At 63.9% G+C, this 57671-nt stretch carries 52 protein-coding genes (2 of these 52 cut by a window edge); 9 read left to right on the forward strand and 43 right to left on the reverse strand.

What is annotated here, in order from left to right; translation table 11 throughout:
* From N805_RS09000 to peaA, 5 genes are all read right to left on the reverse strand, one after another.
* Positions 1–285, reverse strand: partial view of a fatty acid CoA ligase family protein gene (locus N805_RS09000; protein ID WP_028613874.1) — the 5' portion only. It extends 1389 nt beyond the left edge of the window; 285 of the gene's 1674 nt are visible here — the first part of the coding sequence; its start codon is at positions 283–285; its stop codon lies beyond the left edge, outside the window.
* Between the two features lie 140 nt (positions 286–425).
* Positions 426–1547: a quinohemoprotein amine dehydrogenase subunit beta gene (peaD, locus tag N805_RS09005; protein WP_028613873.1), complete on the reverse strand. Its 1122-nt coding sequence runs from the start codon at positions 1545–1547 to the stop codon at positions 426–428.
* A gap of 32 nt (positions 1548–1579) precedes the next feature.
* Positions 1580–1903 (reverse strand): quinohemoprotein amine dehydrogenase subunit gamma, encoded by a 324-nt coding sequence (qhpC, locus tag N805_RS09010; RefSeq protein ID WP_016499473.1) that lies wholly within the window; start codon positions 1901–1903, stop codon positions 1580–1582.
* A 1-nt stretch (position 1904) separates the two neighbouring features.
* A complete protein-coding gene (gene peaB, locus N805_RS09015; RefSeq protein WP_028613872.1) occupies positions 1905–3335 on the reverse strand; it encodes a quinohemoprotein amine dehydrogenase maturation protein in 1431 nt (476 codons plus the stop codon).
* Between the two features lie 48 nt (positions 3336–3383).
* Complete coding sequence (gene peaA / locus N805_RS09020; RefSeq protein ID WP_028613871.1) at positions 3384–4949, reverse strand: quinohemoprotein amine dehydrogenase subunit alpha; 1566 nt, start codon at positions 4947–4949, stop codon at positions 3384–3386.
* 495 nt (positions 4950–5444) lie between these two features.
* On the opposite strand from peaA, the gene N805_RS09025 reads away from it, so the two are divergent.
* The gene (locus N805_RS09025; protein WP_028613870.1) at positions 5445–6938 is read left to right on the forward strand and encodes an aldehyde dehydrogenase family protein; all 1494 of its coding nucleotides are present in this window, start codon (positions 5445–5447) and stop codon (positions 6936–6938) included.
* 153 nt (positions 6939–7091) lie between these two features.
* Positions 7092–8405 carry a hypothetical protein gene (locus tag N805_RS09030; protein ID WP_028613869.1) on the forward strand — a complete coding sequence of 438 codons (1314 nt, stop codon included), beginning with the start codon at positions 7092–7094 and terminating at the stop codon, positions 8403–8405.
* Between the two features lie 109 nt (positions 8406–8514).
* Here N805_RS09030 and N805_RS09035 read toward each other — a convergent pair whose 3' ends face one another.
* Genes N805_RS09035 through N805_RS09050 form a run of 4 tightly spaced genes read right to left on the reverse strand, consistent with a single transcriptional unit; the run spans position 8515 to position 14113 of the window.
* Positions 8515–9807, reverse strand: a complete 1293-nt coding sequence (locus N805_RS09035) for an NAD(P)/FAD-dependent oxidoreductase (protein WP_028613868.1) — start codon at positions 9805–9807, stop codon at positions 8515–8517.
* The gene (locus N805_RS09040; RefSeq protein WP_028613867.1) at positions 9800–10477 is read right to left on the reverse strand and encodes a peptidase S8; all 678 of its coding nucleotides are present in this window, start codon (positions 10475–10477) and stop codon (positions 9800–9802) included. Before N805_RS09040 ends, N805_RS09035 begins: the two co-directional genes overlap by 8 nt.
* A complete protein-coding gene (locus tag N805_RS09045; RefSeq protein WP_028613866.1) occupies positions 10467–12200 on the reverse strand; it encodes an ABC transporter ATP-binding protein in 1734 nt (577 codons plus the stop codon). The genes N805_RS09040 and N805_RS09045 overlap by 11 nt, the downstream gene beginning before the upstream one ends.
* A 2-nt stretch (positions 12201–12202) precedes the next feature.
* Complete coding sequence (locus N805_RS09050) at positions 12203–14113, reverse strand: sigma-54-dependent Fis family transcriptional regulator (RefSeq protein WP_046811311.1); 1911 nt, start codon at positions 14111–14113, stop codon at positions 12203–12205.
* Positions 14114–14523: 410 nt separating this feature from the next.
* On the opposite strand from N805_RS09050, the gene N805_RS09055 reads away from it, so the two are divergent.
* Positions 14524–15303, forward strand: a complete 780-nt coding sequence (locus tag N805_RS09055; protein ID WP_230685711.1) for an IS110 family transposase — start codon at positions 14524–14526, stop codon at positions 15301–15303.
* Between the two features lie 701 nt (positions 15304–16004).
* Here the strand turns inward: N805_RS09055 and N805_RS09060 are convergent.
* The 31 genes from N805_RS09060 to mdcA form a co-directional block, all read right to left on the reverse strand.
* The gene (locus tag N805_RS09060; protein ID WP_028613865.1) at positions 16005–16241 is read right to left on the reverse strand and encodes a hypothetical protein; all 237 of its coding nucleotides are present in this window, start codon (positions 16239–16241) and stop codon (positions 16005–16007) included.
* A 343-nt stretch (positions 16242–16584) separates the two neighbouring features.
* The gene (locus N805_RS09065; RefSeq protein WP_196305299.1) at positions 16585–17670 is read right to left on the reverse strand and encodes a hypothetical protein; all 1086 of its coding nucleotides are present in this window, start codon (positions 17668–17670) and stop codon (positions 16585–16587) included.
* 638 nt (positions 17671–18308) lie between these two features.
* Complete coding sequence (locus tag N805_RS31250; protein ID WP_080956791.1) at positions 18309–19094, reverse strand: RHS repeat-associated core domain-containing protein; 786 nt, start codon at positions 19092–19094, stop codon at positions 18309–18311.
* 334 nt (positions 19095–19428) lie between these two features.
* On the reverse strand, positions 19429–20280 hold the full coding sequence (locus tag N805_RS09075; protein WP_016499464.1) for a CsgG/HfaB family protein: 852 nt from the start codon (positions 20278–20280) through the stop codon (positions 19429–19431).
* A gap of 33 nt (positions 20281–20313) precedes the next feature.
* Entirely contained in the window at positions 20314–20727 is a 414-nt protein-coding gene (locus N805_RS09080; protein ID WP_016487339.1) for a curli assembly protein CsgF, read from the reverse strand.
* A complete protein-coding gene (csgE, locus tag N805_RS09085) occupies positions 20724–21125 on the reverse strand; it encodes a curli production assembly/transport protein CsgE (protein ID WP_028613863.1) in 402 nt (133 codons plus the stop codon). The genes N805_RS09080 and csgE overlap by 4 nt, the downstream gene beginning before the upstream one ends.
* A complete protein-coding gene (locus N805_RS09090; protein WP_028613862.1) occupies positions 21122–21649 on the reverse strand; it encodes a type II secretion system protein in 528 nt (175 codons plus the stop codon). The genes csgE and N805_RS09090 overlap by 4 nt, the downstream gene beginning before the upstream one ends.
* Positions 21624–21998 carry a type II secretion system protein gene (locus N805_RS09095; protein ID WP_012272103.1) on the reverse strand — a complete coding sequence of 125 codons (375 nt, stop codon included), beginning with the start codon at positions 21996–21998 and terminating at the stop codon, positions 21624–21626. The genes N805_RS09090 and N805_RS09095 overlap by 26 nt, the downstream gene beginning before the upstream one ends.
* Positions 21999–22003: 5 nt before the next feature.
* Positions 22004–22483 (reverse strand): type II secretion system protein, encoded by a 480-nt coding sequence (locus N805_RS09100; protein WP_028613861.1) that lies wholly within the window; start codon positions 22481–22483, stop codon positions 22004–22006.
* Complete coding sequence (locus tag N805_RS09105) at positions 22480–24345, reverse strand: secretin N-terminal domain-containing protein (RefSeq protein ID WP_028613860.1); 1866 nt, start codon at positions 24343–24345, stop codon at positions 22480–22482. The genes N805_RS09100 and N805_RS09105 overlap by 4 nt, the downstream gene beginning before the upstream one ends.
* Positions 24342–24866, reverse strand: coding sequence for a hypothetical protein (locus tag N805_RS09110; protein ID WP_028613859.1), 525 nt, complete (start codon positions 24864–24866; stop codon positions 24342–24344). The genes N805_RS09105 and N805_RS09110 overlap by 4 nt, the downstream gene beginning before the upstream one ends.
* The gene (gene pilO, locus N805_RS09115; RefSeq protein WP_028613858.1) at positions 24866–25429 is read right to left on the reverse strand and encodes a type 4a pilus biogenesis protein PilO; all 564 of its coding nucleotides are present in this window, start codon (positions 25427–25429) and stop codon (positions 24866–24868) included. Before pilO ends, N805_RS09110 begins: the two co-directional genes overlap by 1 nt.
* Positions 25416–25958, reverse strand: a complete 543-nt coding sequence (locus N805_RS09120) for a pilus assembly protein (RefSeq protein ID WP_028613857.1) — start codon at positions 25956–25958, stop codon at positions 25416–25418. The genes pilO and N805_RS09120 overlap by 14 nt, the downstream gene beginning before the upstream one ends.
* A 1-nt stretch (position 25959) precedes the next feature.
* Positions 25960–26739, reverse strand: a complete 780-nt coding sequence (locus N805_RS09125) for a hypothetical protein (RefSeq protein WP_028613856.1) — start codon at positions 26737–26739, stop codon at positions 25960–25962.
* Positions 26723–28396: a GspE/PulE family protein gene (locus N805_RS09130; RefSeq protein ID WP_028613855.1), complete on the reverse strand. Its 1674-nt coding sequence runs from the start codon at positions 28394–28396 to the stop codon at positions 26723–26725. The genes N805_RS09125 and N805_RS09130 overlap by 17 nt, the downstream gene beginning before the upstream one ends.
* Positions 28397–28562: 166 nt before the next feature.
* On the reverse strand, positions 28563–29096 hold the full coding sequence (locus N805_RS09135) for a response regulator (RefSeq protein WP_028613854.1): 534 nt from the start codon (positions 29094–29096) through the stop codon (positions 28563–28565).
* A gap of 248 nt (positions 29097–29344) precedes the next feature.
* Positions 29345–29986 (reverse strand): SurA N-terminal domain-containing protein, encoded by a 642-nt coding sequence (locus N805_RS09140; protein ID WP_028613853.1) that lies wholly within the window; start codon positions 29984–29986, stop codon positions 29345–29347.
* 12 nt (positions 29987–29998) lie between these two features.
* Positions 29999–31525 carry an ABC transporter substrate-binding protein gene (locus N805_RS09145; RefSeq protein WP_230685713.1) on the reverse strand — a complete coding sequence of 509 codons (1527 nt, stop codon included), beginning with the start codon at positions 31523–31525 and terminating at the stop codon, positions 29999–30001.
* 127 nt (positions 31526–31652) lie between these two features.
* Positions 31653–32318, reverse strand: coding sequence for an SCO family protein (locus tag N805_RS09150; RefSeq protein ID WP_028613851.1), 666 nt, complete (start codon positions 32316–32318; stop codon positions 31653–31655).
* Positions 32315–32971, reverse strand: coding sequence for an SCO family protein (locus N805_RS09155; RefSeq protein ID WP_028613850.1), 657 nt, complete (start codon positions 32969–32971; stop codon positions 32315–32317). Before N805_RS09155 ends, N805_RS09150 begins: the two co-directional genes overlap by 4 nt.
* Entirely contained in the window at positions 32968–34944 is a 1977-nt protein-coding gene (locus tag N805_RS09160; RefSeq protein ID WP_028613849.1) for a cytochrome D1 domain-containing protein, read from the reverse strand. The genes N805_RS09155 and N805_RS09160 overlap by 4 nt, the downstream gene beginning before the upstream one ends.
* An 18-nt stretch (positions 34945–34962) precedes the next feature.
* Positions 34963–40836, reverse strand: coding sequence for a manganese-oxidizing multicopper oxidase MnxG (gene mnxG, locus N805_RS09165; protein WP_046811313.1), 5874 nt, complete (start codon positions 40834–40836; stop codon positions 34963–34965).
* 309 nt (positions 40837–41145) lie between these two features.
* Positions 41146–41910, reverse strand: coding sequence for a malonate transporter subunit MadM (madM, locus tag N805_RS09170; protein ID WP_028613848.1), 765 nt, complete (start codon positions 41908–41910; stop codon positions 41146–41148).
* A 2-nt stretch (positions 41911–41912) separates the two neighbouring features.
* Positions 41913–42335 carry a malonate transporter subunit MadL gene (gene madL, locus N805_RS09175; protein WP_028613847.1) on the reverse strand — a complete coding sequence of 141 codons (423 nt, stop codon included), beginning with the start codon at positions 42333–42335 and terminating at the stop codon, positions 41913–41915.
* Positions 42336–42566: 231 nt separating this feature from the next.
* Positions 42567–43487 carry a malonate decarboxylase subunit epsilon gene (gene mdcH / locus N805_RS09180; protein WP_028613846.1) on the reverse strand — a complete coding sequence of 307 codons (921 nt, stop codon included), beginning with the start codon at positions 43485–43487 and terminating at the stop codon, positions 42567–42569.
* Positions 43484–44098, reverse strand: coding sequence for a malonate decarboxylase holo-ACP synthase (locus tag N805_RS09185; protein WP_028613845.1), 615 nt, complete (start codon positions 44096–44098; stop codon positions 43484–43486). The genes mdcH and N805_RS09185 overlap by 4 nt, the downstream gene beginning before the upstream one ends.
* Position 44099: 1 nt before the next feature.
* Positions 44100–44891, reverse strand: coding sequence for a biotin-independent malonate decarboxylase subunit gamma (mdcE, locus tag N805_RS09190; protein ID WP_028613844.1), 792 nt, complete (start codon positions 44889–44891; stop codon positions 44100–44102).
* Entirely contained in the window at positions 44888–45736 is an 849-nt protein-coding gene (locus tag N805_RS09195; RefSeq protein WP_028613843.1) for a biotin-independent malonate decarboxylase subunit beta, read from the reverse strand. The genes mdcE and N805_RS09195 overlap by 4 nt, the downstream gene beginning before the upstream one ends.
* A complete protein-coding gene (locus N805_RS09200; protein ID WP_028613842.1) occupies positions 45729–46028 on the reverse strand; it encodes a malonate decarboxylase subunit delta in 300 nt (99 codons plus the stop codon). The genes N805_RS09195 and N805_RS09200 overlap by 8 nt, the downstream gene beginning before the upstream one ends.
* A gap of 1 nt (position 46029) precedes the next feature.
* Positions 46030–46929, reverse strand: a complete 900-nt coding sequence (locus N805_RS09205; protein WP_028613841.1) for a triphosphoribosyl-dephospho-CoA synthase — start codon at positions 46927–46929, stop codon at positions 46030–46032.
* Complete coding sequence (gene mdcA, locus N805_RS09210; protein WP_028613840.1) at positions 46929–48590, reverse strand: malonate decarboxylase subunit alpha; 1662 nt, start codon at positions 48588–48590, stop codon at positions 46929–46931. The genes N805_RS09205 and mdcA overlap by 1 nt, the downstream gene beginning before the upstream one ends.
* 255 nt (positions 48591–48845) lie before the next feature.
* On the opposite strand from mdcA, the gene N805_RS09215 reads away from it, so the two are divergent.
* Both N805_RS09215 and N805_RS09220 read left to right on the forward strand, forming a co-directional pair.
* Positions 48846–49916 (forward strand): enoyl-CoA hydratase/isomerase family protein, encoded by a 1071-nt coding sequence (locus N805_RS09215; RefSeq protein ID WP_028613839.1) that lies wholly within the window; start codon positions 48846–48848, stop codon positions 49914–49916.
* A gap of 16 nt (positions 49917–49932) precedes the next feature.
* Positions 49933–51084 (forward strand): acyl-CoA dehydrogenase family protein, encoded by a 1152-nt coding sequence (locus tag N805_RS09220; RefSeq protein WP_028613838.1) that lies wholly within the window; start codon positions 49933–49935, stop codon positions 51082–51084.
* 152 nt (positions 51085–51236) lie between these two features.
* Here the strand turns inward: N805_RS09220 and N805_RS09225 are convergent, their stop codons facing one another.
* The gene (locus N805_RS09225) at positions 51237–52169 is read right to left on the reverse strand and encodes a LysR family transcriptional regulator (RefSeq protein WP_028613837.1); all 933 of its coding nucleotides are present in this window, start codon (positions 52167–52169) and stop codon (positions 51237–51239) included.
* A gap of 126 nt (positions 52170–52295) precedes the next feature.
* Here N805_RS09225 and N805_RS09230 point away from each other — a divergent pair, with 126 nt between their 5' ends.
* Positions 52296–52556, forward strand: a complete 261-nt coding sequence (locus N805_RS09230; RefSeq protein ID WP_028613836.1) for a DUF2790 domain-containing protein — start codon at positions 52296–52298, stop codon at positions 52554–52556.
* Position 52557: 1 nt separating this feature from the next.
* Here the strand turns inward: N805_RS09230 and N805_RS09235 are convergent, their stop codons facing one another.
* Entirely contained in the window at positions 52558–53250 is a 693-nt protein-coding gene (locus N805_RS09235; RefSeq protein ID WP_028613835.1) for a tRNA (adenine(22)-N(1))-methyltransferase, read from the reverse strand.
* A gap of 137 nt (positions 53251–53387) precedes the next feature.
* Here N805_RS09235 and N805_RS09240 point away from each other — a divergent pair, with 137 nt between their 5' ends.
* Together N805_RS09240 and N805_RS09245 are read left to right on the forward strand one after the other, a co-directional pair.
* Positions 53388–53768 (forward strand): RidA family protein, encoded by a 381-nt coding sequence (locus N805_RS09240; protein ID WP_016499416.1) that lies wholly within the window; start codon positions 53388–53390, stop codon positions 53766–53768.
* A gap of 205 nt (positions 53769–53973) precedes the next feature.
* Complete coding sequence (locus N805_RS09245) at positions 53974–55974, forward strand: peptidase U32 family protein (RefSeq protein WP_028613834.1); 2001 nt, start codon at positions 53974–53976, stop codon at positions 55972–55974.
* Positions 55975–55990: 16 nt separating this feature from the next.
* Here N805_RS09245 and N805_RS09250 read toward each other — a convergent pair whose 3' ends face one another.
* A complete protein-coding gene (locus tag N805_RS09250; protein WP_046811314.1) occupies positions 55991–57316 on the reverse strand; it encodes a sigma-54 dependent transcriptional regulator in 1326 nt (441 codons plus the stop codon).
* Between the two features lie 341 nt (positions 57317–57657).
* Between N805_RS09250 and N805_RS09255 the strand changes: the two genes are divergently transcribed.
* Positions 57658–57671: the 5' end (the start) of a hypothetical protein gene (locus tag N805_RS09255; RefSeq protein ID WP_013972506.1), read on the forward strand. It continues 253 nt past the right edge of the window; 14 of the gene's 267 nt are visible here — the first part of the coding sequence; the start codon lies at positions 57658–57660; its stop codon lies off the right edge, out of view.

The following is a 57671-nucleotide window of genomic DNA, read 5'->3' on the forward strand; positions in this document are numbered from 1 at the left end:
CGCGCCAACCTTGGCGCTGGCAAACTGGGTAATGCACCACTCGGCGCAGTTGGGCGCCCAGATGCCCAGGCGGTCCCCGGGCTGCACGCCCAGTGCCATCAGCGCGCGGGCGTGCTGGTCGACAGCCTCGGCCAGTTGCTGCCAGGTGTAGCGCAGGGCCTGGTGCCGCACCACCAGCGCCTCGCGGTCGGGGAAGCGGGCGACGGTGGTATCGAAGGCGTCGCCGATGCATTGGGTAAGCAGGGCCTTGTTCTGGTTGCCCTGGGAGTAGCTTGGCTGGGGCATGGGCGCTCTCTTGTTGTTCTTGTGTTGTCTGGGCCGGCCTCTTCGCGGGCTTGCCCGCTCCCACAAAGACTTCCACAGTATTGGAATACGGCGCAAATCCCTGTGGGAGCGGGCGAGCCCGCGAAGAAGGCAACGCCGATCTAGCGGATAAACACCTGTGGCGTAGTGGTAGACATGTCACCACCGGGCAACTTGATGTTCTTCACTTTCTCCAGCGTATCCGGGTTGAACACCGCCAGGTCATTGAAGGTGCCGCCCAGGTACAGCTTGTCGCCCTTCTTGTCGAAAGCGACGCAGTAGTAGGTGTGCTCAAGGTTAGCCGCCTTGATCAGCTTGCGCTGCTTGATGTCGTACTTGGCCAGGCGGTTGAGCACGCCGTAGATCTGGTTCGGGTCATTAGGCGAACGCAGGCCGGTGAAGTACAGCTCGGTCAGGTCGGCGAATTCCTGGGTGTGGGTCTTGCCCGTCTTCAGGTCGACACTCAGGTAGCCATACAGCGGCTCGGCGGTGGCCGGGTCCTGCTTGTCGTCCTTGAACCTGGCAATGGTGTACAGCATGGTGAACTCATGGCGCGGGCTCTGGTGCGGCCAGAAGTACAGCACGTCCGGGGCGCTGTAGCCTTTGCGGTTCCAGTTGCGCAGCGGCAAAGCCACCGTGTACTTGCCGGTTTTCACATCCATCTTGTAGATGTCCGGCCCTGCGACAAACAGGCTGCCATCGTCGGCGGCACGCATCAGGTACACCTGGCGCGGCATCGGGAAGGTGCGCACCGGCTTGGCCTGCAGGCCATCGGTGGTGCTGAACACCTCCAGGCGCGGCGGCTTGACCACGTAGTGGTCGTTCAGCATCTGGGTCGGGTTGACCGTGGCGTACACTTCCTTGCCGTCCGGGCTGATGGCAAACGAATACATCGACCTGCCCACTTCACCCGCCACGCTGGACAGGTTGGCCCGGAAGGTATTCTTGCAGGTGTCCAGGTCGATGCCGTAGATGTCACCGTAATGGTTGTTCAACACATAGGCAGTGCGGTTGTCCGGCGCCATCATCGCGGTGCCAGGGCCGAACTTGTCGGGCATCTGGCAGCTTTTGTAGACCGTGTCACTGGCCACATCGACCACGTGCAGGTTGTTCGGGTAGTTGGTCACGATCATGTATTCGTGGCCAGCCTTCAGCGCAGGCCCGGTGTCGTCAGCCTGAGCCAGCCCGGCGCAGGCCGTGGCGGCGATGGTGAGCGCGAGTTGCGCGCAGCGTCCAGCTTTCATGCGGTTTCCCCTTGTCATTCTTGTTAGGCCGGTCACTTGTCTTTCGGGAACACAGTGCCCAGGTTGCGCCAGTCATCCGCCGAGTTGGTCGCCTGGGCGTTCCAGTCCTGATAGGTGCTCATCATGTCCGGCACCTGGGCCGGCCACCAGCAAGGGTCGGAGCAGCCATACAGGTCGGCCTCCATCGGCTGGCACAGCGAGCTCACGCCACCAAAGGCATCCACTTCCCAACCCGGGTCGGTTGTGGCCGTGCAGCCGGCCACCGCACTCATGGCCATGACTTCTTCGATGCGGTCTTCGGCAGCGGCCTGCTCAAGGATGCGCGCCTTGTTGTTCAGGGGCTTCAAGTGCTTCATGTCAGTGCGCCTTCCGCGGGGTGATGTAGCGGTCGATGAAGGCCGGGTTGGCGGCCATGATGCGGCTGTAGACTTCGATGCCGAAGTCGACCCAGTCGCGCATCAGTTCGCAATAGTGGTAGGTCGGGTGCTGCGGGTCGCCGTAGCGGGCGTAGCTTTCGTGGTAGCAGCCACCGGAGCACAGGTTGCGGATGCGGCAGCTCTCGCAGCCGGTGTTGCTGCGGTCCAGGCGCTGTGAGAGGAAGTCGTTGAGCTCCACCTGCTTCACACCCTGGTGCACGTTGCCGAAGGTCGGCAGGCTGGAGCCGGTGAAGCGGTGGCACAGGTTCAGCTCGCCTTCATGGTCCACCGCCAGCATTTTCAGCCCGGCACCGCATGGCAGGGCCTTCTTGTGGCCTTCGTGAATGTCGGTGATCAGCTGGTGCAGGTTGGAGAAACCGATGTTGCGGTGTTCCAGCGCTGCGTCCAGGTAACGGCGGCCCAGCGCCTTCATGTTGGCGAAGACCTCAACCAGTTCTTCGCCGGTGAGGTTGAAGGCCGCCATGTCGCCGGAGGTGACCGGGGCAAAGCCGACTTCGGCAAAGCCCATTTCGTTGAACAAGTGGTTCCAGATGGTCTCGATATCGGTGATGCCGCGGGTCAAGGTCACCCGCGCCCCCACCGGGCGACTGTTGTAGCGCGACAACAGCATGTCGGCCTTGCGCCGCACCACGTCATAGGTACCCTGCCCGCCCACCGTGATGCGGTTGCGGTCGTGCACGGTCTTGGGGCCGTCGATGCTGATCGACAGGCCGAAGCGGTGGGCATTGAGCCAGTCGACGATCTCTTCGGTCAGCAAGGTGGCATTGGTGGTCATGATGAACTCCACCTGTTTGCCCGCCTCGGCGAAACGCCGCTCGCAGTAGGCCACCATATGTTCGATCAACGGCCGGTTGGACAAGGGCTCGCCACCGAAGAACACCACGCTGTAACGTTCCTCGTCAGGCGATTCCTTGAGCAGCATTTCCACCGAGGCTTCGGCGGTGGCGGTGCTCATCTTCTTGCCAGCGGACGGCTTGTCCAGGTCTTCCTTGTAGCAATAGGTACAGCTCAGGTTGCAACCAGTGTTGACGTTGAGCACCACGGTATTCAGCGCAGTGCGCTCGACCCGCTTGAGGGCAATTTCCGGGGTTAGCGGCGAGCCGTCACTGACCAGTTCCAGCGCGATCAGCTCGCGCAGGGTGTCCTGGATATCGCTGCCGGCAAACTGCTGGCCCAGGCGCTGCATCAGCTCCTCGGCCGAACAGCCTTGCTGGCGCAAGGTGTCGATGATGCCCCCAGTCACCGCGTCGGCGGTGAACAGCGAGCTGCTGGGGATATGGAACAGCATGCGGTCGGCATCTACCTGCACTTCATGCAGGTTGCGTTCGACCAGATTCAGTAGTGCGCCCATGGCGACCTCCGGGTTATCGATCCGTTGGAAAACCGTTGCACCCTGCCATTACGGCAGCGGTGGGTTGTTCCAGCGCTGAACGGTGACGATCATGTGCCCTTCGCCGGTCTGGCCACCGTCGGCCAGGGTGGCGATAACCTTCAGGTTGCCAGCGTTGTTGGTCATCATCTTGCGTTCAGGGTTGGGGCCGGCACCGCCTGGCACGAACACCCCGTCGGCCTGCATCTGCCCGGCGAACTTGACGTCTTCGTCCTCGACCGCACGCTCATTGAACGGCTCGACCTTCCAGGTGGCCGGCAGATAGCCGATGCGCAGCGGCTGGCCACTGGCATCCTTGCCCCAGGCTTCGGCCTCGAAACGGCCCTGCACCTTCGGCACCGAAGCGCCGTTTTCGCCGATGCGGGCAATGGAGAACGCCGGCACGACTTTCACTTCCTCGACCTTGTCGTACACCGCCAGATTCACGCCTTTAAGCGCGCCCACTGCAACTTCGCGCTGCCCTGGCTTGGCGTCGGCTGCCGCGCGGGCCTTGACCCGTACCAGGGTCGGGGTCTGCTCCAGCACTTCGGTCACTTCTACCCCGGCACCCAGGTCGGGCTTGCCGTCCAGGCCGCTGCCCACCAGGGTGATCTCGCTTTCGCCGCCGGCCTTGATGAATGCCGGTTGCACCGCCAGCAGGCGCGCCTTGCCTTCCTTGGCAGCCGCGAAGTCCAGGCCACGCTCGTCGTGTTCGGCCTCGAACATGCGGCCTTTCATTTCGCCATCCAGCGCCGCGAACACCTGGCGCAGGTTGGTGTCGCCAACCTTGACGTTGCCGCGCCATTCATAGCCGTTGTACAGGATCGCCGTGCCGCTGCCGTTGAACGGTGTACCGTCGGCATAGGCGCCCTTGACCTCGACCTTGAAGGTGTCGCCCTCCCCGGCCGAAACGCTCATCACACCGCGCACATCACCCTTGGCCAGCATGTGGCCGCTGAACGCCCACTGCCCCTGCAGCACGTCGGCCTTCGGTTTTGCCTGCTGCCATTCAGCCCAGGCCGGGTTGTCCAGCGGGTAGCGCCTGGCAAGTTCCGGCACCACCTGCTGCAGGGCAATGGGCAGCCAGTCGCGGTCCCGCGCCTGGGCCTGGTATTCGAGGGACGGCCACTGGCCGAGGTGGAAGTTGACCAGGTGCTCCCATTCCTTGGCCGGGCGGCGCTGCAAGGCGACGCGGGCACCGGAGTGGCAACGGCCACAGGTTTCGCTGAGCTGGGTGTCGAAATGCTCGACCGTGTTCAGCCGGCGCTCCATGGCGTAGCGCACGCCATCGGTTTCGCTGGGCGCCAGGCCCTGCTTGTCGGCCAGGTACTTGACCAGCGTGCGACGGTCGTCGTCGCTGATCTGCAGGCCGTGCATCACCTGCATGCGGGCGATGCTCATCAGCCAGCCTTCCGGGGTTTTACGCTGGTGGCTGATACGGCTGTAGGTATCGTTGCCTTCGGGGATATGGCACCCCATGCACTTGTTCTGCAACAGGCTCGGGCCCTGCTCGGCCGCCATGGCCTGGGTGCTCAGCAGCGCGGCGGCGACCAGCGCCAGTTTGCCCGCATGCCGCCGGAGTCGAGTCGTCTTCAAGGTCAGACCTCCACGGTTGTTGTTCTTATCGTTTTTCGCACGCTTTGGTACAGCAGGTGTGCATGTGGCAGTTGTGATACAGGAACTGTGCCAGTTGCTGTAAAAGCGTTGCCTTTCAACCTTTTAGGCAGTTTCCGTGGCCTGGCCAGCAGCCAAGATGGCCACTTGCAGCGTGCCATTTCGCGACTAGGTGTTTCATCCTGAGACAAGGGCCTGCCACGCAGGCCTTCGCGGGCATGCCCGCTCCCACAGGAATGGCACAACGCCTGGGGTCAACGCTGTACCTGTGGGAGCGGGCAAGCCCGCGAAGAGGCCGGGACATCCACTGTTGCACCACCGTCTCACACCGTCTCAATGTGCAACAGCGCACGCCTGCAATCACAACCTTGCACCCAGGAAAAACCGAACACCTTCAATGCCTTGCGGCCGTCTGCCCACTTTGGCACGCCCATTGCGCCAGTGCCCTTCACTCCCAATGACAAGAGGCACAGCCCCATGCTTTCCGATCTGCCCATCCTGCCCGCCACCCGCGCCTTTCTCGAGCGCAAGCTGAAGATGCGCATCGGCGCCGACTGGCAGGACGCCGCCAGCGGCCGCACACTGTCGTTCCGTAACCCGGCCACCGGCGAAGTGCTGGGTGAAGTGCCCGCCGCCGACGCCGAGGATGTCGACCGCGCCGTGCGCGCGGCACGCCAGGCCTTCGACGATTCGCCGTGGAGCCGCCTGCGCCCACGCGAACGGCAGAACCTGCTGTGGCGCCTGGCCGACCTGATGGAGCGCGACGCCCGCCAGCTGGCCGAGCTGGAATGCCTGAACAACGGCAAGAGCGCCGCCGTGGCCCAGGTGATGGACGTGCAACTGGCCATCGACTTCCTGCGTTATATGGCCGGCTGGGCTACCAAGATCGAGGGTAGCACCGTCGAAGCCTCCATGCCGTTGATGCCCAACGACCAGTTCCACGGCTTCGTGCGCCGTGAGGCTGTCGGCGTGGTCGGCGCCATCGTCGCCTGGAACTTCCCGCTGCTGTTGGCCTGCTGGAAGCTCGGCCCGGCCCTGGCCACCGGCTGCACCATCGTGCTCAAGCCCGCCGATGAAACCCCACTGAGCGTGCTGAAGCTGGCTGAGCTGGTGGACGAAGCTGGCTACCCGGCAGGCGTGTTCAACGTGGTGACCGGCACCGGCCTGAATGCCGGCGCCGCGCTCAGCCGCCACCCTGGCGTAGACAAGCTGACCTTCACCGGTTCCACCGAGGTTGGCAAACTGATCGGCAAGGCGGCCATGGACAACATGACACGGGTCACCCTGGAGCTGGGCGGCAAGTCGCCAACCATCGTCATGCCCGACGCCAACCTGCAGGAAGCCGCTGCCGGCGCAGCCACCGCGATCTTCTTCAACCAGGGCCAGGTGTGTTGCGCAGGCTCGCGGCTGTATGTGCACCGCAAGCACTTCGACAACGTGGTGGCCGACATCGCCGGCATCGCCAACGGCATGAAGCTGGGTAACGGGCTGGACCCGGCCGTGCAAATGGGCCCGTTGATCTCGGCCAAGCAGCAGGACCGCGTCACCGGGTATATCGAGCTTGGCCGCGAACTGGGTGCGACCATTGCCTGTGGCGGCGAAGGCTTTGGGCCGGGTTACTTCGTCAAACCCACGGTGATCGTCGATGTCGACCAGCGCCACCGCCTGGTGCAGGAAGAAATCTTCGGGCCGGTGCTGGTGGCGATGCCGTTCGATGACATCGACGAAGTGATCGGTATGGCCAACGACAACCCCTATGGCCTGGGCGCGAGCATCTGGTCCAACGACCTGGCTGCGGTGCACCGCATGATCCCGCGTATCAAGTCGGGTTCGGTGTGGGTCAACTGCCACAGCGCGCTGGACCCGGCGCTGCCATTTGGTGGCTACAAGATGTCTGGCGTGGGTCGTGAGATGGGCGCAGCGGCCATCGACCACTACACCGAGCTCAAGTCAGTGCTGATCAAGCTCTGATCTTCTGCCTGTACCGGCCCTATCGCCGGCAAGCCAGCTCCCACAAGTACGGCACAGGACCTGAGGGCAGTGGATACCTGTGGGAGCTGGCTTGCCGGCGATAGGGCCGGTACAGGGAATACAAAACAACAATAAAAACCATGGAGCAAAACCATGAGGCACACACTCGCCTGCACACTGGCCCTGCTGTTAACCGCACCCGCCAGCCAAGCCTACGAGCTGTACAACCAAAATGGCACCACCCTCAACGCCGACCTCGAAGCCCTGTTCGGCACGTTCCACAGCGACGAAAGCTTCAACCAGGCCGGCAACCGCCAATCCGGCAGCACCGCCTGGCAGGAGGGTTACGTCAAATATGGCCTCAGCGGCAGCCAGGGCCTTGCCGACAGCGGCGCCCTCTACGGCGCCTTCAACCTGCTCAGTTCCGCCACCTGGGGCGATGGCGACGCCGCCGGCCTGACCCTGGGCGATGAGCGTCGCACCGCCATCGAAGACCTGTACCTGGGCTGGCGCTCGGCCAACCTGTTCCCGGCGCTGGGCGAGGACGGCGTGGACATTTCTGGCGGCCGCCAGGTGGTGACGCTGGGTGACGGCTTCCTGATCCAGGGCGACCCGGTCAACCTCGGCAAGGTCGACCTGGGCGCCAACTTCGACCGTGGCGGTGCCTACTACCTGGCTGCCCGCAAGGCCTTCGACCGCACCGCCGTGCTGCGCCTGGGCGGCAAACAGGGCTGGCGCGGCGACCTGATGTGGCTGAAGTCCGACAACCACTACCAGGCCGACACCTCCCTGGCGGTGGCCAACCTGGAACACGTCGCCGATACCGGTACTGTCGGCCTGAGCTGGATCCGCGCCCTGGACGTGGACCAGCGCTACGCGCAGATCATGGGGCTTGAGCACCGGGACGGCATGGACACCGCCAGCCTGCGCGGGCGCGGCAACCTGGGCGTGAAAGACCTCGAGCTGGCTGCCGAGTACGTGACCCAGGACAAGACCGGCGGGCGCGAGAATGCCTGGTACCTGGAGGGCAACTGGACCTTCTCCGAGCTCCCCTGGTCACCCACCGCCACCTACCGCTACAGCCGCTTCTCCGAAGGTTTCGACCCACTGTTCTACGGCCTTAGCCGAGGCTATGGCACCTGGTTCCAAGGTGAAGTGGCAGCCAACTATGCCGGGCCGTTCAACAAGAACAGCCAGGTGCACCACGTGGCGCTGAAAGGCAAGCCGCGGGACAATCTCACCCTCGGCGCGCTGTACTTCGACTTCGACACGCTTGACACCGACCGGGGCAACCTCGGCGGGCGTGAGCTGGACCTGTATGTAGAATGGATGGTCAACGACCACTTGCTGATCAGCCCGTTGGTGGGGTTCTACAAGCCTGAGCGCAGTGCGGCCAATGGCGGCACGCAGCTGGGCAGCCGTGACACCGGTACCTATATGCAGTTGATCGTCGGAACGTTCTTCTGAATTAAAAGATTTGCGGTTGCCCCGCAGCCCCCCGCGACACAAGACGCCTCCGTGGTCCCTGTAGGAGCGGCCTTGCGTCGCGATGGGCCGCAAAGCGGCCCCGGCAATCTCAAACCAACCCCTGCTCCGCCAACCACCGCCGCACCATCCTCTGCTGTTCACCCGCAAGCCCCGACAACACTGCCTCAACAGGCCGGCCACTACGTATTTCCCGCACCACTGGCGCCAACTCCACGCCCTGCAAATGCCACACCCCCAACGGCTGATCCGCGGTTACCACCACCTCGGCCGCATCCACCAGCCCATCACGCAGCACCGGCCGCCGCTCAACCCGTACTGCTTGCCAGTCAGCCGCCTGATGCAATGGCTGCGCATCGGGCCAGCCCTGGCGCCTGGCCCAGAACGGCTGCCCCGCCCGCCCCTGCTCCTGCCCGTAGAAATCCCGCCCGATACGGGCAAAGCGCAAGAACAGCTGCTCGACCCGCTGCTGGTGAAACTGGCGCGCCAACGCGGCCCGTTCAGGCCTGCGCAGCAACGTATTGATCACCACCGGTGCCTGTAACGCCGAAGATAGCGACTGGAAGATACCGTTGCCCGACAGCGGATCCACAGCCATCGCGGCATCACCCACCCGTATCCAGTCCTGCCCGACACATTCGCCCGCCAAAATCGCCGTACTGCTGCGCGCATGCACCTGCGCTGGCACCCGCGCCCGCTCATCGAACAGCTCGGCCACCAGCGCACTGCTGGCACGCCGCGCCGCGCAGTAATCCGCCAGGCCAGCCTTGCCCGGCAGCCCTCCGGCGTCCAAGGTGGCTTGCCAGTAGCAGCGGCCATCTTCCAGGCGCGCCATCCACGCCCAGCCATCCTCCAGGCTTTCCACTGCCGACGCAGGCGCCCCGGGGCTACCCTGCCAGACATTGAGCAGGCTGACCGTTTCCGGCCCGCGCAGGCGGTCCGCAGCCAGCGGTGCCTGACGGCCGCGGGCCTCGACGAGGAAATCAGCGATCAGTACCTGACTATCCTCCAGACAAACTTGATGACAGCCCTCGTGCACGACATCGCGCACCCGCCCCTCGACCACACTTACACCTGCACGCTGAAGGTCGTCGCGCAGCGCCCGGTCAAACCGTTGCCGATCCAGCAGAAATTCCTGGTTCATTTGCAGGTGCTGGCCGTTCCAGTGCACCTGCCGGGTGGCTGGCATGGCCGCCTGGTTCAAGGCCCCGCCAAGGCCCGCATGCCGCAAGCCCTCCAGCACCCTTTGCGAAACGCCTTCAACTGCCGCGAAACGGCGCCACTGCGATACCACCGTCACCGTGTAGCCCAACCGCCGCAGGCCAATGGCCGTGGCGGCACCCGCAGGGCCGGCCCCCAGTACCACAATGCGCGGTTCAGGCATGGCTGGCACCTCGTCGCTCAGGGCCGGTGAACGCTGCATTGCTGCGCAACCAGTCGTGCACCTGCTGACGGTTCATACCCGGCTCCTCACGCGTCAGCGCCGCGATCCTGCCGCTCAAGGCTGCGCAGCCCAAACTCGCGCCCGCCCTGCCCCCGGCCCCGACATAACCGCCAAAGTCCGCTTGCCGGGTGCCAAGCCAGGACCACTGCCCAGGCGCGCAACGGGCATCACCGGTAACCCGAATTACCCCAGGGTAGCTGGCCGGGTACACAGGCCCACCCTGCGCCGGGCTGGATGCACACAACAGCACACCCGCAGCCAAGGCTTCAGCGCAAGCCTGGTGCAGTACAGGCCGGTCCTGCTGCAAGCCCAGGCTGAGATTGATCAGCGTTGCCCCCGACTCCACCAGCCACAACAGCGCGGCAGCAACCTGTAACGCACTGGTGCTGGCCTGGGCGCCGAATACCTGGGCCACCAGCAACGGCACTGGTCCAGCCTCGCGTCGCAAGCCTGCAAGCACTGCACTGCCATGCCCTAGCTGGTCGGGCAGCATTTCGCCTTCACGCAGCTGGCCGCCTTCCAGCCAGAAACGGCGGGCGCCAAGCAAACCGCTGGCCTGCTCCGGCGAGCAGCCGCTGTCGATGATGCCAACGCACACGTCAGTGCCCATGCTTTATCACCTCCTGCGGCAGCACCTGCAACTGGCCATCATGCAGTTGCAAATGCAGGTCTGCATCGGCCAGTGTCGAAGCACGGTGGCTGATCAGGATGCGCGTGCGACCGGCAAACAGCTGATCGATGGCCGCGATCACTTCGCGCTCGGTGGCTTCATCCACTGCCGAGGTGGCCTCATCCAGCACCAGAATCGCCGGGGCCTGCAGCACCGCACGGGCGATGGCGATGCGTTGCTTCTGGCCGCCGGACAACTGCTGGCCACGCTCGCCCAGCAGGCCGTCCAGGCCCAACGGCAGGCTTTCGACCAGGCTGTCCAGCCGCGCCAGGCGCACCACCCGCTCCAGCTCTGCACGGCTGGCATCCGGCACGCCGTAGGCAAGGTTTTGCGCCAAGGTGCCACGGAACAGCACGATGTCCTGGCTGACCACCGCGATACGTCGACGCAGCGCGGCCAGGTCCAGGTCGCGCAGGTCGGCGCCGTCCAGCAAGATGCGCCCGGCGTCCGGGTCATAAAAACGTTGCAGCAGGTCGATCAGGGTCGACTTGCCCACCCCCGAAGCACCGCTGATGGCCACCTTGAGCCCGCCTGGCACGCATACCTGCACGTTGTTCAGCACGGCGCCCTGCCGCCCTTCATGAGCAAAGCTCAGCGCCTCCAGGCGCAATTCGCCCGGCCCGTCGGGCACGGGTTGCGGGTTGGCTGCCGGGCGCACGGCCACGGCCTCTCGCTTCAGCTCCATCACCCGCCCCAGGCTCACCGCCATGCGCTGCACCGCCACGTAAAGGCCCAGCAGGCTCTGCACCGGGCCTACTGCCATGCCCATGTAGGTGGAAAAGGCGATCAGCGCACCCAACTGCCAGGTCCCCTGGATCACCCACCAGCCGCCGACCAGAAATGCGCAAGCGCGGCACCAGGAGGTGAGCGTGCCGGGGATGGCCTGGGTGAAGAATTCGGTCACCTGCACCTTTAACAGCTGACGCATGTAGCCTTGGCCAAGCTGGTCCAGGCGCCCTGCCTCGCGGCCTTGCTGGCCGGCCGCCTGAATGAACTTCATTGCTGGCAAGGTCTCGACCAGGAACGACGACACATCCGCCGAACGCTCGCGCAGGCTGCGCACTTCGCGCTCCACCTTGCGCCGCATCCAGCGCAGCCACAGCACCTCGATCGGCACCAGCAGTGCCAGCAACAGCGACAGCTGCCATGACAGCATCAGCATCAACGCCACCGCGCCCACCAGGCCAATGACGGCAGATACAGCCGAGAACAGCGAATCCACGGCAAAGCGCTGGATCTCCGCCACATCGCCATCCAGCCGCGAAAGAATGTCGCCCATGCGCCGCCGCCCATAGAACGTCGGCGACAACTGCTGCAGGTGGCGGTACAGGTCATCACGCAGGGCAAACAGGATGCGCCCCGACAGCCGCGTGTGCAGGTAGCGGTTGACGCCTGCCAGCACCGTACCCAACAGGCCCGCGCCGATCATGATCGCCGCCATGTGCCAGAGGGTCTGGTAATCCTTGGCCAACAGCCCCTCGTCAATCAGCGTCTTCACCAGCCAGGGCTGTGCCAGCGCCAGCAGCGAGGCACCCAGCGACAAACCGAGCAACAGCCCGATGGCGCTCCGATGCGGGCGTACGAAACCATACAGCCAGGCCAACGCCTGGCGCAGAAGTGCAGGGTCGCTGGAGTCCACCAGCCTTGCGAACAATCGGCCCATGGTTAGCCGCGCAACTGTTTGAGCTTGCGGTACAGCGTCGCCCGGCTGATCCCCAGAGCCTCGGCCGCGGCGGAAACGTTACCCTGGTGGCGCGCCAGGGCGCCGCGAATCAACTCCAGTTCGTTGTCCTTGAGGCTGCCGGAGGGCGCCGTGCCGCTGGCCAGTTCGTCCAGCAGGCAGTCGGTGAGGTGGTCCAGGGTCAGCACCTGCTCGCCGTCCTCGCGCATGGCCAGCGCTGTGCGCACTACCATTTCCAGCTGGCGAATGTTGCCCGGCCAGTCGAAGCCTTCGAGCAATGTGGCCAGAGCCGGGTCCAGAGTTATACCGCGGGCACCGGCCTTGTCCAGCAGGCCCTGGATGATCTCCGCAAGGTCATCACGCTCGCGCAGCGCCGGCAAGCGCAGTGATACGCCATTAACCCGGTAGTACAGGTCTTCGCGAAAATGCTGTTCCTGCACCAGGCGTTTGAGGTCGCGGTGGGTGGCGCAGATCAGCGCCACATCAATGTCCTGCTCGTCGCCGGCACCCAGCGGCGCCACCCGGCGTTCCTGCAATACCCGCAGCAGGCGCGCCTGCAAGGCCAGCGGCATGTCGCCGATTTCGTCAAGGAACAACGTGCCACCATGGGCCTGCATCAGCCGCCCGACCATGCCGCCCCGGCGGGAGCCTGTGAAGGCGCCCTCGCGGTAGCCGAACAGCTCGGACTCGATCAAACCTTCGGGGATGGCCGCGCAGTTCACGGCCACAAACGCTTTGTCAGCGCGCGGGCTGGCCTGGTGCAGGGCCCGGGCGACCACTTCCTTGCCGGTACCGGTCTCGCCCAGCAGCAGCACCGGCAGGCCATTGCCCAGCCCCTGGCGGGCCATGCGCAGGTTGCGCGCCAACCGTGGGTCAGCACCGGCCAGGGCGTCGAGTGCCGGCGACTGCTTGCCCAGCGTCGGCTTGCTTGCCGGCGTGCTGCCATTGACCCGGCCATGGCGCGGTAACTGCAGAGCACGGAAGAAGAACTCGCCCTTGGCCGTCTGCACACTGCTCACCCCACCCTGCCACAGGCGCGCAATAAACGCAGGTGACCGCTCGCCGAGCAGGTCAGTGCTGCGCCGGCCAACCAGCTCGTGGCGCGGTACCTGCAACAACTGGCATGCACTGTCGTTGGCAGCCAGCACCTCGCCATCAAGGCTCAGCGCCAACAGGCCATGCCAGGCGCTGTTGAGGTATTGCGGGCGGCTGTGGAAGGCCAGCACCAGTTTCTCTGGGTGGCACAAACCAAACATGCGGCTCTCGATGTTGCCGGCGGCCAGCATCAGTGTCGACAGGCTGTCCTGCGGTTGCGCCATCACCCCTTCGCGGGTGATGTCGAGCACGCCGATCACCTCGCCACGCGGGTCACGCAGGGGTACAGAGGTGCAGGAAAACGGGCTGAGGCGGTCAAGGTAGTGTTCGCCGCAGTTGATCAGCGTCGGCCGGCCTTCCACCACGGCGGTGCCGATGGCATTGGTGCCGCGCAGCGACTCGCTCCAGCAACTGCCCGGGTGCAGGTCGCGCAGGCCCTCGCGGCTGAGCACGTGGGTCTGGCCCTCGATGGCCAGCACGTTGGCCTGGGCGTCGCCGAGGATGACGATGCCGGCCTTGCCCTGGCGTGCGACCAGGTAGTCCAGTTCCGGGGTGACGGCGTCGACCAGCAGGCGATTGCGCTCCAGCAGCATGCGCAGGTCGTGGCCCTGCTCCAGCCCCAGGCCGACCTGTTCGCCCTGCAGGCAATCCAGGCCATGGCCCAGGCTGCGGCGCCAGGACGCGTCGATCTCGTCGCGCAGCATGCCCAGCGGCAGCTCGCCTTCGCTGGCCAGCTTCAGGCGGGCCTGGCGGGATTCGTGCAGCGGGTCGTGGGCGTTTGTTATGAGTTGTCGCGCCATTTTCTACTCCGGCTGTGCCCTGCAAGGTGGCGGGGTACGGGCTTGGGAATTTTTTGCAGTGTGCGGGAGAAAAGGCTGGGCGTCATCTGGTTGATGGGTTGAGGGGGGTGTCATGGATCGCCGGGTGTTCGGCTGAGGTTTTGTGTGGGCGCATGAATCGAGCGCCGCCCGCGCGGCGCATCGCGACGCAAGGCCGCTTGTGTCTTGAGGGGTGATTAGAATCTGGAGTGAGAGCGGTGAATGGCAAGCTGAATGCCGGAGGTGCCTTGAGCACGTGTGGGAGCACAAGCTGCCATTCACCGTTCCACTTTGGCGAGAGCCCGAACAGTTGGATGAGGGCGTAATCTCGAACCACAAGCGTGGGCCAAGCCAAAGCTCTCTCACACTGTTAAGTCTAGGAGGTTTTGGCGATGGCTTCCTTCTTGGGTATCGATGTTTCCAGTCTTTCCCTTGATGCACTGGTGCGGCCCCAGGGCATCAAGATCAGCGTGCGCAACGATCCAGCGGGCTTTGAGGAACTGGTGAAGAGCCTTCGAGGGCTCAGCATCAAGCGCGTCTTGCTGGAATTTACAGGCGGCTACGAGCGTGATGTCATGCGCTTTCTCCAGGACGCCAGCTACAAGGTCATACGCGTGAACCCCAAACGAGCCAGATCGTTCGCGGATTCCTTGGGTATCAAGGCCAAGACCGATGCCATCGACGCCGCAGTGCTGGCCCATTTCGCTGAGGTCATTCCAGACAAGCCAACCCTGAAGACAAGCCCTGAAAGGGCCCTGTTACGGGAACTCCTTCAGCAGCGTGATCGCTTAGTCCAACAGCGAGATGACGACCGGCGGCGCCTGAAGCAGGCTCAGTCAGCGATGGTCGCTATTTTCCTGAAAACCAATCTCCAGCACTTTGCCTCGCAGATAAAGTTGGTGGAGCAAGCGATCAAGCGGCAGGCCACAGTGCTCAACGATGAACGGATTGCCAAATTGGACGAAGTCAAAGGCATCGGGATGGTAACCGCGACCAAGCTGGTAGCGCTCTTGCCGGAACTGGAGCATGTGGAGTCCAGGGAAATAGCCTCTTTGGTCGGTGTGGCCCCCTTCAATCACGACAGCGGAAAGTCCGTGGGCAAGCGCTTTATTTCAGGAGGCCGATTTGAGGTCAGGCGTGCGCTGTACATGGCGTGCCTGGTGGCGGTGTAACACAATCCAACGCTCAAAGCCCGATATGAGGCGCTGCGTGGGCGGGGGAAACTTGCGAAGGTTGCGCTTGTGGCCTGCATGAGAATCTTCATCGTGCGTCTCAACGCGATGTTCAGATCGGGCACGCCGTGGCGGGATGACTTACCGCAGCCCTGAAAACATGGCGCAGCTCAAATCAGTGTGGGAGCGGGTTTACCCGCGAAGAAGCCACCGCCGTGGATGGCACGGGCTTCGCCCGTGTTCGCGGGCGAGCCCGCTCCCACAGTGATCGCGCTCGCTTTCAGATGTTTTGCAATTCAGTTGCCCCGACAGATACTGCATAAACCTGAAGTCTGCGCGGTACCTGTGGGAGCGGGCGTGCCCGCGAAGAGTCCAACGCGGTGCATGGCACCGGCTTCGCCGGTGTTCGCGGCTAAAGCCGCTCCCACAGTGATCGCGCTAGCGCTTAGGTGTTATGCAAGACAGTTGCTCCCACATTTGTTGCAACGTGCCGAACCTGTGGGGGATGGGTTGCCGGCCTTGCTCGTTACCTGAAAACTGGCGCTGCCCTGTAGGAGCGGCCTTGTGTCGCGAACGGGCTGCAAAGCAGCCCCGGCGATATGTGCATCATGGCTGACATTCCGGGGCTGCTTTGCAGCCCGCTCGCGACACAAGGCCGCTCCTACAGCGACCGCGTGATCTCAAGATCGGCGCTGTATTTTTTAAAGTGGGCTAGCCAGCCCTCTCACAGTCAACTGTTGCCCCTCCACCCCATCCAGCAACGCCTCCACCACCGCCTTGGCCGAATCCAGCCCATGGTCGTTGCTCAACAGCAGATCACGACATGTCCCCTTGGCCAGTTCCAACGCCTTGAGGTTGGTCGCAAACGCCCCTTTCAGCAGCGTGGACAGGTGCACCAGCGCATCTTCGTAGTCCACTCCCGAACGTACGGCAAACAATGGCGGGTGGCTGCATTCACAGGTGGAAAAACTGGAGGCCGCTGTGGTGGCGCGAACGGGAGGATCAGGTAAGCCTTTTGTCATTGTGTCGCTCCTTGATTCACTGGAGCCGCCACAAATCGCTACCAAACGAAAGGGTGACGGCTGTACGCAGGTTGGTAGACCGGGAATCAAGGAAACCGGCGCGCACGGAGGCGCCCTACGCACAGCCGCCATAAAACGAAACAGCCGGGCACAAAAAAGCGCCAACTGTATCGCAGAGCGGGCGCTTGTGCGCCTTGATTGATCGCGGGCTACCAAACCCGGCTGCTGGATTGACAGCAGCGGGCAAAGACTACCGGGGTCAGGGAAGGGTTTCAAGCTGAGGGCATGGGTAGTAACACTTCTGTTGGCCGCACCGGCTGCTTCGCGGTCTTTCCCACGGTGCGACCAACATAGTTGAACCTTGGAACTTCAGATGTTTTCCGCTTATCGAGCTTTCACCGCCCCCGTGCGAATCGTCGCTGACTTCGCCCATGCCATGCAATATGAACGTCGACCCGTCAACTTTGAATTCCTTTCGCTCACCGGTCTGCTCGGATTCAAAATCAACGTCGGAGGTGACGACGGGTCGGCCCACCGCCTGGTCTTCCTCATCGTAGGTAAACTGCATGACCTGGTCCTTTGCCGTGGGAAGCTTGATTCGGATGACAGGAACCGCCTGGCCATAAGCTGCGTAATAACGGGCCTGGTCAAATTGCGCTAGCAAGCCCGCTTGCGTTTGACCCTCCACATAGAAAAATGCATACAAAGGCAAGTCTGCGCCCACGCCGACTTTCCAGACGGGAAGCAAAATCTCGTTGTAGCCAATCCACGCTTCTGCGCTCAGCCCCGCCCTGACTTTTATCGGCATCTCGAACCACTGCGCCTTCATGTTAGCGGGGGCTTCGCGCAGGTCCCATCCGCAGACTCGGGATTTCACGATGTCATCGTCGCTGTACGTTGCCAGCCACGCATCGGCATCCGTCACACCGACTTTCTGGCACGCATCGGTGGTGGCTTCAAACCCGTCATGCGGTCCGCATCCGTTCGCCGTATCGCGGTTGTCCGTTCCGCCATCGATTGGGAACGTGCACAACACTTCAAGATCGCGAATCTTGTTATGCGGGATGGCCTGGAGTGGCGGAAACAAAAAACCATTGAAGCGTTCCGCCGCCCTGCCGAAGTTGGTATCGCGGCGCACCCAGGAAAACGCGATGGCGCCTTTGTCCAGGTGTTTCTGGCTCGGGCCCCAAGGTAGAAAGTCTGGGCTGAAGCCTGTGGCACGCATTTCGATACCGCTGCATAGGTTACTCGGTTTATCAGGCCCGCCGCAGTCTTCGGTGACGGAATCATACCAAACCTTGAGTTGCGCGATTGCCTGCTCCCCGCGCTCGTTCAGCGCGGTCAACTGCTGTGATTTGGCTGTTTCACTTATCAATAACTGGGTCTATGCGACTGGGCGGGGGGCCTGCACAGAGGGCGTATGCGCCCCGCAACCGACCAAACTACCAAGGATTAAAAATAGCAGCCACATTCGAGTCATCATCAACGAGCACCTTTCCCAATTCATCTCAGCCCGCACATTGAGATATGTGCCGGGGGAGTTGATGCTATTTGCTCACAGTAAAAAAGTGGCGGCTACTAGCAGTTTTATCAGGTCATGGTCATGTCGTTAGCGATTCGGCGATGATGAATATTCAGGATGGCACCTTCAACGGGTTCTTTGCGGGTAAACCTGGCCACAGGGTTAGCGTGACCTCAAGGGGTGCGCATTACCTGTGCATGGCATATCCATGCCTCAAGGTGCTACCGCGATCAGTCAACATGTGCTGCAGGCGCCTGAGGACGCCTCATTGCGCAAGGCGAGCAAGTAAGGTAACAGCTACATACGCAGCCTGATGATTCAGGGCGCGCATGCTGTCTTGAGTCAACTAAGACCTGATTCCGAATCGAAATCTGCGCACTATTTGGGCGTTGATGGACATCGTGACCACCCACCGAATGAGGTGTTCCATTATTAAACCAAGGGCAAGGGCCATTAGTTTGTCACCACCCCCTTTCCTTATCCCGGGCTTCCTGTCTAAAAAATGAGTCCCTACGAATAATAGGCATTTCTATTTCCGCCCGCACGACAACCTTCCCAAACAACCGACTGTCAACCATCATTGCATTTCCGATCCTACCATACCCGTTGTCGAAGCCCTTACGAAACATCAGGAACTCTCTCTTTTCCGCGTACACGCCATAAACATGCGGCGTGAGACCTCTGGCTTCAGCAAAACCAGCAGATTTTGCAGCCAATTGAAATTTGTGAGCAAAATAAAATCCTTCCCCCATCAGTGCCTGACCGCTAGCGCTACCAGAGAATTTTGAGCTTAGCCCAGCTTCTAGCGAATCCTTGTGTTCAAGCGCGCCCCCGTGGTAGCCAATCAACGAATAGCCTTCAGGCACTGTTGTAGGCCGCTTAGCGGGTGAGGCAAGGGATAGCGAAGGAGATGCTTTCCTAGAACATCTAAATAAACCTGCAAAAAACCTTCCTATTCTAGAATGCCCTTCCGGATCTTGAAAGTTTACAGGATCCCCGAGGCAGTACACATATGCATTTATCCCACCAACAGAAAATGGGCTAACATTGTCCGGGCTATTGAACCGCATCAAGGATGCGCTGAACGCTCGATAGCCATTGCCTAATATATAAAATCCGCTTACCTGATCTATTCGCTCGCCATTAAAATTAAGCAGCCCTAGCCGATTCGAACAGTACCCATAAACCGAGTAAGCGGAATATTGTCGCAGCTTATTAGACACCACCATATTGATCACCTTTCTCATAGAGCGTCAACATACAAATTTCGCACCCGGCACTAGACTTAAACTTCAGCAATTCGAAACAGACGCGATAAAAGCGCACACCCACTCCCGCTCACGACTTGCTGACGGCAGGCCAACAGCCTGACGTCAGCCTGCGACCTTCTTCATAAGAAACCATACAGCCATCACATCCTGACCATCACTAGCCATTCACCTAGGGTAGCCGCCAGTCGAAAAAAACCAACTGGCAATTTTGATAATTGCACAAATCAAATTTCAGTCCATGGAAATTATCGACGCAGCCATTTGCCAATTGGTATATTGGGTCCCGAGGTCATAAGTCAGTGGTTACACCTCACGGCTGCTGATTCTGGCTCAGGTACTTGTCCACCGTAGCCTTGCCCTCCCCCGCATCGCCCGCCACCTGCCACAGCCGCCGTTCGATCCCTTGCGCCAGCAAGTGCCCTACCGCTGATTCAATCGCCGACAGCACGCACAGCTGCGCCGGTTCGTTGGTGGTATAGCCCACCTCGGCTTCGAGCAGCTTCTTGAACTCGATGAACTTGAACACCCCGGCGCTGCGGCCGACCGAGTAGATGGTCTTGCTGGTCATCACGTTGGCCAGCACCTGCCCGGTGCGCACGTCCACGGCGCGCAGGTTCACGGTTACCTGGTCCACCCGGTACTCGCGGGAAATATCGATACCCAGGTAGCGGGCACCCTCGCCGCCGCTGCGCACGTTGGTGTCATAGGCAATGATGCCGCCCTCCAGCATCAGGTTGGCGGCCTGCAGCGGGGGCAGTTCGCCCATGATGTTCTCGGCTACATCCGGCTTTTTCTGCGAAGCACGGATGATCTTGCGCTCGGTCAGCAGGTTCTGCAGCCCTTCACGCTCCAGCACCACGAACCAGCCGCTGGCACTCAGGGCGTCCATCAGCATGCTGGCCGCGCCCTGGGTGACGCTGGTGGAGAATGAACTGGCCGGGGTGGGCTTGTACTGCCCGGTCTGGTCGCGGAAACCATACACCACTGCCATCAGCCGGCCTTTGGGCCGTGGCATGTTGATCAGGTCGTAGTAGGTCGAGGCCCGGGGTGTCAGGGTCGGGGTTTCCGAGTCCTGTTCGGCCGACATGGGTTCGCGCAGGCTGCAACCAGTTTGCAGGCCCAGGGCGGTGAGGATCAGCAGCGTGCTCAGCAGACGTTTCATGGTGTTCTCTCCCCAACATAAAGCCCTTCCCTCTCAGGGGTTCAGGCCGCTGACCTCAATGATCGAAATCTCTCCTGTGGCACGATCGGTGACCTTGATGCTCAAGGCCCCGGAATCGTCGATGACGTCGATGAGAAACGCATCGGTCGCCATGCTGCCGGTGCTGCCGTTACTGATGTTGTCCAGCAACTGCGACAACATCCGCGACTCCAGCTGGTTGCTGAAGCGCTCCAGGGCCGTTGTGCCTGTAAAGGCCGAGGCACGGTCCTTGAGGTCGGGGTCGTCGTAGTCGTTCTGCGCCTGGGCATTGTTCAACAGCCAGGTGCCGTTCAACGGGTTGCCGCCAAAGGCCGGGTTGACCGGGGTGTACACCAGCTCGGTGGCCTGGGCAGCACAAGCGCTGGCCAGCAGGCAGGCGGCAATGCAACGTGGAATGCGGTGGTTCATAGCTCGTCCCTCTCCAAGTCGGTGGTGTCCTGTAGCAGGCGTTGCAGCTTGCGTTGAATGATTTGCTGCTTGACCAGGTCGGCGGCTGCCACGGCCTCGTCTTTGAGCTCGGTGGTGTTTGGTGGCAGGAAGCGGCGGTACATCACCTCACGCTCGAACTCCACGGTGACCAGGCTGCCCCAGCGGGCATCCGGGCGTTCGCGTACCACCAGGTTGAAGTCCAGGCGGCTGGTGGCACGCAGGCGGTCGGCGAAGTAGTAGTAAAAGTCGTGGCCGATGTGCGAAATGGTGTTATCAACGATAAAACCCTGCATCTCGTCTTCAACACCCGCCTTGGCCGAAGTGGTCACCCCCGCCATCAGCAGCAGGCACAGGCACAACGCAGCCAGGCGGCTCATGGCGTATCTCCCGGGCCTGCATGCGTCTGCACGCCGCCTGCACTTTCGGTAAACGCCTGCTCGGCAACAAACTGCCAGTCGCTGTAGTGCTCCAGGCCCTCGAAGCCGCTCCATTCGGCGCTGAAGCCACTGCGCTTGAACGGGGTGTCGTCCGAGCGGCTGTGCACGCCGGTGATGCGGCCGTCGATCGAGCGCAGCAGGCCCCACTCGTCGCTGTTGGTGAGGGGGTCGGGGTACAGCCTGCGAATGTGCCGCTTGGCCTTTGGAAAGCGGTTGTCCTGCAGCAGGTCGGCCAGCTCCTGCGGGTACTGGGCCAGGCCCGGCGAGGCACGGTAGTAGCTGCGCAGGGCCTGGGCGTACTGGCTGCCCACCCACAGCAACTGGCGCTCGCGATCACGCTGGGCGGCGCTGGCCCAGATCGTGCCAGTGGCGGCCAGGGCCACACTGCTGACCGCAATCAGCAGCAGCACGCCCAGGTAGGTGAAGCCGCGCTCGGCCTTACCATTCAGCGAAGAGGCTGCCATCACGCGCCCTCCCTGTGGCACCGCTTTTGATATCGGCCACGCCGCCGGCCACGCCCTCGGGCGGTGGCACCAGCTGCCAGGCATCGCTGCGCTCGGTGATCGGGTCGACCGGGGTGTTGCGCAGGTAGCGTTGCTCCACCAACTGCTCCAGCGAGTCCGGGTAGTGACCGGTGTCGCCGTAGTAGTGGTCCAGCGACTCGCGCAGCACCGCCAGGCTTTGGCGCAGGGTGGCTTCGCGGGAGCTTTCCAGGCTGTTGAAGTAGCGCGGCATGGCGATGGTCATCAGCGTGGCGATGATCGCCATGACCACCAGCAGTTCGATCAGGGTGAAGCCTTTGCTGCGTTTCATGGCTGTCACCATTGCCCGTAAGGGATGTTGTTGAGGCCTTTGCCGCGTGCCCTGGAATACACGTCAAACACGTCTTCGCCTTCACGCGGGCTGTCGGGGCTGCTGTCGTAGGCCCGCAGGCCCCAGGCGCCTTCGTCTTCATCCTTGGCCGCCACCAGCGGGTCATGCGGGATGCGTCGCAGGAAGTAGAACTTGGCGCCCTTGGCACTGCGCACATCGCGCACGCCGTCCACCAGCACCTGCAGGTTCGGCGGATAGCCGCTGGCATCCAGGCGCTTCTCGATGTAGCCAGCGTCAAAGGCCCGCTTGTAGGCGTCGATGGCATCGCGAATCTGGTACAGCGCCTCGCGCAGTTGCTGCTCCTTGCCACGGCGCACCACGGTTTCGGTCAGCGGCGCGGCCATGCTGGCCAGCAGCCCGAGCAGCGCCAGGGTCAGCACCACTTCGATCAGGCTGAAGCCCTGCACGTGGCGGCGGGCTTTCATGGCCGTGGGCTCCCGTTGGCCGGGGCGACCGCCATCTGGCTGTCCACCACGGGGGCGTCGGTGGTGGGTGCATTGCCGGGCACATCCATCGGCGGCAGTGGTGCCATCTGGCGCACTTGCATGGCCGACTCGGTGCCGGTGGAAAACTCCATGTCCGACGGGCTCTGGTACGGCAGGTTGCGCACAATGCGCGGGGTGATCGCCAGCACCAGCTCGGACTTGCTCATGTCGTCCTTGTTGCTGCCGAACAGCCGGCCCAGGCCGGGGATATCACCAAGGCCCGGGATCTTGTTGCCGCTGGCGTTGTGGTCGTTGCGCACCAGGCCGGCCAGCACCTGGGTTTCGCCATCGTGCAGGCGCAGAGTGGTCTGGGCATTGCGGGTATCTACCTGGACCGGGATGGTGCCCTGGCGGGTAGCCTCCAGCGGGGTGGCGTTGCTGACTTCCAGCGCCACCTTGATCGCCACTTCGTTGTTCAGGTGCACGGTAGGCTGCACTTCAAGCTTCAGGCCCACGTCCAGGTAGGTGACACTTTCGGTAATCACCGGGCCCTGGGTGGACGGCACCGAAGTGGCGCTGATGATCGGCACTCGCTGGCCGATGTGAATGCGCGCCTGCTCACGGTTGCTGACGCGGATCACCGGGCTCGCCAGGGTATTGATGTCCTTGTCCTGGGCATTGATCTTGGCCTGCGGGGCCGGCGAGATGCTGATGCGGCTGGAGTCGATGCCACGCAATTGGTCGAGCACGCTCACCGACTTGCCGTCGGACGTCAGCACGCCGAAGGTGTTGGGCCATTGCAGGCCAAGGTCGAGGATGCGCGAGGTAGCCACCTCCATCACCTCCACCTCCAGTACCACCTCGGGGTTGGACTGGTCTTGCGACTGCAGCAGCTTCTCGGCCATGCGCACGGCATCTGGGGTGTCGCGCATGGTCAGCGTATTGAGGCGCTCGTCGACAAACACGTCGCGGGTCTTGAGCATGGTCTTGACCATGTTCAGCGCGGTATTGGCGTCGATGCTGGTCAGGTAGAAGGTGCGCATGACCAGTTCCTGGTAGTCCTTGGTCTTCTGCGGCGAGTCGGGGTAAACCATCAGGGTGTTGTCGTTGACGATCTTCTGGCGCAGCTGGTTCTGCTCCAGCAGCAACGCCACAGCGTCCTCGATGCGCACTTCACGCACGAAAATGGTGGCTTTCATGTCCGGGCGCATGTCTTTGTCGAAGATGAAATTGATGCCAGCGACCTGGGACAGCACTTCGAAAATGGTCTTCAGGTTGGCATCGCGAAATTCCAGGGTGACCGGCCGATCCAGCTTGCTGCGCAGCTGCGGAAAGGGCTGCGCGGTGCGCGCCTGGACGTTCTCGATGTCGCTGCGCAGGGCGATGCCCTTCTGGTTTTGCGGGTCCAGGCGCAGCACTTCGCGCATGTAGCGCTCGGCGCCGAACAGGTCGCCCTGGCGCAATGCTGCCTGGCCCAGGGCCACGCGCTCGTCGAGGGTACGGATCAGCTCCAGCTGGCGCGTGCCCTCCTGGGCGCGGCGGTTGTTCGGCTCCAGGGTCAGCACCCGGCCATAGCCCATGCGGGCGTTGGCAAAGTCATGGCGGATGCGGTCGGTATCGGCCTGGGTCAGCAGTGCCTCCACGGCGGCCTGGCGGCTGTGGGCCAAGGCGATGTTCAGTTCGGTATCGCGCGGGTCATCGCGCAGGGCGTCTTCCAGCCGGGCGATGCCGGCTTCGTATTGGCCCTCCTTCATCAGTTGGTCGCTGTCCTTGCGTACCGCGCTGGAGCCGCAGCCGGCAATGGCCACGCACAACGCCACAAGCAGGAACGGAGCAGGCTTGCACAGCTTTGACGACTTCATGGTGCGCTCCCGACAGACAAGGTCTGCGACTGGTGCAAAGGCAGGTAGACCAGGCTCAGCTCGCTGGCCGATACCCGATCAAGGCGATAGGTGTCTTCAATGACGTCGCCCTGGCGCACGACGTAGAGTTTTTCGCCGCTCTGCAGGAAGATCTGCAGGTCGTCGTTGTTGCCCATGCGGCCGATGAACTGGAACGGCAGCTCCGGGGCGGTCGGCGCTGCGGCCACGATGGGCGCGACAGCCACGGGTTGTTCGGTGACGGTGGCCAGGGCTTGGGGTTTGGTCCATTGCTGGGTTGGGAACAGATCTCTGGAGGCCTGTTCCGGCCCTTTCGCGGCTAAAGCCGCTCCCACAGGTTCGGCGTTGCCCACAACTCCTGTGGGAGCGGCGGTGCGGCGATCCGACTTGCCCGCGAAGGCCGCGACGCTGTCTTCCTGGCCGAACCAGTGCCCTGGTGCCCAGGCGATGACTGCGCTCACGCCGAGGAAACCGGCCCAGATGACTGCACGTTGAGTGTTCATCATGACCTCGACAGGTAAAGGGTCATGCGCAGGCGGGCATTCAGCTCGCTGTCGCCGATGCGTTTGCGTTGCAGCTCGAGGTCTTCCAGCACAAGGGTGGGCAGCTGCTTCAGCAGGCCTTTGAGAAAGCCGCGAATCTGCGGGTAGCTGCCGCGCACTGGCAGCACGATCTGGTAGCGCGCCAGCTGGGTCTTGGGATCAATGCCCAGGGCATACTCACCACGCGCGAGGCTGATGTGCTCGGCGCTGGCAAGATGGTACAGGCGCTCGATCAGCTCGCTGGCCTGGGGCTGCCCCGGCAGTTGCTGGCGAAGGGTGTCCAGCGCCTGCTGCTCGGGCTTGACGGCGATCTTCACCTCGCCACGCCTGACTCGCTCGATTTGTACGCTGGCGTCCGCTTCAGTGGCGCGCAGCTCACGTACGCTTTGCCACTGCGGCAGCACCCCGGCGCACACCACGCCCACCGCCAGCAAACCCACGGCGGCGGCGGCCAGGCCAACCGGGCCGACGCGGCGCAGGCGTTCCTGGAGGATCAGGCTGTTCAGCGATTCAAGGGCGCGCATGGCCGGTCTCCCAGGTCGCAGTGAGGGTAAAGCGCACCGGGTGCTCAGGCTGCGCGGCCAACACCTCGTGGTTGAGCAGCGAGACATCGCTGAGCTCCGCGCTGGCTTCCAGGCGCTGGTGGTACTGCAACATCGCTTCCAGGTTGCGCGCTTCAGCGGCGATACGGACCTGGCCTTTGCGCGCGTCCGGGGTCAGGCCGAGCAGCGCGACATCGTCCTGCGGCAAGGCTTCGAGCATGGCGAACAGCTGCTGCCATGGGCGTTGCAGTTGTTGTGACACACTGCGCATTTGTGCCAGACGCTCGGCCTGCTCACGGCTGGCAGCAGTAGTTTGCGGGGCAGTGGTTGCCGGACGGCGGCCCAGTTGCAGCTCCAGGCTGTGCACGCTGGCCTCAAGGTCTACCTGCTCGGTCTGCAAGTTATGTTGCAGCAACACCAGGCCGGCGACGATGGCGCAGCCCAGGGCCAGCAGCGACCAGGCCAGCGGGCCACTGCGCCGGGGTTGGAATTCCAGCTCGAGGCGGCGCATGTCAGGCCACCGCCCGCCACATGGCGCACAGCGGGTCGGCTTCGCTGGCCGGCTGGCACAGCTGCACCGCCGCCAGTTGCGGCACGTCGCCCCGGCCCGGGGCATGCAAGTACACCTGTGGCAGGTGCTCGCCATACAGCTCGCAGGTGCGCTCGATCAGCGCTTGCAGGGCCTGGTCGCTGTCGGCGCAGCCTTGCGCAAGCACTTGCTGCCAGGCGCCGCCGGCGGCCAGCAGCAGCACGCTGCGGCGCGGCTCGGCCAGTACAAACAGGAAGTCGCCCTGCTGCAGCTGTGGCGAGCAGCGGTTGTAGGCGGCCATCAGGTACGGTTGCACCGAGCGCAGGCTCAGGCGGCTTTCCCGGCCCAGCGCCTGTAACCGTTGGAGCAGGGCTTCGGGCAGCGCCGTCGCGATGCGGGCGGCACCGGCAGGCTCGGGCGACAGCACGATGCGCCAGTCGTCCAGCGGCTGGCCGTAGAGGTTTTCGAAGCAGGCTCGGGCATAGGCGTCCAGTTCGCGCGGGTGGCCGATGGCATCACTCCAGGGCACCAGACAGAAGCGGCTGTAGCGAGCCGACAGCAGCACCCGCAGCTGGGCGCCACGTACGGCATGCTCGGCCAACAGTACGGACAGCGCGTCGACGGCGGCTTCCCAGGCTGGCTGAGCAGCATCGCAGCTGAACACGCGACTACCCAGCCACTGGTGCTGGTGTTTATGCCAGCAACCCAAGCCGACGCCCTCGGCGCCGACCACGGCACAGAAACGATCAGATGAATGTGACACGGTTGATCTCCTCAAGTGTGGTGCGGCCATCGCGGACCAGGTCCAGCGCCGAAGCCCGCAGCAGGCGCAGGCCGCGCTGGCAGGCGAGTGTCTTGATTTGCGACAGGGGGCGGCGCTCGACGATCATCTGCCGCAGGTCGTCGTCCAGGTGCAGCAGTTCCGCGATTGCGCTGCGCCCGCGAAAGCCACTGCCGCGGCACTGGCCGCAGCCCTGCACGCGCACGAACTTCCAGCCGGCCACGCCTTCACGGCTCAGGCCCGAGCCATACAGGGTGTCGTCATCCACTTCGCAGGGGCTGGAGCAATGCGTGCAGGCCAGGCGGATCAGGCGCTGGGCCAGCACCGCGTTCAGTGCAGAAACGAAGCTGTAGGGGTCGACCTGCATCTGGCTGAAGCGGCCGATCACGTCGAACACGTTGTTGGCGTGGATGGTGGTGAACACCAGGTGGCCGGTAAGCGCCGACTGCACGGCAATTTGCGCGGTGTCCGGGTCGCGGATTTCGCCAACCAGGATCTTGTCCGGGTCGTGGCGCAAGATGGAGCGCAGGCCACGGGCGAAGGTCAGGCCCTTCTTCTCGTTGACCGGGATTTGCAACACACCGGGCAGCTGGTACTCGACCGGGTCTTCGATGGTGATGATCTTGTCTACGCCATGGTTGATTTCGCTGATCATGGCGTACAGGGTGGTGGTCTTGCCGCTGCCGGTGGGGCCGGTGACCAGGATCATGCCGTAGGGTTCGGCGGCCAGCCGGCGCAGGGCGCGCAGGGTTTCGTCGGCAAAGCCCAGGGCCTGCAGCTGCACGCCGCTGACCCGGTCGGACAAGTCCTGCTTGTCGAGCACCCGCAGCACGGCGTCTTCGCCAAAGATGCTGGGCATGATCGATACCCGGAAATCGATTTGCCGGTCGCCCACAGCCACCTTGAAGCGGCCGTCCTGGGGCACGCGTTTTTCGCCGATGTCGAGCTCGGCCATGACCTTGATGCGGGAGATCACCTGGTCGGCGAAGGCACTGCCACTGGCCTTGCCGGCACCGTTGAGCACACCGTCGATGCGGTACTTGATGGTCAGGCCCTGGCCGGTCATGCCCAGGTGGATGTCGCTGGCGTGCAGCTTGAGGGCGTCGTACAGGGTGGAGTTGACCAGCTTGACCACGCGGCTCTGGTCTTCGCTGATGCTGGCCAGCGAAAGGCGTTGCAGCGGGTCGCCTTCGCTGCTGGCCTCGGCGTCGTGGTCAAGGGCATCGACGGCGTGGAAGCTTTCTTCGTGGCGGGCCAGGAAGGTGGCCAGTTCGGCGGCGTGGGCCAGGTACAGCGGCGCGCCTTGCAGCACATCGTCGATCCAGGCCAGGCGGGCGGGGTCGAAGGGGTCGGCGAACACGCCCAACAGCTGGCCGCCCTGCTCGATCAGCACAAATTCGCGCTTCAGGCACGCGGCCAGGCTGACTTTGTCGAAGCGTGGGCTGCTGGCCAGCAGGGTGTGGCTGCCCAGCACCGGGTAATGCAGGGTCAGGCCCAGGCGACGGGTGAAGGTATCGGGGTTGTCGCAAGCAAGGCGTTCGAGGCAGTTGAGCAGGCGCTCGTCGCTGGCTTGCAGACGGGCCTGGGCCAGCAGGTCGCGGGGGTAGGCTGAGAAGGGTGCCGGGTTCTTCGCGGGCATGCCCGCTCCCACAGGTTCAGCGCAATCCTGTAGGAGCGAGCTTGCTCGCGATTGGGCCGGTGCAGGCTGTGGCAAATCCCGGGTTGCATCGAATGCTTCTGGCATGGCCTGCGACTCCGCTCAGGGGGCGCGTCGCAGGCTGGCTCAGCCAGGGGTGCGGGCGCCGCTATTCCCCTGTGAGCAGTTGATCGTCGTCGGGCCCTGGCGGCTTGGCGCCATTACGGCGGCGCTCAGCCAACACCCAGCTTCCATCGTACAACTGCAGGGGGAACGATTCGTTCCTGTTCTGGCGTCGTTCGACGAACCCTTCTGCCGGGTTGTCCGTGGCCCTGCGCCGGCGCTCGATGCCCATCAGGTCGAAGATCGCACGGGCCAGTTCCACCAGTGGGAACGGCTTGAACAGGACATGGCTCACTCCCAGCTCTGCGGCCCGCTCACGCACCTCGACGGTGGGGTGGGCGGTGATCAGCATGAAGTGGCATTGCCTGTTCTTGCGTACGGCCTCCAGAACCTGAAACCCTTCCATGTCGGGCAAGCGGTAATCCAGCACGATCACTTGTGGCGCCAGGCGCTCAGCCTGCTCGATACCACTAGCACCGTCGTGGGCAACATGAACTTCCAGGCCTTGCGCCTGCAGGTACGCTTGCAGGTTCTGCGCAAGGGTCTGTTCGTCATCGACTACCAATACTCTGTTCACCAAGGTCGACTCCCAAGAACTGCCCGGTTACCCGGTCTGCGAAGTTCGCCCTTGTACAGGCTTGAGCAGGCTTCGTGCCAGGCGTGAATAGTCATGCTGCACCGCTGTAAGTCATTGATTTGCAGAAGGTGCCGGCCAGCACCCAAAACACGGCGGGCAGGCACACCCGCCCGCTTCCCCACAACCGGGGAAACTGATGGCACATTGCCAAACCCTAATTCCCCAGCATTGGGGGAACGCCATCAGGGGCTTCAGTCAGCGATCTCCACTTTAGCGGAGTCGCGCAAACGTTGGCGCACGGACTTGCGCGCTTGCGCCTCGCGCTCACCGATGAGCGAGGCCCTGGCCAAGACCAGGCCCTGTTCGTGTATGACCGAAGGGTTATCACTTTGGTTCTGCGCTCCCTGCAGTGTTTCTCGGTTGGCATCATAGAATGCTTGCACTTCGGCCGGGCTCGGCGCGTCGACTGCGCTGAGCTGGGCGTACACCTGCTGGGCCGCCATGTCTTGCCGGGTGTATTCAGTGTACTGTGCCCTATCAAAGCCCGCCTCTGCCAGACGCCGTTCGAAAACTGCCGGGCTGCCGAACGCAGCTTCCACCTCGCCGACATGCGCCGACACCTGCGCGTCGCTGATGGCGATGCCTTGTCGCTGCGCCTCCTGCCACAGGAGCTCCTTGTCGATCAGTTCGTCCAGGGCCTGACCACGCAGGCGCTTGTACAGGCCCGGGTTGCGGATGCTGGAAACCGCGCGGCCCTGGGCGGTCAGGTATTCGCTGAAATAGCGCTCCAGGCGGGTCAACCCGATCTCCACGCCATTGACCCGTGCAGCAGGTACATCGGCCCAGCTCGCCTTGGCCATTACCAGCAACAGGCACAGCAACACAATACGCATGGCAACCTCCACTCAAAGGCTGTCCGGCACCGGCCGGTAAGGGGTAACTGCGGTGAAACGCGGCCCGGGCAGGGCCACCGCCACCACATGGGCACCGGCCATGCCCTGGCGGCGACCGGGGCCAAAGCCCAGCGCCGGGGTCAGGCCGGTAGATACATCGTGCAGGCCTTCCAGTGCGCCAATCAGTTGCTCGCGGCTGGCGTCACGGCCGATTTGCTTGAGCGCTTCGCTCAGCAGGCGCAACGCGCACAGGGTATTGACCTGCAACGACGCCTGGCGTGGGTCCAGGCCCTGGCGTTGCTGCAGCCCGGCGAGGGTGGCCAGGCCTTGCTCGGTCCAGTCTTCGGGGACATAGGGGTAAGCCAGGAACACCCGTTGCGACCATTGCTCGGGCAACCGCGCCACGGCGCCGGCCACCTGGCTGGACGCGGCGAACAGGTAGGGCTTGCGGCCTGCTGCCTGCAATGCCGTCGCCAGTTCGGCAAATGCCTGGGCGCGGCCGAGGAAGACAATGCCCTGCCCGTCCATAGCCTGGCCGTCGAAGGCCTCGATGGCGGAAGGCGCCCAACCCTGCTGCAACAGGCGCTCACGTACCTGCTCGGCCGCCGCTGCCTGCTCGTTGCCGGCGTACACCACGCGCAAGTCACCTGGTGCCAGGCCCAACCCTGCACGGGCGTGACCAGCCAGGCTCAGCAATTGCTCAGGCAAGCCGGGCAGTGGGTCGAATATCTGCGCGCTGCCGCCACTGCGCGGAGTGCTGCCGATCAGGGGCACATTCTGGGGTGCCAGCAAGGTTGCCAGACGCGGGTCGAGCATCGGTGCCAACGGCGAAATCAGGGCGAACACGCGCTCCTGCTCCAGCAGTTGCTGCAAGGCATGCTCGGCGCTGACCGGGTCGGAGCCAGGGTCCAGTACGACCAGCTCCAGGCGCCGCCCGTGAATGCCGCCTTGCTGGTTGAGTTGCGCTACCCCGTCTTCCAGCACTGCACGTACCACCTGCCCGGCTTCGGCCAGCGGGCCGGAAGCCGGCAGCAAGGTGCCCAGGCGCAGTACGCCCTCCTCTATGCCGGGGTCGCGCTCCTGCGCCAGGCGCTTCAGGTAGGCGGTAAGGTTGCGCTGGTCGGCCATGGTCAGTTCGAAGCGTGGCATGGCCGGGTCCAGCCGATTGCCCGCCGGGTCTACGCCATGCTGGATGGCCCGGGCCAGGCTGCGGTCGGTATAAGCCGGGTAGCTGCGGCCATTGGCTTCGCGTGCGCCCTGGCCTTGTGCCAGGCGTTGCCAGTCCAGGTTGGGTGGGCGCACGCCGCCTTCGGCGCGGCCACGGCCGTCGTTGCCGTGGCAGCTGGCGCAGGGCAGCACGCTGGCGGGCACGCGGATGTCGCTGGCGCCGACCCGGGCCTGCAATTGCGCATCGCTGCTGGAGACGCCTTCGCGGTAGAGGCGTTTGCCGGCTTGTTCGTTGGCAGTGAGATCAAAGGCCAGGGCTGAACTGCAGAGGCTGATACTGATGAGCAACACAATACCTTTTGCAGTGTTCATGCCGGCCTCTTCGCGGGGCAAGCCCGCTCCCACAGGATCAGTACACGCCTGAGGTCAATGAAAAACCTGTGGGAGCGGGCTTGCCCCGCGAAGAGGCCGGCACGGCGAGCCCAGGCGCGCATGGCCATCACCGCCCTGCCAGTGGCTGGGTCAGCAGTTGCATGCGCTGGGCAATCGCCGCCGGTGGTGCATCCGGGCGGATCTTGCTCCAGCGTTTGCCTGCTACATCGCCGGCAATCAACTGCGTGGAGTGCTGCTCGGGGCTCGGCAGAAACTGGCCGATGCGGCCTAGCACCAGGTCGACATTGGCCTTGTCACCGGTCAGAAACAGCCAGTTCGGCCCATCAACCCCCTGCTTCTCGGCAAACGCCTTGAGTGCTTGCGGGGTATCGTTGAGCGGGTCGCTGCTGATCGACACGAAAGTCACCTGGCTGGCCAGTTGCGGCCCCATGGCCGCGCGCACTTCGCGCAGCTTGCGGGTGATCAGCGGGCAGGCGTCGGTGCAGTGGGTGAAGATCACGTTGAGCATGACCACGTTGTCCTTGAGCACATCACTGTAAAAACGCAGCTCGCGGCCGTTCTGGTCCTTCAGTACGGTATCGGTGAACCAGGTCTGGGCATCGCGGGTGCCGCCGCCACTGGTCATCGTCTGAGGCGCGGGCTGCGGCATGGGCGCCTGCTCCGCATGGCCTTCATGGGCAAACGCCATCGAGCCGAGAATCCACAGGCAGCCGCCCAGCACCAGCCAGTCGAAACCGCGCATGCCGCCGCGGCGGGAGGTTACATTGCTCATGGTTGCACCTCATGGTGGTCGGCAATGGCCGTGCTCTTGGCATGCACCCGACGGGCGCTGAGTCGGTTGATTTCTTCTATCAGTACCGTTGGGTCGGTGAAGCCGTAATACCGCGTCCAGTGCCCGCTTCGCCCGTCACCCACCAGAATCAGCGGCGGGTGCTGACGGAGGTCGGCGCTGAAGCTGCCCAGGCCCTTGAGGGTTTCGGTGACAGCGTACGGCGTGCCGGTCAGCCAGCTCCAGCCCGGCCCCTTCTGGAAGGCCTTGGCGTAATCTTGCAGGCGTTTGGCATCGTCACGCTGAGGGTCGACGCTGATCGAAACCATGTGGATCTCTTCCCCTACCCGGCCACCCAGCTGTTGCTGGACTTTGCCCATGATCGACGACACCACCGGGCACACCGTGGTGCAGCTGGTGTAGATGAAGCCCATGACCACCAGATGGTCATTTACCAGGTCTTTCTCCAGGCGTACCGGCATGCCGTCCTGGTTCAGCAGGGAGACGTCGGCAAAACGCACACTGGTCTTTTCCTGGTGAGCCGCCGGCGGCTGCTCGGCATGGCCTTTGTGGTCGTGGCCGGCGTGGGCCATGGCAAGGTTGCTGGCAAGTGCCAGGCTCAGGGCCAGCAGTTGGAAACAATGCTTGGCGTTCATCGCACACTCCTCATGTCAGTGTGGGAAGCGCTGGTCGCTGCGGCCGGCAGGACGCGCAGGCTGGTGTAGTTTTCTTCGGCAAACTTGCGCCCCAACGATGGCGACTGCACATGCAGGTACCAGGCGCCAGCTTCGGACAGTGTCAGGGCTGCCTGATAGACACCCTCCCCCACTTCCAGCAGCTGCAGGTTGCGCGGCATTGACGACGGCGCCAGGAAGTAGCGCAGGCTCAGGTCGTTCAGGCCCAGCCGCGGCTGACCGTCGTCACCGACGATACGCACCCGTGCGGTAATGGCGCTGTGCAGTGGCATGGGTTGGTCCAGGCCAATGAACTCCGCATGCGCGCCCTTGCGCTTGCCGGCATTGGGCGCTTCGGCAACATCGGCACTGAAGCAGTGGATGATCTGCGGCTGGTTAAGCAGGAAAGCCACGTCGAACTTGCCGGCAGCGGGGAGTTTCACCGTCGAGCCGTACACCCCGGGCGCCACCTCACGCAGGCTGCGGTCAACGACCAGGGCAGCACGGGCCTGGTGACCACGGTTGTTGTAGCCGGACATCGGCGCGTTCATGCCCTCGGCGTAGAAGTAGGTGGTGTTGTCCACCGGGTTGACCACGAACACCGAGTTGTCATCACGCGACACCGACAACCCCTGGGCCAATGGCAGGTCGCCGGCCTGGCGCGGCGCTGCCGGGCCGGCCTCGAAACCCTGGACGATCGGCGAGCGCCCTTCGCCCAGGCTGGACAGGTTGATCATGGTCACTTTCGGGGAAGCCAGGCCGCGCACATAGGCATAGCCCTTGGTAAAGGTCAGCTGATAGGGTTCGGCCGCCACCGGAATGTGGTGGATCAGCTTGTCGGTACTGGCATCGATCACCAGGGCCTGGTTCTCAAGGGTGTTGAGTACAACGCCGTAGCGGCCATCGCTGCTGAAGCGCATTGGCCCCAGGCCCTGCTCGGCCTTGACCGTGTGGCGCAGCTGGTGGCTGCGGGCATCGAACACCCTTACGCTGCCTTCCTCCCCATCGACCACGTAAACGGCCTGGGACAGCGCCGAGTAGCTGACCGACAGCGGGTGCGGGCCAACCTTGATGGTTTTGGCCAGGCGCATTTCCGGGATATCAATGACGCTGAGGGTGCCGCTGTCGCGGTTGCTGACGTAGGCAAAACGCGAGTCGGCGCTGAAGGCGATTTCGTGGTGCCCGGTGCCGGTGTTGAAACTTTTCAGGGTAGTACGCCCTGGCACGTCGATCACCGTCACCCCACCCTTGGCCGGGTCACTGCTGTTGTTGCCCACCCACAGCCGGTGCTGGTCCGGCTGCAAGGCTACGCGCAGCGGCTGGTCGCCGGCGTCAAGGTCGGCCACGCGGGTGAAGGTTTCGGTATCGATTACCGCCACCTTGCCGCGCTCGGGGATCGACACGAACACCTGCTTGTCGTCGCCGGTAGCCACCCAGTCCATGGGCCGCCCGGGCAGGTCGATGCGGGCCATGGTGCTGGTCACGCCGCCCACCGAAACGGTCGGATCAATCACCGTCAGGCTGGCGTCGTTGTTCAGCATCAACAAAAAGTAGCTGTTCAGGTCGAGCAGCGGCCTGGCGCCGATGCTGCTTTTGAGAAACAGCGCGACCCGCGCCTTGCAGCTTTGGCTGCGGTCGCCGGTCGGAGCCGACTGCGCCGGGTCGATCCACGCCCCCGGGGCCATGCCCGACAGCGGCTGGCCACTGGCCTGGTCGCTGACCTTGAAGCGGATGCTGGCGAAGGCGCCTTCCTTCAACTCGCCCCCGGCCAGCGGCCGGGCCTCGAAATCCACGGTCACGCCGTCCCGGCTGAGCCGGTGCAGGGCCTGCGGGTCGGCAGGTTCCTGCAACAGCTCGCGGGGATCGCACCAGAGCTTTTCATACGCCACGCCCAGGCCGATCAGCGCTACTCCCAGCAATACCCCCAAGCAAGCAGGGCGAGTCTTGTTATTCATGCTCGCGCTCCCCTTCCGTCACTGCGCCGGGGCCGTTGCCGGCGGCGCTTCGTTGGTCACCCGCAAAATCCCCCACAGCCCAGAGAGGTTGCCGTAGGCGGCGTAATCGCGGAACAGGTAGTCACCCGCCACCGCGTTGGCACCGCCGGCACTCGGCAGCATGAAGCTGAAGTGCGCCGCTGGCAGTACGCTCTCCTGCGCACCGATGTACATGGCCATCGGGTTGTAGCCAAAGCGCACCGAACCGATGCCAGGCAGGCTCATCGGGTAACCGTCCACGTCACTCTTCTCGGCCTGGTAGTTGTGCAATGGCCACAGGTGACCGTCCAGCTGGTAGGTGATGCCGCGGCTGCCACCACTGGGCATCAGCACATGGCTGCGCACTGGCTGGCCCGGCTTGGCGTACAGCACCGGGGTTTGCGGGTCACCGCCAACCAGGGCGTTGCTGTAGGCCATGTGCGCGTTGGGCACATCGGCAAAGCCGAAGCCGTCGGCATGGCCGAACGGTGCATCCGGCGCCAGGCCAAACCGCAGCCACAGCGGTTCAGTCTTGTAGTTCATGGCCATGTTGCCGTTGTCTTTCGGGTCCCCCGGCACGCCATTGCCTTCGGTGGCGATGCCTTCGACCGGGCGGCCGTCAGCCCAGCGCATGTTCATCGAGCGCTGCCACACCGTTACCAGGTCGCGGTAATCGGCTTGGCCAGTGACCTTGACCGTGGCCTGGGCCCGGCTGGCGGTGTCCTCGGTCCAGGTCGCGGTCTGCGGCAAGATGCTCATGCCACCCACCAGGCCTTTTTGTGGCTGCTTGATGAAGTCCGACGGCGTCAGGTTCAGGCCACCAAACTCGATTGCCGTGGTGTTGATGTTGTCCACCGTGCGGCCCAGTTGCAGCACCGGTTTGCCCTCGCGCTCCAGGTGGCCGGCGTAGTACTGGTACACCCGGCTTGGGTAGGCACCGCTGTTGCCCACCCGCGGTGGCACGGTCTGCACCGGGTTGGCACCCACGTTGGCACCGTCGGACTTGGTGATGTCGTAGGCCAGCAACTGGGCATGCAGGCCCACATGGCTGGACGGCCGCATCAGGTTGTTGTTGAAGGCGGTAGAGCCTTCGCTGTCGAAGCGGTCACGCTTGACCACGTTCTGCATCACGGCCGTGCTTGGCAAGTCAGGCATGACCTGTGGCAGGCGGTTTTCCAGGGTGATGCTGATGCAGTCGCCGGCGTTGGCGCGCAGCACCAGGGGCTCCACCGGCACGCCGGCCTTGAGCTTGCCGGTGGTGGCGTCCAGGTCGGCCTTGCGCACATACAGCACGGCGGTCGGGTCATGCAGTGGCGCACTGTGGCCCCCCACAGTGAAGGTGGTGCCGTCCTCCTCGTCGACAACCGTCACCTGCGGGATGCTGGTCTTGCGGCTGTTGAACACCAGGGTGCCGCCATTGGCCTTCAGCGGGCCGCCGACATGCTGGCCGACACCGGCCGGGTCGTTGATGCTGACGCCGTTGCGGTTCTCGAGGATGTCGTTGGCCAGCGCCGCGACAATCTCGTAGCTGCGCTTGACGGTGGTACGGGTACCGATGCCGTTGGGGTTGGCCGTGGTTTTTGGGCAGATGCCGTCAAAGTTCACGGTATTGCGCATGGCCACGGGTTGCGTATTGTTCGGCAGCGGGAACAGGTCGGCGCGTTGTGCGGTGTAGTTGCGCATCACCCCCCAGATACCGTTCCAGTAGCCTTCCAGGGCTGCGTCCATGGCGTACAGGTAATCGCCGTTGGTGGCAGCAGAACTGGAAATCATCGACACCGGCGCCATGAAGCCCATCTGTTCGGAAATCCCGATCATCTGCGAGGCCTTCCAGCCCGAGTTGGAACTGTTACCAAAGCCCGAACCGTTCTGCAGCCACTTGACACCGTGCAGGGTCACGTTGTGCTCCTCCTCGTGGCCACCGGCGTGCAGGCGCAGGCGTACGTTGTCCCCGGAGTAGGTGCGCAGCATGGGCGTGAACGGGTCACCCGGCTCGCTGCCGGCCTTGTTGATGTGGGGTGGGAACAGTGTGGTGCCGCCGGTAGGGCCCACCGCCGAAGTAATCGCCGAAGGCGCCATGTTCATGGCCGGGATCGCACGGTCGGTACGGCTCTGCAGGGCATAGCTGAGGTCGCCCGCCAGGCCGTCTGCCTGCATGCCGCGCTTGCCATCGGGGCCGACCTTGTTTGGGTCGAATACCCGCAGGGCCAGCGGCTCGTTGCGGTAGTTGACGACGAACATGCCCGGGTCATCCACCGAAATCGCCTGCGGGCAAGGCCGGCTTGGGCAGCCGGGGGCCAGGCCACCGCGCGATTCGACTACCGACTCAAGCAGGTTGGATGCCTTCTGCCTTACCGGCGGGTTGATGGCGTAGCGGAAACTGTCCGCCGTGGCCGGGTAGGCCTGGCCACTGGGGATGCCGTCCGGGCCTGCGCCCACGTACACGCCCGCTTCATAGGCATGCTGGAAGTCGCTGTACTCAAGGAAGAACTCACGGTAGCTGTCGTTCTTGCCGTCGCCATCGTGGTCGCCCGTCTTGATCACCGCTTGCCACGAGGTCGGCCCGCCGTCCTGGCGTGTGGCCGGGTTGTACAGCTGCTCGCCGGTTTCGGCGTGGTACCAGGTAGAGCCGGCGGGCTCGGCCAGCACAGTTGCATACAGCCCGAGCTGCTGGTGGGTCGATGGGCCGAGGTGGTCGTGGGTAAAGATGGTGCCCAGGCCACGATCGACGTTGTTCACGTTCACCAGCGGGTCGGCAAACCAGCGTTGCATGGCCGTGCGCGCACCCAGCCAGTCGGCCCGGCCAAAGCGGCCGAAGTACGGGTGCTGCTTGGCTTTCGGGCACGCGGCGGTGCCATCGCGGCTGTCGCCCTCGGTGCAGCCGTTGTAGGCGCGGATGGCATGCACACGCTCGACCACGCTGCCGGGCGAGAGCACCCCGTCTTCATAGTTCCAGCCATTGGCCGAGCCGTCGGCGGCAGTCAGGTCCCACTTGGGCAGGTGGATGTGCTGGCCGATCACGTCGGTCGGGGTACGCACCTGGTAGTCGTCCATTTCGTAGTACGACGGGATCAGGTTGGTGTGGGTGTACATGGTGCAGTCGAAGGTGTTCATGCGCATCACCAGCGGCTCTGGCGGGCGCTGCTTGGTGATCACCGGCCAGGCGTCTTCCCACAGCGCCAGGATACGCGCCTGCGGGAAGTGGTAGCCGACCTTGTTGTACACCGCGTCGAACTGGATATTGGCACCTTTGTAGATGCGCGGGCGGTCGGCGGTGAAGGTGGACGAACCACGGAAGCTCATGCCGGTCAGGCTCTCGCCGCTCGCAAACTCGCCTACCCCCGAGGTTTGGGTCAGGCGCTTGCCGCGGTCATCCATGCACGGCTCGTAGAACGGCGCGCCGGCAGTGGGCAAGGCGCCGTTGGTGCGGAAGGCCTTGGCCACCGGCTGGCTGCCAGGGATCAGGGCGAAGCTGGGGTGCTCGGCCTTGGCGTGGAACTGCATGGCGGCCTGCTCGACATCGGTTCCTTCTTCGGGCAGGTAGATGGGCTTGGCTTTGTGCACCACCTTGGAAAAGTCCAGCTTGGTGGTGGTGGTCACGGCCTCGCCACCGGCAGATACACCGTCCAGCGCATGACGGCCCAGGCCGCCATCCCAGCCATCGACCTGGTTGGCGTCGAGGTTGGCCCACAGGGCGTTGCCGCTGTCTTTCAGCTGCCGGGCCAGGGCCGGGTCAAGCATGTCCAGTGGCGGGGTTGGCGGGCGGTTACCGACACTGCTTTCCATGCCACCGATCCAGAACGGGTAGCCTGGGTTTTTCAGGGTGCCATCGGCGTTGCGGTTGGCATCAGTGCGGTCGACCAGCGCCAGTGAGCCGACGGCTTTGCGCACCGGCGCCGGGCTGGCGTGGTCGTCATCGCCTTCGTCCTCGTTTTCGTCATCATCGTCGTTGGCGGCGACGAGTTGCTCAGACAGTTTGGGTACCACCACCACCTTGCCAGGCATCGGCGCCATGGCTTTGCCAGGCAGCGGCACGATGGCCGGGATCGGCGTACCGGCAACGATTTCGCCATCCGGCAATGCCCGGGCGCCAGCAGCCGGCTTGCCGCTGCGCAGGGCAAACGGGGTGCTGTGGAAACCATTCTCGCCCTGCCCGCTCACTTCTAGCCGGGTGCCTTCTTCGAACACATCGTGTACCCGCCACATGGCCCACATGCCCTGGGCGAAGTGCGGGTAGAAGTGGCAGTGGTAGATGGCATCGCCCGCCACGCGGTTGCGGTTGCCCGAACCGCCGTTGGCAATCTCGTAGGTGTAGCCGATACCCGGGCCGATGCCTTGGGCGTCGATGTAGTCGGAGTTGTCGTCGTTGGGGTTGAACAGCCACTGGTGACCATGCAGGTGGAAGATGTGCTGCTCATGGCCATTGTGGGTGTTGCGGAACTTGGTGAAATCGCCAATGTAACTGTGGTGCACGTTGGCTGGCTCGGCCGGGTAAAGCGCCATGCTGGCCTTGACCCCCACGGCGCTGGCCGGCGGCGTCTGGCCTGGGCGAATGTTCTCCAGGCCGACGTTGGCCGGTACGTCCACCAGGGTGCCGATATCGCCCACTGTGTGTGCGCTGAGGAAGAATTCCTCGTAGGCGCACGACAGGCAATCATGCATGGGCCCCACACCCAGGCGGTTGGCGACCACTTCGGCGCCCATGCCGCCAGAGCCATAGTTGATCATGAACGAATCGCGCGTCGGCTCCAGCACATGGCCCATCACCGGGTCCGCCCAGTAGCCCGGGAAGGCCTGGGTGGCGGCCACTTCATCGGCAAACTGCGAGGCGAAATCGCGGAACGCTTCCAGGCGGTTGGGTAATGCGGGGTTGCGCTTGTTGACGCTTTCCAGCGGGTAGGTCGAGCGCGGGAAGCTGCCGTCCGGGTTCGGCCCCATGACAATGGCGTCGGTCTCGCTGTTGAGAATTTCATTGCCGTCGACCATGGCAATGATCGGCTTGCCGGCCTTGCCCTCGCTGATCCACGGTTGAGTCTGCGGGTAACGGGCCTGGTAATCGATGACCGGTTGGCCGGTGGCGGTGCGGCCGGTGGTGGCCAGGCGCATTTCTTCTTCGGTCAAGGTGTTGCGGAAGGTTCGCCCACCTTTGGGGACGACCACCACCTGGCCAAACAGGCCATTGGCGACGTTACCTGCCCCACCCTGGCCGCCAAAAGTAGCGCCCTGACTGGTGGCAGCAAAGGCCCCCTCGCGCTCGGCGTACAGGGTGTAGCTGCGGGTGTTGCCGGGCGATACCAGGAAGTTGCCATTGCGGCCGGTGTTGGCGGCGATATCGCCAATGCTGTTGACCGCCTGCATGCCGTTCACCTGGAAGCCGACATGCCGGTCATTTACCTGCTCATCAGCGACGAAATTCTCACCGCCTTCGTTCTCGACTTCGTTCTCCGGGCCTTCCTCTTCGCCTTCCTCTTCGCCTTCGGCTTCGTTTTCTTCAGGATCGATGCCGTGCTTGTTGGGGTTGGCCTGGTAGGCAAGCAGGTTGGTCAGGTTGACCGTGAGGCAGTCACCGGCGGCTACCCGCAGCACAATCGGCCGTGGGCGCTTGTCCGGGCGCAGGGTGACCTTGCCCGGTACCGCAGCCCCGCCCTTGCCGAGGGGGACTTGCTTGTCGTCCACCACATCTTCACGAAGCGCGAACATCATGCCATTGGCGTTTTGCGCGCCAAGGCGGTTGAACATCAGTGGCTGGTCCAGTGCCACCACATTGGCGACCAAGGTGCGCTGGCACTGCACGGCCGCCTCGCTGGTCGATTCCCAGCCTAACAGGGCCAGAACGAGTGATGACAGAAGGGGGCCTTTGCGTGGCGTAGACATGCTGCACCTCCAAGACACGGGAACTCTGCGGAGGTGTGGAGCAAGGTGTGTGCCAGAAGTATATTTCCTTTTATTTCAGATGGTTATGAAGATAACCGAAACAAATTGGGGAGGATCACCCGGCGCTATTCCCCGATTTGGGGGGTAGCGTTTCCGGCAGCGGTACCACCCTTTGTAGGAGCGGCCTTGTGTCGCGATAGGGGTGCAAAGCACCCCCACGATTTCAGCTTCGCAGCATAGATTGCCGGGGCCGCGTTGCGGCCCTTTCGCGACACAAGGCCGCTCCTACAAAGGTGGCATGCCAGCCTTTTAGCCGACCAGACCGCGTACGCAGAAGTACAGAATCGACGGCCCCATCAGGCACCCCAACCCGGTATGGAAGGTGGCGGTCAACGCGCCATACGGCACCAGCCGCCGATCCGTCGCGGCCAGCCCGGCCGTCACCCCCGACACCGTCCCTGCCAACCCGCCGAACACCATCGCCGAGCGCGGGTTGTCCAGGGCCAGCAGGCGCGCAGAAACTGGGGTGAACACCATCACCAGGATCGCCTTGATCAGCCCGGTGGCAATCGACAGGGCCATCACGTCCGAACTCGCACCCAGCGCCGCCCCGGTCACCGGCCCGACGATATAGGTCACCGCCCCCGCGCCGATGGTGGTCATGCTCACCGCATCGCGGTAACCGAAGGCATAGGCCACTGCCGCGCCGACAATGAAGGGCAGCACGGTGCCCAGCAACAGCGCCACCAAACCAATCATCCCGGCTTTGCGCGCTTCGGTGGCCTGCACCTCGAAGGCCGTGGCCACAATGGCGAAGTCACGCAGCATAGCCCCGCCCATCAGGCCGATACCGGAGAACAGCGCCATGTCGGCCAGACCTTTCTGGCCACCGGTAAGGGTGCCGCCGACCCAGGCCAGCACCAGGCCGATGACGATGGCGATGGCCGAGCCGTGCACCCGGCCGAAGGTGAGGTATTTCGACAGCAAAACCGACAACCACATGATCGCGCCTACTACTGCAAAGGCGGTGATCAGACCGTTGTGTTCCAGGGCATTTTCAATAATCGGCCACATGTTCAACGACCTCCTGCAGGGGCGACCTGCGCGCGGGTTTCCGGGGTGGGTTCAAGCGCGGGTAAAGGCTCGCCGCGATGGCTGCGGCTGATCAGGGCGATGGTCGCGCCGCACACCAGCACCGCGCCCACTGCCGCCAGCAGCGCCACCGGCCCGCCGTGCAGGGCGGTGACCACGTTCTGCTGGGCCGCCATGGCCACCACGACCGGGATATACATGGCCCCCCAGAAGCCCACGCCGAACTCGCACTCCTTGCTCATGCCGCCATTGCGGTGCATGTACAGCCGTGCGCAGATCAGCAGGATCATGGCGATGCCGACCCCGCCCACATTGGATTTGACGCCCAGCAACACGCCCAGGAAGTCGCCGACGATAACGCCGGCAAGCGTGCAGACCGCCAGCAGTGCCACACCATAGATGATCATTGTTGTTGTCCTCAGGTAGTGTCGAAGTTGCTTGTTGTTGTTCTTCGTAAACACACATTGATGCGGCCTGCACGGTCGTTGTGGGAGCGGGCGTGCCCGCGAAGCAGGCGCCTCGGTGGATGGCACGGGCTTCGCCCGTGTTCGCGGGCTTGCCCGCTCCCACAGGGGTCGCACAAGCTTCCAGATTCAAAACAGGACAGCTCCCAGAATGACAGCGTCTGCCGACTGACATCATCGGTCGTCAGCCACCTCCTGGCGCAGCAGCGCATCCAGGGTGTCCCACCGTGTACCCTCCACGGCCACCACCCTGCCCTGTTCAAACACTGCCCGGGCCAGCCCGCTGAGCACGCTGCCGGGTGGTATTTCCAGGTGCAGGCGCACGCCACGTTCGAAGGCGTTGCGCAACGTAGCGCGCCAGTCGACCACCCTTGCCATGTTGCCCGCCAGGTCGTCGCGCAGGCGCTGTGGGTCGAACACAGGCCGCGCGCTGCTGCCGCTGAGGTAGGTAATGCGTGGGCGCTGCAACTCGACCGTGGCGAAGGCGCTGGCCAGTTCCGCTGCCGGCCCAGCCAGCAACGGGCAATGCGACGGCACGCTGACTGCCAGGCGTCGGGCCACGCCCTGGCCTTGGCGGCGAGCCTTGGCGGCGACCGCAGCCATCGCGGTATCGCTACCGGCGATGACGATCTGGTTATCGCTGTTGAGGTTGGCGACGAACACCTCGCCCCCCACCTCGTTCAGCAAACGCTCGACACTGGCCAGGTCCAGGCCGCTGAGTGCGGTCATGCCGTAGCCTTGCGGATAGGCGCACTGCATCAGCTCGCCACGCAGGGAGACCAGGCGCACGGCATCGGCAAAACCCAGGGCGCCCGCCGAGACAGCCGCGGGATAGGCGCCAATCGACAAGCCCGCCACGTAATCCGGCGCAGGGCTGCGCTGCATCAGCCAGCGTGCCCAGGCCACGCCACTCAGCAGCAGGCACAGCTGAACAGCGCGGGTAGACTGCAGTGCCTCCCGGCTGTCCAGCGCCAGCGCAGCTTGGCCGAGGGTATCGCTGGCCTCCTCCAGCAGTAGCCCGCCTCCGTCAGGCAGACGCTGCAGCATGCCCTCCTGCTGGGCTCCCTGGCCGGGGAAGGCGAACAGGCTACTCATGCGGCACGCTCCATCACTGCCCAAGGGTCGCTGACCAGGCGCGGGCCATGGGGCGACTTGAGCAGCACGCGGCGGGCAAAACCGGCCCATTCGCGCAAGGCAATGGCACCTGCCGGGGTTTCCAGTTGCACATCGATACGGCACGGCGCGCAGTCGAGGATATCCAGCAGCTCCCGCGCCTGAGCACGGGCCAGCGGTTGTGGTGTGCGCAGCAGCAGGTCCAGGTCACTGTCGGCATGTACCACTTCAATGCCGGTCGCAATCTGGTACCCCACCCCGCCCGTCGGCCCCCAGGCCAGGCCGCTGGCCTGCAATACCGGGGCGACCGAAGCCAGTGCCTGCAACGCAGGCCATGGGCTTTGCAGGTGCACACGCAACGCTTCAGGGCATTGCTGACGCTGGATATCGGCCAGGCGCATCAACGCACCCAAGCGCTGCGCCCGGCCCTGGCCACGCACCCCAACCGCCACCCAGCCATCCTTACAGGAGGCACGGCGTACCACCACTGGCCGGCCGCTTGCCAGCACGTCCTGGGCCCACTGCGGCGCGTCTGCGGGCAAGCCCGCCACGGGCATCCCCCACAGCAGGTCGTGCGGCCTTGGCGCGTTCATCTCAAGCGCCCTGCCACTGGCGGCGCAGCTGTTCGCGTACCTGGCGCGAGGCACTGCGGTTTTCTCCCGCCAGCCGCGACGACAGGTCGGTGGAGCTACCAATATCGCGCACCGCTTCTGCCAGGCAGGCACGCACCTGGGCAATGTCGGCGGCGCTCGGTGCCTCGGCGTTATCCACTGTCAGCCGGCGCCACAGCAGGCCCAGCGAGGCGTAGCTGGCCAGGTCGTAGGCCATGGGTGGCACGTCGGCGGCCAGGGCCTCCAATTGCTCGACGCTGCGCAGGGTAATCCGCGCCGCAGCCGCCTTGCCCATGGCGTGCACCATGACCCCGGCATCGTCCAGGGCGATCAGGCGCTGGGCCTGGTAGCCGTGGGCAAGGAAGGCACCGGACATGGCCTTGCCGACCAGCAGACCGATCACCGGGTGCCCGGCCAACCGGGCCTGGGCGTAGGCCTGCACGGCACCGGCCAATGCCTGGTGAATGCCCAACGCCTCCTCGCGGCGGCCGTAGGCCTGACTGGGCACGTCGATAACCGCGACAATGGCCCGCTTCTGGTCGTTGCGGTCAGCCTCCACCGCCTCGCTCACCGCCTTGGCCAGGCCCCAGCCTTCCAGCAGGCCGACCTCGCCCGAGCGGGCACGGGGGAATGGGTTGTCGGCATCCGGCACCACGGCGATGAAGCGCGCCAGGCGGTTGTCCAGTTCGCCGTCGATCACCCGCAACGACGCGGGGTAACCTGGCAAGGCTTGCCCGCCGGCCAGGCCCGGCAGCCAGTTCAAGGCACGGTTCATTGGGCTTCTCCTTGGTAAAGGGCGCGCACGGCGGCGGCATCCAGTTGCGGGCAGTCTTCGCCCAGCCGGGCCAGCCGGTCGAGGAACCAGGCGTGCTGGCTGGCGCGGTCTTTGGAGGGTGTGTCGAGCAATTGCAGCAAGCGTTCGCGCAGCGCATCGATATCATCGGCCACATAGCCGTCCACCAAGCCGCTGGCATGGCGTTGTTCGCCGCCGGTCAGGCTCCAGATGAAGGGACGGTCCTTGGCGTCGTATTCGTCGATGCCGGCCTCCTGTTCGATCACCTGCGGGCCGTTCAGGCCCAGGCGTGCTTCGCGGGTAACCAGCAGGTGGCTGCACAGGCCCGCAGCAATGGACATGCCGCCAAAGCAGCCCACCGAACCTGCGATCAGGCCGATCACCGGCTGCAAGGCCCGCAGCTCGACAATGGCCGCCTGGATTTCGGCAATCGCCGCCAGGCCCAGGTTGGCTTCCTGCAGGCGCACACCACCGGTTTCCAGCAGCAACACGGCGCAAGTGGGGATGCCATTGCGGTTATCTTCGATGGCCAGTTCCAGCGCGCCTGCAATCTTGGCACCGCCCACCTCGCCCATGCTGCCACCCTGGAACCCACCTTCGATGGCCGCGACCACAGCATGGCGCCCATTCAGCCGGCCCTTGGCGATAACCACACCGTCATCGGCCTGAGGCACGATGCCCTGGCGTGGCAGCCAAGGCGACATCAGCCGGTCGAACGGGCCCAGCAACTCCCGGAAGCTACCAGGGTCGAGCACGGCACGCGCCCGCTGCCGGGCGCCCAGTTCGACAAAGCTGCGGCTGCGCAGCAAGCGTTCGGTGTCAGTCATGGGCAATCTCCTCGAAGCCTTGCTCAAGGCGCAGGCGCACCACGCCCGGGGTGGCGCCAAAGTCATGGATGTCGATGTTCACGGCCGGCCACGCACGGCCCTCGAACAGGCGCTGGAACAGCTGCGCCCAGCGGGCGCCACTGCCGTTGACCGAGGTCACCACCTGGATGTGCAGGCTGCCGGCAGTGCCAGGCTCGATCAGCACTTCGAGGTCGCCGGAGCTGACGCAACCCACCAGCGTGCGGCCGCGGCCCGGTTCGGCGGCGGGGAATTGAAAATTCAGGGTTTCCATGTCACAGGCTCCCGGCTTTGTCGAGGAACAGGCAGGCGGCCAGCAAGTCGGCGGCGCCGCCCGGTGAGGCGTTCAGGTGCAGCAGTTGCCGGTCCAGCTGGCGCAGTTGCCGGCGCCCCGCCAGTGTGGCGCTGCCGCCTTCGGCAAGTACGGCGTGGGCACCTTGCTGGACGGCAGCCAGCCCGGCCGGGCCGCTGCGCCAGAGCACGCAGGTGTCGCTGAGCACGCTCATGATCGCCAGTAACGCGTCGAGCCGGGCGTGCTGCTCGCTGGCACCGGCGGCGCGGCTGCGCTGCAGTTGTGGCAGGCCGTGGCCGATGACGGCGGGGAAGCCTTGCTGTGCCTGTTCGCGGGCGCCGCCGGTGCCGTAGCGGTGGCGGACCTGCAAGCCGTGGCTGTTCTGGTGCGGCATGGCCGGGTCGTCGAACAGCGCGATGCGCCCGGCGCGCACGGCCAGGGTAGTGGCGTCGACCTGAGGGGCAAGGGCCTTGGATGCAACCAGCAAGCCCAATGCCCAGATCGCGCCGCGGTGGGTGTTTACCCCGTGGGTGGCGGCAAGCATCGCGGCCTCGCCTTCACGGCCGAGCTGGCCCAGTGCGGCGCGCAGGGGTTGGCCAACCTGGCCGATGGACTGGGCGGCTTCAGCCATATTGCGCAGGCATGGCCACAGGGCCAGGGCCGATGCGTGCATCAAGGTCAGGGTCATGTCCTTGTGGGCGCCGTTGCTGCGGCGGTCGACCAGCCCGGGTTTGGGGGACAGGTCGGCTTCGTCGATCAGGGCTTCAACGGCCAGGTCGGCGAGGTGGTCGGCCAGAGGAATTTCGGTTGCCTGGGCTGGCCTCTTCGCGGGTGAACCCGCTCCCACAGGAACCTGGGTGAGTTCGAGAAAGAGCGCTTTCATCACCAGCTCCTGAACCGTGCAGGCGGGTTATAGAGGCCGCCGGACCACTCGACCAGGTCGGCAATGCTGCGTGCGGCCAGCAGCTCGCGGCTGGCGTCGGTGCGGCGGATGCCAAGGTCTTCGGGCAAGGCGATCAGGCCTTGCTGGCGCATGCGCAGGGTGTCTTTGGGGTCGTGACGCAGGCCAATGGCGGTAACCCCGGCCACGGCGGCGATCATCTGCTGGCGTTCTTCCAGGCTGCGGGCCTTGTACAGGTAGGCAATGCCCTCCTCGGTCAGCAGGTGGGTGACGTCGTCGCCGTAGATCATCACCGGCGCCAGCGGCATCCCGGCCTTCCTGGCCACTTCCACGGCATCGAGGGTTTCCACGAAGGTGGGCTTGCCGCCTTCCTGGTAGGTCTCGACCATTTGCACCACCAGCTTGCGGCCGCGCTCCAGCAGGGTTTCTGGCACGGTCATGTCGAGCCACGCCGGGGTCGCGTGGCGCCGGCCACGCGGGTCGTGGCCCATGTTCGGCGCCCCGCCAAAGCCGGCCAGGCGGCCGCGGGTCACGGTCGAGGAATGGCCATCACCATCCACTTGCAAGGTGGCGCCAATGAACAGGTCGACCGCGTATTGCCCCGCCAGCTGGCACATCATGCGGTTGGATCGCAGCGAGCCATCGCGGCCGGTGAAGAACACATCCGGGCGCTGGGCGATGTAATCCTCCATGCCCAGCTCGGTGCCGAAGCAGTGCACGCTTTGCACCCAGCCGGTCTCGATGGCCGGGATCAGGGTCGGGTGCGGGTTGAGCGTCCAGTTGCGGCAGATCTTGCCCTTCAGGCCCAGAGACTCGCCGTAGGTGGGCAAGATCAGCTCGATGGCGGCGGTATTGAAGCCGATGCCATGGTTCAGCGACTGCACCTGGTGTTTTTCGTAGATGCCGCGAATGGCCATCATCGCCATCAGCACATGCACCGGCTTGATGTGGCGCGGGTCGCGGGTGAACAGCGGTTCTATATAGAAGGGCTGGTCGGCGACCACCACGAAATCGACCCAGGACGCCGGGATATCGACCCGTGGCAGGTCATCCACGCGGTCCACCAGCTGGTTCACCTGGGCGATGACGATACCGTCGCTGAACGCGGCCGGCTCCACCAGTGCCGGGGTGTCTTCGGTGCTGGGGCCGGTGTACAGGTTACCGTCACGGTCGGCCATGAAGCCGGCCACCAGGGTGACGTTGGGGATCAGGTCGACCAGCAGCCGCGAGTACAGCTCGATATAGGTGTGGATGGCACCGACTTCGAGCAGGCCATCTTCCAGCAACTGGCCGATGCGCAGGCTTTGCGGGCCGGCGAAGGAAAAGTCGAGCTTGCGGGCGATGCCGCGCTCGAACAGGTCAAGGTGCTCGGCTCGGCTGACGCTGGGCATGATCATGTGCAGGTCGTGCAGGCGCCCGGGGTCGACCTTGGCCAGCGAGCGCGAAAGGAAGTCGGCCTGCTTCTGGTTGTTGCCTTCCAGCACCACCCGGTCGCCCGGGGCCAGCAGCAGTTCGAGGGCTTCGACGATACGCTCGGTGGGCAGCACCACGCCGTCGGCGAGGTGACGGACCCGATCGAGGCGGCGCTGCTTTTCGGCGCGCCGCCGCGACCATTGCGGCGGTGGATTCTGAGTTATTGTCATGGTGACTCCACAGGTTCGCTGTCGTGGAGGTCACCTTAGGGCTGTGCTGCCTGGCGGATCAATCAAGCTACCGGCGTATTCGTTACGCTCAGGTTAACGAATTGCCCCGCCAAGTGACTGGCCCCCGGCAAAAATGCACGATGCCCCTGCATAATTGTCGATTGTGCAAGGCAAATTCGCATGACAGGATCCTGCGATCCTCCAGCGAATTCCAGACTTCACTTGGAAAATCAATAACAAAGCAGGGAGAACGCAATGACTGCGCAAGCTAATACCTCGGCAACCGATCATGTACTGGCCGAGGTCCGCAACCAGGTTGGCCACCTGACCCTGAACCGCCCCGCCGGCCTCAATGCCCTGACCCTGGACATGGTTCGTAGCCTGCGCCAGCACCTCGACCAGTGGGCTGAGGACCCACAGGTGCGCGCCGTGGTGCTACGCGGCGAAGGCCCCAAAGGCTTCTGTGCGGGGGGCGATATCCGATCACTGCACGACAGTTTCAAAGCGGGCGACACGCTGCATGAAACCTTCTTCGTCGAGGAATACGCCCTCGACCTGCTCATCCACCGCTACCGCAAACCGGTACTCGTACTGATGGACGGTTTCACCCTCGGCGGCGGCATGGGCCTGGCCCAAGGCTGTGATCTGCGCGTGGTCACCGAGCGCAGCCGCCTGGGCATGCCCGAAGTCGGTATCGGCTACTTCCCCGATGTGGGCGGTAGCTACTTCCTGTCACGTATCCCCGGCGAACTGGGCATCTACCTGGGCGTCAGCGGCACCCAGATCCAGGCGGCCGACGCCCTGTACTGCGGCCTGGCCGACTGGTACCTGGCCAGTGACCAACTCGCCGCCCTTGACCAGGGCCTGAACCAGCTGAACTTTGGCGACAACCCGCTCAAGGACCTGCAGAACCTGCTGGCCACGCTCGGTACCCAGGCGCTGGAAGATGCACCACTGGAAAAACTGCGCCCGGTCATCGACCACTTCTTCGCCCTGCCCAACCTGCAAGCCATTGTCGAGCAATTGCGTGCGGTCAGTATCGGTGACAGCCATGCCTGGGCCGTGGCCGTCGCCGACCAGCTGGAAAGCCGCTCACCGCTGGCCATGGCGGTTACCCTGGAGATGTTGCGCCGCGGTCGCCAGCTGGGGCTGGAAGACTGCTTTGCCATGGAGCTGCACCTGGACCGCCAGTGGTTCCAGCACGGCGACATCATCGAAGGTGTACGCGCCCTGATCATCGACAAGGACAAACAGCCTCGCTGGAACCCGCCGACCCTGGCCGCGCTGCAACAGCAGCGGGTTGACCAATTCTTCGAAGGCCTGTGAGCCCGGGAGTACACAGATGCAAGACCTTGAACTGAGCGAAGAGCAGATCATGATCCGCGACATGGCCCGGGACTTTGCCCGTGGCGAGATCGCCCCGCACGCCCAGGCCTGGGAAAAGGCCGGCTGGATCGATGACGGCGTGGTGCGCAAGATGGGCGAACTGGGCCTGCTGGGCATGGTGGTACCTGAGGACTTCGGCGGCAGCTACACCGACTACGTCGCCTACGCCCTGGCCGTGGAAGAAATCGCTGCGGGCTGCGGCGCCACCGGGGCGATGATGAGCATTCACAACTCGGTAGGTTGCGGCCCGCTGCTGGCCTACGGTACTGCCGAGCAACAACAGCAATGGCTACCGCGCCTGGCCAGCGGTGAGGTGATCGGCTGTTTTTGCCTGACCGAGCCGCAGGCCGGCTCCGAGGCGCACAACCTGCGCACCCGCGCCGAGCTGGTCAACGGCGAGTGGGTAATCAATGGCGCCAAGCAGTTCGTCAGCAATGCCCGCCGCGCCGGCCTGGCCATCGTCTTCGCGGTGACCGACCCGGAGCTGGGCAAGAAGGGCCTCTCGGCGTTTCTGGTGCCCACCGACAACCCGGGTTTCAAGGTCGACCGCAGCGAGCACAAGATGGGCATCCGCGCCTCCGACACCTGCGCGGTCACCTTCGACAATTGCCGCATCCCCGCTGCCAACATCCTTGGCGAGCGTGGCAAGGGCCTGGCCATCGCCCTTTCGAACCTTGAAGGCGGCCGTATCGGTATCGCCGCCCAGGCGTTGGGCATTGCCCGCGCCGCGTTCGAGGCGGCGCTGGTCTACTCGCGCGACAGGGTGCAATTTGGCAAACCGATCAACGAGCACCAGAGCATCGCCAACCTGCTGGCCGACATGCAGGTACAGGTGAACGCCGCACGTTTGCTGATCCTGCATGCCGCCCGCCTGCGCAGCGCCGGCAAGCCGTGCCTGTCGGAGGCCTCGCAGGCCAAGCTGTTCGCTTCGGAAATGGCCGAGCGCGTGTGCTCGATGGCGATCCAGGTGCATGGCGGGTATGGCTACCTGGAAGATTACCCGGTGGAGCGCTATTACCGGGATGCGCGGATTACCCAGATCTATGAAGGGTCGAGCGAAATCCAGCGCATGCTGATTGCACGCGAGCTGAAGCACTATCCCCTTTAAAGCGTCGTGCAATACCTGTAGGAGCGGCCTTGTGTCGCGAAAGGGCCGCAAAGCGGCCCCAGCAATTCTTGCATTGGCCCTGCAATCCGGGGGCTGCTATGCAGCCCTTTCGCGACACAAGGCCGCTCCTACAGGGGCCAGCGTTAACCCATCTATCGCCAGTACCGCGAATCATCAACCACCTTCGTATGCCCCTCGAACAACGCCGGCAACTGCTCCTTGAGGTAATCGATCCACGTACGCACCTTGGCATCCAGATAATGCCGTGACGGGTACATCGCATACAGCGCGCTCTCGCGCAGGCGGTACGGTGCCAGCAGCCTGCACAAACGCCCTTGTTCGATCGCCTGGCTGGCCGTATAGAACGGTAACAGGCCAATGCCCATGCCCAATTCACTGGCCACCAGCATGGCGTCGGCAACGTTGGTGGAGAAATTGTCACTCGGTGTGATCACGCACTGATCCACACCCTGGGGGAATACCCAGTCGCCTTCATACATGGGATACGCCATGCGCAGGCAGCGGTGCCCATGCAGGTCCTCAGGGCGCTCAGGCACCCCATGGCGGTCCAGATAGCTGGGTGCTGCGCAGGGGATGCTGAAGATGTTGCCAAGCGGGACGGCAATCAGCTGTGAATCCGGCAGCGCGCCGTCCACGGTAATCACCACGTCATGCCCTTCGGCCAGCGGGTCAGGGTTGCGCTGGGACAACGTCAGCTCGATCACCACTTCCGGGCACAACGCGTTGTAGCCGGCCACCAGCGGCATCAGCAGCAGCCCCAGGCCGTGCGGGCAATGCAAACGCAAATGGCCGCGAGGCGTGAGGTGCGCACCGCGGGCTTCACCCACCGCCTCTTCGGTCAGCAGCATGATCTGCCGCGCCCGCTCCAGAAACCGCTCACCCGCCTCGCTCATGCGCAGGCGCCGGGTGGTGCGGTGCAGCAGGCGGGTCTGCAGCTGGTTCTCCAGCTCGGCAACGATGCGCGAAACCTGTGCCGCGGAAATATCCAACGCATTGGCGGCCGCAGCGAAGCTGCCACATTCCACCACACGGGCGAAGGTACGCATGGCATGCAGCATGTCCATGAGGGTGTGCTCCTTGTTCAGTCTTATTCTTGCGTTACAGGCAGGAATCTATCACGGAACAGCCCATTTATTGTGGATGACCAATGAATACATCATTAGTCATACATTGAAGAAAAGGAGCCTGCCATGAAACGTTCGATCGCTGTCCTTGCCGTTGCCGCCGCCCTTGCCTCTTTTGGTGCCCTTGCCGATGCGGGCAATGCAAAGCCTGCCAGCAACAATTATGAGTACGGCATGCCGCTGGACGTGGCCAAGGTCATCTCCATCACCCCGGCCAGCAACGCCGCCGATTGCCAGGTTGGCACTGCGCACATGGTGTATGTCGACCACCAGGGCCAGAAGCGCGAAATCGACTACCGCGAAATGGGCAATTGCTCGCAACAGTGAGTCAGGCCAGTACCTGGGTGATCCAGCCCACCTGCTGATTGAAATCGTCGATTTTCGCCTGAGGCACCGCATCGCGGGCCCGCTGGAAATTGGCCAGGGTCTGCTGCTTCTGCCGCAGCATGCGCCGCCACTTGACCACAAACGCCTCGCTTTTTTCCTGCATCAACACTGGGCCGAAGTACAGCTGTTCAGCGCTATACACCACCGTGCCCGGCTCGGCGACGATGATTTCGTAGTCGAAGCGGTTTTCCCGCAGCAGCTCTTCGCTGACGATCTGGTAACCATTGCCCGCCAGCCACTGGCGCAGTTCACGCTCACCGCCATTGGGCTGCAGTACCAGGCGCGTCACGCCGCCAAGGCACTGCTTGCCGGCCTCGAGGATCTCGCACATGGTGTCGCCGCCCATGCCGCAGATGCTGACCACCGAGATGCGGTCTTGCGGCTCCACCGCTGCCAGGCCATCGGCCAAGCGCACGGTTAACCGGTCTTGCAGGCCGTTTCTGCGCACGTTGCGCTGGGCCGAGGCAAACGGCGTCTGCGCCACCTCGCCCGCCACCCCTGCCTCGATCACACCCCGCAGCATCAACGCTACCGGCAGGTAGCCGTGGTCCGAGCCGATGTCGGCCAGGCGCGCGCCCTGCGGTACATGTGCAGCCACGCGCTCCAGGCGCCTGGACAAAGTCTGTTCGTTCAAAGTGTGCCCCTGGCTTTGCAATGGGGCGCGATTCTGACGGCGAACGCCGCGCATTTCAAACACCGGGGTGCCCTCGACCCGATCCGCCTGCTCGCGTAGGCTTGCCGTTTTCCTTCCGTAGCAAGGCAAAACACACCATGGCACATGCAGACATCATCTACACCCCGGACCCGGACGCCGAGTCGATTTCCTCCGACGTCGCCGAATTCAACGGCGTGCTGGTCACCACCCAGATTCCGACCCACGCTGATGGCAGCCTGGAACTGGGCGGCATCGTCGAGCAAAGCGAATGCACCCTGCAGGCGCTGAAAGTGGCGCTGGAAAAGGCCGGCAGCGGCATGGACCGCGTGCTGCACCTGACCATCTACCTGACCGACATGGCCGACCGCGCCGCGTTCAACGAGGTGTACCAGCGTTTCTTCAGCAAACCATGGCCGGTGCGTGCGGCCGTGGGCGTGGCTTCGCTGGCATTTGAAGGCATGCGCGTAGAAGTCACGGCGATGGCTGCCAAGCGCTGAGCTACCTGCAAGGGCCCTATCGCCGGCAAGCCAGCTCCCACCTCGACCGCATCGGCCTCAAGCCCTATGCAATTCCTGTGGGAGCTGGCTTGCCGGCGATAGGGCCGGTAAAAGCAATACACCTCCCGGCACCCCGATGGTGCCGCCAGCCCGTTTCGCCGCTACAATGCCCGCCTAAACCGTGGCAGCCCGAAAATATAACGATATGTCCCTTCCAAAGAATCACCTGGAACTGCTCAGCCCTGCCCGTGACGTGGCCATCGCTCGCGAAGCGATCCTGCACGGCGCTGACGCCATCTACATCGGCGGCCCAAGCTTTGGCGCACGCCATAACGCCTGCAACGAGGTCAGCGAGATCGCCGAACTGGTCGAGTTCGCCCGCCGCTACCATGCGCGCGTATTCACCACCATCAACACCATCCTCCACGACAACGAGCTGGAACCTGCGCGCAAGCTGATCCATCAGCTGTACGACGCCGGCGTCGACGCGCTGATCGTGCAGGACCTGGGGGTGATGGAGCTGGATATCCCGCCGATCGAGCTGCACGCCAGCACCCAGACCGACATCCGCACCCTGGAACGGGCCAAGTTCCTCGATCAGGCCGGCTTCTCACAACTGGTACTGGCCCGTGAGCTGAACCTGCAGCAAATACGCGCCATTGCCGCCGAAACCGACGCCGCCATCGAGTTCTTCATCCACGGTGCGCTGTGCGTGGCCTTCTCCGGCCAGTGCAACATCTCCCACGCGCAGACCGGCCGAAGCGCCAACCGGGGCGACTGCTCGCAGGCCTGCCGCCTGCCCTATACCCTGAAAGATGACCAGGGCCGCGTGGTGGCGTTCGAGAAGCACCTGCTGTCGATGAAGGACAACAACCAGACTGCCAACCTGGCCGACCTGGTGGATGCCGGCGTGCGCTCGTTCAAGATCGAGGGCCGCTACAAGGACATGGGCTATGTGAAGAACATCACCGCCCACTACCGCAAAGAGCTCGACGCCATTCTCGAAGGCCGCCCGGAATATGCCCGTGCGTCCAGCGGCCGCACCGAGCACTTCTTCCTGCCCGACCCGGACAAGACCTTCCACCGCGGCAGCACCGACTATTTCGTGACCGACCGCAAAGTCGACATCGGCGCCTTCGACTCGCCAACCTTCACCGGCCTGCCGGTGGGTGTGGTGGAAAAGGTCGGCAAGCGTGACATGCAAGTGGTGACCGAGGTGCCACTGACCAACGGTGACGGCCTGAATGTGCTGGTAAAACGCGAAGTGGTGGGTTTCCGTGCCAACATCGCCGAACCACGTGGCGAGTTCGAGGAAGACGGCCAGAAGCGCTACCGCTATCGCGTCGAACCCAACGAAATGCCCGAAGGCCTGCACAAGCTGCGGCCCAACCACCCGCTGTCGCGCAACCTCGACCACAACTGGCAGCAGGCCCTGCAACGCACCTCCTCCGAGCGCCGGGTTGGTGTGGAATGGCATGCTGTACTGCGCGAGCAGCGCTTGATGCTTACCCTCAGCAGTGAGGAAGGCATCAGCGTCCAGGTGGCCCTGGACGGCCCGTTCGGCGAGGCCAACAAGCCGCAGCAGGCACTGGACCAGTTGCACGACCTGCTCGGCCAGCTGGGTACCACGATGTACCACGCCAGCAGCATCGAGCTGGACGCGCCGCAGGCGTACTTCATCCCCAACTCGCAGCTCAAGGCCCTGCGCCGGGAAGCCATCGAGGCGCTGACCGAGGCACGCATCAAGGCGCACCCGCGTGGCGGGCGCAAGGCTGAGACCACGCCGCCACCGGTGTACCCCGAGTCGCACCTGTCGTTCCTGGCCAACGTGTACAACCAGAAGGCCCGCGACTTCTACCACCGCCACGGCGTGCAGCTGATCGACGCGGCCTACGAGGCCCATGAAGAACACGGTGAAGTGCCGGTGATGATCACCAAGCACTGCCTGCGCTTCTCCTTCAACCTGTGCCCCAAGCAGGCCAAGGGCGTGACCGGTGTGCGTACCAAGGTGGCACCGATGCAGCTGATTCAGGGTGACGAAGTGCTGACCCTTAAGTTCGACTGCAAACCGTGCGAAATGCATGTGGTCGGCAAGATGAAAAGCCACATCATCGACCTGCCAACCCCGGGCAGCGCGGTGGCCCAGGTAGTGGGGCACATCAGCCCGGAAGACCTGCTGAAGACCATCGTGCGCGCGCCGCACTGACCCTCGGACAGATCAGTCAGCGTATCTGATGCTTGTGCAGCAAGCGGTAGAAGGTGGGCCGGGAGATCCCCAGCACCTTCGCCGCTACGCTCATGTTATCGCTGTGCCGGTTAAGCACATCGCACAAGGCCTGGCGCTCGGCCCGCTGTTTGTATTCCTCTAGCGTACCCAGCGGCTGCTGCCCTTGGTCCAGCGTCTGCAGGCCCAGGTCCTGCGCCTCGATCTGCCGGCCTTCGGCCAGCACCAGGCCACGGCGCACCCGGTTGGCCAACTCGCGCACATTCCCCGGCCAGTCATGCCGGCCCATGGCCGCCAGGGCATGGTCGCTGAACGAACGCGGCCGGCGTCCGGTTTCCAGGCTGTAGAAATGAGCAAAATGGCTGGCCAGCATCGACAAGTCACCATGTCGGTCGCGCAGTGGCGCGGTCACCACCTGCAACACGTTCAAGCGGTAATACAGGTCTTCGCGAAAACGCCCCTGCTCGATGGCTCTTTCGAGGTCCACGTGGGTGGCGGCCAATACCCGCGCATCCACCGGAATCGGCTGGCTGCCACCCACCCGCTCGATGTGTTTTTCTTGTAGAAAACGCAGCAGATTGGCCTGCAACTCCAGCGGCAAGTCACCAATTTCATCCAGAAACAACGTGCCACCGTGGGCGGCTTCAATGCGCCCGGTCTTGCGCTGATGGGCACCGGTGAAAGCGCCCTTCTCATGGCCGAACAGTTCCGACTGGATCAGGTGCTCGGGGATTGCCCCGCAGTTGATGGCGACGAACGGCTGCTCGCTGCGTTGCGACTGCCGATGCAGGGTGCGCGCCACCAGTTCCTTGCCCGTTCCGCTTTCACCCCGGATCAGCACCGGCGACTCAGTGGGCGCCAACTTGCCCAGCAACTTGCGCAACTCGCGGATCGGCCGGCTTTCGCCAAGCAGTTCGTGGGTCGCGTCGTCCACCTTGGCGGCCCCTTTGCCACGTAGCCGCGCCATGCCGAATGCCCGGCCAAGGGTGACCTGTACGCGGGATACATCGAACGGCAGGGTGTGGAAGTCGAAGAACCATTCGCAGACAAAATCGCCGACGGCCGGCATGCGCAACTGTTCGGCGCTGAGCACCGCGATCCACTCGGTGTTACTGCGCTTGATCATGTCCTTGACCGCGTCCGGGTGCCTCAGGTGCGAAGCCTGCAAGCGCAACAACCCTACATCACAGGGGTGATCCAGCGCGGCAGCGAGCATGCAGCTGTCCACATCCCAGCCTGCGTTACGCAGGCCCGGCAGTAATTGATGGCAGTCGTCGCAAGGGTCGACGATGAGCAAACGACGTTGAGCGGCAAGCTGTTGCATGACCGTTCCTTGGCGCCAGTTTTTGGTTTTATGAAGTAAAACAGCAAGTTGTGGCGCCCGTTTAACAGTAGCAACGAAGTTGACGGCGCCCACTACCGTCTGTCTGCTGACGCATTTTTTTACAATGTGACACGGGAATTTTCGCACTTTAACGACATCCCATGGCGGCGCAGGGAAGAACGGATTCAAGCCTGACAAAAAATTTTACATCTAGTGTGTGACTTGCCCCCGGACAACGAGCATCAGTACACATAACCCCGCGCTGCACTTCGCGACCATTGAGGCGACTTTAAAGCAACGCGGACTCACTTCGATGTTTGGGACCATAGAGAGACCGAACCATGAATGCCCCGCT

It is taken from the genome of Pseudomonas putida S13.1.2 (genome assembly GCF_000498395.2).
Classification (GTDB): domain Bacteria; phylum Pseudomonadota; class Gammaproteobacteria; order Pseudomonadales; family Pseudomonadaceae; genus Aquipseudomonas; species Aquipseudomonas putida_Q.

Excerpts from the sequence above, each read along its gene's own strand:
- mnxG (WP_046811313.1), bottom strand. The coding sequence starts at position 40,836 with ATGTCTACGCCACGCAAAGGCCCCCTTCTGTCATCACTCGTTCTGGCC.
- mdcE (WP_028613844.1), bottom strand. The coding sequence starts at position 44,891 with ATGAACCGTGCCTTGAACTGGCTGCCGGGCCTGGCCGGCGGGCAAGCC.
- N805_RS09105 (WP_028613860.1), bottom strand. The coding sequence starts at position 24,345 with ATGAAGTCGTCAAAGCTGTGCAAGCCTGCTCCGTTCCTGCTTGTGGCG.
- N805_RS09045 (WP_028613866.1), bottom strand. The coding sequence starts at position 12,200 with ATGGGCCGATTGTTCGCAAGGCTGGTGGACTCCAGCGACCCTGCACTT.
- N805_RS09040 (WP_028613867.1), bottom strand. The coding sequence starts at position 10,477 with ATGGGCACTGACGTGTGCGTTGGCATCATCGACAGCGGCTGCTCGCCG.
- pilO (WP_028613858.1), bottom strand. The coding sequence starts at position 25,429 with ATGCGCGCCCTTGAATCGCTGAACAGCCTGATCCTCCAGGAACGCCTG.
- N805_RS09100 (WP_028613861.1), bottom strand. The coding sequence starts at position 22,483 with ATGAAAGCCCGCCGCCACGTGCAGGGCTTCAGCCTGATCGAAGTGGTG.
- peaD (WP_028613873.1), bottom strand. The coding sequence starts at position 1,547 with ATGAAAGCTGGACGCTGCGCGCAACTCGCGCTCACCATCGCCGCCACG.
- N805_RS09230 (WP_028613836.1), top strand. The coding sequence starts at position 52,296 with ATGAAACGTTCGATCGCTGTCCTTGCCGTTGCCGCCGCCCTTGCCTCT.
- mdcA (WP_028613840.1), bottom strand. The coding sequence starts at position 48,590 with ATGACAATAACTCAGAATCCACCGCCGCAATGGTCGCGGCGGCGCGCC.
- N805_RS09110 (WP_028613859.1), bottom strand. The coding sequence starts at position 24,866 with ATGAACACTCAACGTGCAGTCATCTGGGCCGGTTTCCTCGGCGTGAGC.
- N805_RS09090 (WP_028613862.1), bottom strand. The coding sequence starts at position 21,649 with ATGGCAGCCTCTTCGCTGAATGGTAAGGCCGAGCGCGGCTTCACCTAC.
- N805_RS09240 (WP_016499416.1), top strand. The coding sequence starts at position 53,388 with ATGGCACATGCAGACATCATCTACACCCCGGACCCGGACGCCGAGTCG.
- N805_RS09080 (WP_016487339.1), bottom strand. The coding sequence starts at position 20,727 with ATGAACCACCGCATTCCACGTTGCATTGCCGCCTGCCTGCTGGCCAGC.
- N805_RS09025 (WP_028613870.1), top strand. The coding sequence starts at position 5,445 with ATGCTTTCCGATCTGCCCATCCTGCCCGCCACCCGCGCCTTTCTCGAG.
- N805_RS09130 (WP_028613855.1), bottom strand. The coding sequence starts at position 28,396 with ATGCCCGCGAAGAACCCGGCACCCTTCTCAGCCTACCCCCGCGACCTG.
- N805_RS09050 (WP_046811311.1), bottom strand. The coding sequence starts at position 14,113 with ATGGCGCGACAACTCATAACAAACGCCCACGACCCGCTGCACGAATCC.
- N805_RS09055 (WP_230685711.1), top strand. The coding sequence starts at position 14,524 with ATGGCTTCCTTCTTGGGTATCGATGTTTCCAGTCTTTCCCTTGATGCA.
- N805_RS09145 (WP_230685713.1), bottom strand. The coding sequence starts at position 31,525 with ATGAACACTGCAAAAGGTATTGTGTTGCTCATCAGTATCAGCCTCTGC.
- N805_RS09155 (WP_028613850.1), bottom strand. The coding sequence starts at position 32,971 with ATGAACGCCAAGCATTGTTTCCAACTGCTGGCCCTGAGCCTGGCACTT.
- peaB (WP_028613872.1), bottom strand. The coding sequence starts at position 3,335 with ATGGGCGCACTACTGAATCTGGTCGAACGCAACCTGCATGAAGTGCAG.
- madM (WP_028613848.1), bottom strand. The coding sequence starts at position 41,910 with ATGTGGCCGATTATTGAAAATGCCCTGGAACACAACGGTCTGATCACC.
- mdcH (WP_028613846.1), bottom strand. The coding sequence starts at position 43,487 with ATGAGTAGCCTGTTCGCCTTCCCCGGCCAGGGAGCCCAGCAGGAGGGC.
- N805_RS09150 (WP_028613851.1), bottom strand. The coding sequence starts at position 32,318 with ATGAGCAATGTAACCTCCCGCCGCGGCGGCATGCGCGGTTTCGACTGG.
- N805_RS09250 (WP_046811314.1), bottom strand. The coding sequence starts at position 57,316 with ATGCAACAGCTTGCCGCTCAACGTCGTTTGCTCATCGTCGACCCTTGC.
- N805_RS09245 (WP_028613834.1), top strand. The coding sequence starts at position 53,974 with ATGTCCCTTCCAAAGAATCACCTGGAACTGCTCAGCCCTGCCCGTGAC.
- N805_RS09185 (WP_028613845.1), bottom strand. The coding sequence starts at position 44,098 with ATGAACGCGCCAAGGCCGCACGACCTGCTGTGGGGGATGCCCGTGGCG.
- N805_RS09075 (WP_016499464.1), bottom strand. The coding sequence starts at position 20,280 with ATGAAACGTCTGCTGAGCACGCTGCTGATCCTCACCGCCCTGGGCCTG.
- N805_RS09140 (WP_028613853.1), bottom strand. The coding sequence starts at position 29,986 with ATGCGTATTGTGTTGCTGTGCCTGTTGCTGGTAATGGCCAAGGCGAGC.
- N805_RS09220 (WP_028613838.1), top strand. The coding sequence starts at position 49,933 with ATGCAAGACCTTGAACTGAGCGAAGAGCAGATCATGATCCGCGACATG.
- N805_RS09095 (WP_012272103.1), bottom strand. The coding sequence starts at position 21,998 with ATGAAACGCAGCAAAGGCTTCACCCTGATCGAACTGCTGGTGGTCATG.
- N805_RS09120 (WP_028613857.1), bottom strand. The coding sequence starts at position 25,958 with ATGCGCCGCCTCGAGCTGGAATTCCAACCCCGGCGCAGTGGCCCGCTG.
- N805_RS09160 (WP_028613849.1), bottom strand. The coding sequence starts at position 34,944 with ATGAATAACAAGACTCGCCCTGCTTGCTTGGGGGTATTGCTGGGAGTA.
- N805_RS09205 (WP_028613841.1), bottom strand. The coding sequence starts at position 46,929 with ATGAAAGCGCTCTTTCTCGAACTCACCCAGGTTCCTGTGGGAGCGGGT.
- qhpC (WP_016499473.1), bottom strand. The coding sequence starts at position 1,903 with ATGAAGCACTTGAAGCCCCTGAACAACAAGGCGCGCATCCTTGAGCAG.
- N805_RS09200 (WP_028613842.1), bottom strand. The coding sequence starts at position 46,028 with ATGGAAACCCTGAATTTTCAATTCCCCGCCGCCGAACCGGGCCGCGGC.
- N805_RS09215 (WP_028613839.1), top strand. The coding sequence starts at position 48,846 with ATGACTGCGCAAGCTAATACCTCGGCAACCGATCATGTACTGGCCGAG.
- madL (WP_028613847.1), bottom strand. The coding sequence starts at position 42,335 with ATGATCATCTATGGTGTGGCACTGCTGGCGGTCTGCACGCTTGCCGGC.
- N805_RS31250 (WP_080956791.1), bottom strand. The coding sequence starts at position 19,094 with ATGAGAAAGGTGATCAATATGGTGGTGTCTAATAAGCTGCGACAATAT.
- N805_RS09035 (WP_028613868.1), bottom strand. The coding sequence starts at position 9,807 with ATGCCTGAACCGCGCATTGTGGTACTGGGGGCCGGCCCTGCGGGTGCC.
- N805_RS09225 (WP_028613837.1), bottom strand. The coding sequence starts at position 52,169 with ATGGACATGCTGCATGCCATGCGTACCTTCGCCCGTGTGGTGGAATGT.
- N805_RS09195 (WP_028613843.1), bottom strand. The coding sequence starts at position 45,736 with ATGACTGACACCGAACGCTTGCTGCGCAGCCGCAGCTTTGTCGAACTG.
- csgE (WP_028613863.1), bottom strand. The coding sequence starts at position 21,125 with ATGAGCCGCCTGGCTGCGTTGTGCCTGTGCCTGCTGCTGATGGCGGGG.
- N805_RS09030 (WP_028613869.1), top strand. The coding sequence starts at position 7,092 with ATGAGGCACACACTCGCCTGCACACTGGCCCTGCTGTTAACCGCACCC.